Annotated in this window: 40 protein-coding genes and 1 other RNA gene (1 of these 41 only partly in view); 27 read left to right on the top strand and 14 right to left on the bottom strand. The window is 74.7% G+C overall.

Annotation, left to right across the window (positions count from 1 at the left end; translation table 11 throughout):
• Positions 1-108 precede the first annotated feature (108 nt).
• Together ACIQU6_RS12960 and ACIQU6_RS12955 are read left to right on the top strand one after the other, a co-directional pair.
• Positions 109-2025 (top strand): glycosyltransferase, encoded by a 1917-nt coding sequence (locus ACIQU6_RS12960; protein WP_403481671.1) that lies wholly within the window; start codon positions 109-111, stop codon positions 2023-2025.
• Between the two features lie 186 nt (positions 2026-2211).
• Complete coding sequence (locus ACIQU6_RS12955) at positions 2212-3306, top strand: serine aminopeptidase domain-containing protein (RefSeq protein WP_403481670.1); 1095 nt, start codon at positions 2212-2214, stop codon at positions 3304-3306.
• 94 nt (positions 3307-3400) lie between these two features.
• On the opposite strand, the gene galE is transcribed toward ACIQU6_RS12955, so the two are convergent.
• From galE to ACIQU6_RS12940, 3 genes are all read right to left on the bottom strand, one after another.
• Positions 3401-4372: a UDP-glucose 4-epimerase GalE gene (gene galE / locus ACIQU6_RS12950; protein ID WP_403481669.1), complete on the bottom strand. Its 972-nt coding sequence runs from the start codon at positions 4370-4372 to the stop codon at positions 3401-3403.
• Positions 4373-4416: 44 nt separating this feature from the next.
• On the bottom strand, positions 4417-6096 hold the full coding sequence (locus ACIQU6_RS12945; protein ID WP_403481668.1) for a glycosyltransferase family 2 protein: 1680 nt from the start codon (positions 6094-6096) through the stop codon (positions 4417-4419).
• Positions 6097-6389: 293 nt separating this feature from the next.
• Positions 6390-9899, bottom strand: a complete 3510-nt coding sequence (locus ACIQU6_RS12940) for a CDP-glycerol glycerophosphotransferase family protein (RefSeq protein ID WP_403481667.1) — start codon at positions 9897-9899, stop codon at positions 6390-6392.
• A 262-nt stretch (positions 9900-10161) separates the two neighbouring features.
• Between ACIQU6_RS12940 and ACIQU6_RS12935 the strand changes: the two genes are divergently transcribed.
• A complete protein-coding gene (locus ACIQU6_RS12935; protein ID WP_403481666.1) occupies positions 10162-10848 on the top strand; it encodes a class I SAM-dependent methyltransferase in 687 nt (228 codons plus the stop codon).
• Between the two features lie 67 nt (positions 10849-10915).
• Here the strand turns inward: ACIQU6_RS12935 and ACIQU6_RS12930 are convergent, their stop codons facing one another.
• The 5 genes from ACIQU6_RS12930 to ACIQU6_RS12910 all read right to left on the bottom strand — a co-directional run bounded on the left by ACIQU6_RS12930 (position 10916) and on the right by ACIQU6_RS12910 (position 20363).
• Entirely contained in the window at positions 10916-11902 is a 987-nt protein-coding gene (locus ACIQU6_RS12930; RefSeq protein WP_403481665.1) for a class I SAM-dependent methyltransferase, read from the bottom strand.
• Positions 11903-12169: 267 nt separating this feature from the next.
• The gene (locus ACIQU6_RS12925) at positions 12170-13090 is read right to left on the bottom strand and encodes a carbohydrate ABC transporter permease (protein ID WP_403481664.1); all 921 of its coding nucleotides are present in this window, start codon (positions 13088-13090) and stop codon (positions 12170-12172) included.
• Entirely contained in the window at positions 13087-14400 is a 1314-nt protein-coding gene (locus ACIQU6_RS12920; RefSeq protein ID WP_403481663.1) for a carbohydrate ABC transporter permease, read from the bottom strand. Before ACIQU6_RS12920 ends, ACIQU6_RS12925 begins: the two co-directional genes overlap by 4 nt.
• Before the next feature lie 13 nt (positions 14401-14413).
• Positions 14414-15709 (bottom strand): ABC transporter substrate-binding protein, encoded by a 1296-nt coding sequence (locus tag ACIQU6_RS12915; protein ID WP_403481698.1) that lies wholly within the window; start codon positions 15707-15709, stop codon positions 14414-14416.
• Positions 15710-16556: 847 nt separating this feature from the next.
• Positions 16557-20363: an FtsK/SpoIIIE domain-containing protein gene (locus tag ACIQU6_RS12910; RefSeq protein WP_403481697.1), complete on the bottom strand. Its 3807-nt coding sequence runs from the start codon at positions 20361-20363 to the stop codon at positions 16557-16559.
• Positions 20364-20901: 538 nt separating this feature from the next.
• Between ACIQU6_RS12910 and ACIQU6_RS12905 the strand changes: the two genes are divergently transcribed.
• From ACIQU6_RS12905 to ACIQU6_RS12890, 4 genes are all read left to right on the top strand, one after another.
• Positions 20902-22503, top strand: coding sequence for a serine/threonine-protein kinase (locus ACIQU6_RS12905; RefSeq protein ID WP_403481662.1), 1602 nt, complete (start codon positions 20902-20904; stop codon positions 22501-22503).
• Positions 22504-22682: 179 nt separating this feature from the next.
• Positions 22683-24026, top strand: coding sequence for a serine/threonine-protein kinase (locus tag ACIQU6_RS12900; RefSeq protein ID WP_403481661.1), 1344 nt, complete (start codon positions 22683-22685; stop codon positions 24024-24026).
• A gap of 137 nt (positions 24027-24163) precedes the next feature.
• The gene (gene prfB, locus ACIQU6_RS12895) at positions 24164-25279 is read left to right on the top strand and encodes a peptide chain release factor 2 (RefSeq protein WP_403481660.1); all 1116 of its coding nucleotides are present in this window, start codon (positions 24164-24166) and stop codon (positions 25277-25279) included.
• Between the two features lie 331 nt (positions 25280-25610).
• The gene (locus ACIQU6_RS12890; RefSeq protein ID WP_403481659.1) at positions 25611-26510 is read left to right on the top strand and encodes an LPXTG cell wall anchor domain-containing protein; all 900 of its coding nucleotides are present in this window, start codon (positions 25611-25613) and stop codon (positions 26508-26510) included.
• Between the two features lie 134 nt (positions 26511-26644).
• Here ACIQU6_RS12890 and ACIQU6_RS12885 read toward each other — a convergent pair whose 3' ends face one another.
• Entirely contained in the window at positions 26645-26836 is a 192-nt protein-coding gene (locus ACIQU6_RS12885; protein WP_403481658.1) for a hypothetical protein, read from the bottom strand.
• A gap of 296 nt (positions 26837-27132) precedes the next feature.
• Between ACIQU6_RS12885 and ftsE the strand changes: the two genes are divergently transcribed.
• From ftsE to ssrA, 5 genes are all read left to right on the top strand, one after another.
• Positions 27133-27822 carry a cell division ATP-binding protein FtsE gene (gene ftsE / locus ACIQU6_RS12880; RefSeq protein ID WP_100604605.1) on the top strand — a complete coding sequence of 230 codons (690 nt, stop codon included), beginning with the start codon at positions 27133-27135 and terminating at the stop codon, positions 27820-27822.
• A gap of 9 nt (positions 27823-27831) precedes the next feature.
• Positions 27832-28743, top strand: coding sequence for a permease-like cell division protein FtsX (gene ftsX, locus ACIQU6_RS12875; protein ID WP_274915449.1), 912 nt, complete (start codon positions 27832-27834; stop codon positions 28741-28743).
• 67 nt (positions 28744-28810) lie between these two features.
• Positions 28811-30010, top strand: a complete 1200-nt coding sequence (locus ACIQU6_RS12870; RefSeq protein WP_403481657.1) for a S41 family peptidase — start codon at positions 28811-28813, stop codon at positions 30008-30010.
• An 18-nt stretch (positions 30011-30028) separates the two neighbouring features.
• Complete coding sequence (gene smpB, locus ACIQU6_RS12865) at positions 30029-30529, top strand: SsrA-binding protein SmpB (protein WP_403481656.1); 501 nt, start codon at positions 30029-30031, stop codon at positions 30527-30529.
• Between the two features lie 125 nt (positions 30530-30654).
• Positions 30655-31023, top strand: a transfer-messenger RNA (tmRNA) gene (ssrA, locus tag ACIQU6_RS12860).
• A 94-nt stretch (positions 31024-31117) separates the two neighbouring features.
• On the opposite strand, the gene ACIQU6_RS12855 is transcribed toward ssrA, so the two are convergent.
• Positions 31118-32401, bottom strand: a complete 1284-nt coding sequence (locus ACIQU6_RS12855) for an MFS transporter (RefSeq protein ID WP_403481696.1) — start codon at positions 32399-32401, stop codon at positions 31118-31120.
• Positions 32402-32545: 144 nt separating this feature from the next.
• Here ACIQU6_RS12855 and ACIQU6_RS12850 point away from each other — a divergent pair, with 144 nt between their 5' ends.
• A complete protein-coding gene (locus ACIQU6_RS12850) occupies positions 32546-33538 on the top strand; it encodes a LysR family transcriptional regulator (protein ID WP_403481655.1) in 993 nt (330 codons plus the stop codon).
• Positions 33539-33723: 185 nt separating this feature from the next.
• Positions 33724-34260, top strand: coding sequence for a DUF4232 domain-containing protein (locus tag ACIQU6_RS12845; RefSeq protein ID WP_403481654.1), 537 nt, complete (start codon positions 33724-33726; stop codon positions 34258-34260).
• A gap of 29 nt (positions 34261-34289) precedes the next feature.
• On the opposite strand, the gene ACIQU6_RS12840 is transcribed toward ACIQU6_RS12845, so the two are convergent.
• Complete coding sequence (locus tag ACIQU6_RS12840; RefSeq protein ID WP_403481653.1) at positions 34290-36191, bottom strand: asparagine synthase-related protein; 1902 nt, start codon at positions 36189-36191, stop codon at positions 34290-34292.
• Between the two features lie 813 nt (positions 36192-37004).
• Between ACIQU6_RS12840 and ACIQU6_RS12835 the strand changes: the two genes are divergently transcribed.
• A complete protein-coding gene (locus ACIQU6_RS12835) occupies positions 37005-38201 on the top strand; it encodes a uroporphyrinogen-III synthase (protein ID WP_403481652.1) in 1197 nt (398 codons plus the stop codon).
• A 27-nt stretch (positions 38202-38228) separates the two neighbouring features.
• Here ACIQU6_RS12835 and ACIQU6_RS12830 read toward each other — a convergent pair whose 3' ends face one another.
• Positions 38229-39002, bottom strand: a complete 774-nt coding sequence (locus tag ACIQU6_RS12830) for a class I SAM-dependent methyltransferase (protein ID WP_403481651.1) — start codon at positions 39000-39002, stop codon at positions 38229-38231.
• Between the two features lie 260 nt (positions 39003-39262).
• Between ACIQU6_RS12830 and ACIQU6_RS12825 the strand changes: the two genes are divergently transcribed.
• The 4 genes from ACIQU6_RS12825 to ACIQU6_RS12810 all read left to right on the top strand — a co-directional run bounded on the left by ACIQU6_RS12825 (position 39263) and on the right by ACIQU6_RS12810 (position 44876).
• Positions 39263-39847, top strand: a complete 585-nt coding sequence (locus ACIQU6_RS12825; protein ID WP_403481650.1) for a CGNR zinc finger domain-containing protein — start codon at positions 39263-39265, stop codon at positions 39845-39847.
• A gap of 139 nt (positions 39848-39986) precedes the next feature.
• A complete protein-coding gene (locus tag ACIQU6_RS12820; RefSeq protein ID WP_403481649.1) occupies positions 39987-42413 on the top strand; it encodes a HelD family protein in 2427 nt (808 codons plus the stop codon).
• Between the two features lie 502 nt (positions 42414-42915).
• On the top strand, positions 42916-44349 hold the full coding sequence (locus tag ACIQU6_RS12815; protein ID WP_274915460.1) for an NAD-dependent malic enzyme: 1434 nt from the start codon (positions 42916-42918) through the stop codon (positions 44347-44349).
• A 245-nt stretch (positions 44350-44594) separates the two neighbouring features.
• The gene (locus ACIQU6_RS12810; protein ID WP_071961969.1) at positions 44595-44876 is read left to right on the top strand and encodes an HU family DNA-binding protein; all 282 of its coding nucleotides are present in this window, start codon (positions 44595-44597) and stop codon (positions 44874-44876) included.
• A 207-nt stretch (positions 44877-45083) separates the two neighbouring features.
• Here the strand turns inward: ACIQU6_RS12810 and murA are convergent, their stop codons facing one another.
• Positions 45084-46430 (bottom strand): UDP-N-acetylglucosamine 1-carboxyvinyltransferase, encoded by a 1347-nt coding sequence (gene murA / locus ACIQU6_RS12805; RefSeq protein ID WP_403481648.1) that lies wholly within the window; start codon positions 46428-46430, stop codon positions 45084-45086.
• 295 nt (positions 46431-46725) lie between these two features.
• Here murA and ACIQU6_RS12800 point away from each other — a divergent pair, with 295 nt between their 5' ends.
• Both ACIQU6_RS12800 and ACIQU6_RS12795 read left to right on the top strand, forming a co-directional pair.
• A complete protein-coding gene (locus ACIQU6_RS12800; RefSeq protein WP_403481647.1) occupies positions 46726-47403 on the top strand; it encodes a YqgE/AlgH family protein in 678 nt (225 codons plus the stop codon).
• Between the two features lie 201 nt (positions 47404-47604).
• Positions 47605-48288, top strand: coding sequence for a hypothetical protein (locus ACIQU6_RS12795; RefSeq protein ID WP_403481646.1), 684 nt, complete (start codon positions 47605-47607; stop codon positions 48286-48288).
• Positions 48289-48314: 26 nt separating this feature from the next.
• On the opposite strand, the gene ACIQU6_RS12790 is transcribed toward ACIQU6_RS12795, so the two are convergent.
• Positions 48315-49313 (bottom strand): LysR family transcriptional regulator, encoded by a 999-nt coding sequence (locus ACIQU6_RS12790; protein WP_403481645.1) that lies wholly within the window; start codon positions 49311-49313, stop codon positions 48315-48317.
• Positions 49314-49445: 132 nt separating this feature from the next.
• Here ACIQU6_RS12790 and ACIQU6_RS12785 point away from each other — a divergent pair, with 132 nt between their 5' ends.
• The 6 genes from ACIQU6_RS12785 to ACIQU6_RS12760 all read left to right on the top strand — a co-directional run.
• The gene (locus ACIQU6_RS12785; protein ID WP_403481644.1) at positions 49446-50630 is read left to right on the top strand and encodes an MFS transporter; all 1185 of its coding nucleotides are present in this window, start codon (positions 49446-49448) and stop codon (positions 50628-50630) included.
• A complete protein-coding gene (locus ACIQU6_RS12780; RefSeq protein ID WP_274915470.1) occupies positions 50617-50907 on the top strand; it encodes a DUF3039 domain-containing protein in 291 nt (96 codons plus the stop codon). Before ACIQU6_RS12785 ends, ACIQU6_RS12780 begins: the two co-directional genes overlap by 14 nt.
• A 235-nt stretch (positions 50908-51142) precedes the next feature.
• Positions 51143-52801: a beta-N-acetylhexosaminidase gene (locus ACIQU6_RS12775; RefSeq protein ID WP_403481643.1), complete on the top strand. Its 1659-nt coding sequence runs from the start codon at positions 51143-51145 to the stop codon at positions 52799-52801.
• A gap of 228 nt (positions 52802-53029) precedes the next feature.
• Positions 53030-53926 (top strand): FAD binding domain-containing protein, encoded by an 897-nt coding sequence (locus tag ACIQU6_RS12770; RefSeq protein ID WP_403481642.1) that lies wholly within the window; start codon positions 53030-53032, stop codon positions 53924-53926.
• On the top strand, positions 53923-55905 hold the full coding sequence (locus ACIQU6_RS12765) for a 2Fe-2S iron-sulfur cluster-binding protein (RefSeq protein WP_403481641.1): 1983 nt from the start codon (positions 53923-53925) through the stop codon (positions 55903-55905). The genes ACIQU6_RS12770 and ACIQU6_RS12765 overlap by 4 nt, the downstream gene beginning before the upstream one ends.
• Positions 55906-55966: 61 nt before the next feature.
• Positions 55967-57671, top strand: partial view of a xanthine dehydrogenase family protein molybdopterin-binding subunit gene (locus ACIQU6_RS12760; RefSeq protein WP_403481640.1) — the 5' portion only. 638 nt of this gene lie beyond the right edge of the window; the window shows 1705 of its 2343 coding nt (coding positions 1-1705); it begins with the start codon at positions 55967-55969; its stop codon lies off the right edge, out of view.

Here is a 57671-nt window from a genome sequence, read left to right as displayed (position 1 = left end):
AAAGACAGCGAACGAGTTATCTGGCTTGATGTCGCGTTAGTCCGTTTTACCCCGGAGGGGGTGGGGTAGGGCGAGGACCCGCAGAAAGGAACGGAGGCCACGTTTCCCGTGCCCCAGAACACCGCCGTCGACGACGGTGACCAGCGCCCCGCGGCGCCGACCGTCACCGTGATCGTGCCGGTCCACAACACCCGCCGCTACCTCGACCGCAGCCTCGGCTCGGTCTTCGCCCAGACCCTCGACCGGCACCGCATCGAGATCATCGCCGTCGACGACGGCTCCACCGACGGCAGCGGCGCCTGGCTGGACGAGGCCGCCGCCGCCCACCCCCACCTCACCGTCCTGCACCAGCCGCCCTCCGGCGGCGCCGGCCGACCCCGCAACATCGGCCTGGACCACGCCACCGGCGACTACGTCTTCTTCCTCGACTCCGACGACCACCTCGGCCCCGAGGCCCTGGAGCGCCTGGTCGCGATGGCCGAGGAGCACGGCTCCGACGTCGTCTACGGCCGCATCGTCGGCGCCGGCGGCCGCGGCGCCCCCGTCGACCTGCGCACCACCAGCCCCCGCGTCTCGATCTACGACTCGCCCGTCTACTGGACCCTGGCCGCCTACAAGCTCTTCCGCCGCTCCTTCGTCGAGCGCCACGGGCTGCGCTTCGTCGAGGGCCGCCTGCTCGGCGAGGACCTCCCCTTCGGGATCACCGCCCTGCTGCGCGCCGAGGTCGTCTCCGTCCTCGCCGACTACGACTGCTACTACCTGCACGGTCGGGACGACGACAGCAACGCCTCCCGCCAGGACATGGACTGGCCCGCCTACCTCGCCTACATCGGCACCGTCCTGGCCGACCTCGCCGCCGAGGTCCCGCCCGGCCCGGACCGCGACAGACTCCTGATCCGCCACTTCCACGGCGAGATACTCATGCCGTTCGCGGCCCCCTACCTCGCCCGGGACGAGACCGGCCGCCGCGCCATGCGCGAGGCCGCCCGCCCCCTCGTCGACGCCTACCTCACCGACCGGGTGCTCGCCGCCCTCCCGCCCGGCCTGCGGCTGCGCGCCCACTGCCTGCGCGCCGGCCTCGACGCCGAACTGGACGCCGTGGTCGCCGCCGACGCCGGCCCCGACCGGACCCCCGGCCCGCCCCGCCTCGACGACGGCCGCGCCTACGCCGCCTACCCGCACTTCCGCGACGCGGACCACCCGCTGCCGGACGCCCTCTTCGACCTCACCGACCGGATCGGGGTCCGCCAGTGCCTCGACGGCGTCCAGTGGATCGGCGGCGTCCTCCACCTCCGCGGCACCGCGACCCTGCGCACCGTCGGCGCCGACGCCGTCGAGCTCGTCCTGCACCGCAGCGGCGCCCACCACCGCATCCCCGCCGCCTACGACCCCGACGGCGCCACCTGGCACGCCGCCCTCGACCCGGCCACCGCGGCCGGCGGCGCCCCTCTGGCGGACGGCGTCTGGGCGCTGAAGCTGGGGATCGCCGCGCACGGCACCCCGGACGCCGCCGACGCCCCGGTCCCCGCCCTGCGCCGCGAGGTCTGGCTCGTCCCCGAGGGGGGCGGCCCGGTCACCGACACCGCCCCCCGCGTCATCAGCCACGGCCCCGAAGGCCCCACCGTCGCCGCCCTGTTCCTCTCCTCCCCGCACGGCCACCTCCACCTCGACCTGGACCACGACGGCGCCCGCCGCCCGCTCGGCGCCGACCTGCACGGCACGGCCGCCCGCACCCGCACCGGCCGCACCACCGTCGCCGCCGGCCTCACCCTCCCCGGCTGCCCCGTCGACGCCACCCTCCAGTTCGTGCTGCGGGACGCCACCCGTACCGTGGCCCTGCGCACCACCGTCGAGCGCGCCGCCGGCGACCGCTACCGCGCCCAGGCCCGCCTGCGCGGTGGCCCCCCGGGCGACTGGCGGGTCACCCTCCGCCTCACCGCCGGCGCCCTGCGCCGCGAGCTCCCGGTCCATGTCGCCGACGGCGGTGGCCCGTTGACCCTCACGGTCCCGGGCGCGCGCCGCTGACGACCGGACCCGGCCGGGCCGTTCCGCCGAACGAGGCGGAGCGGCCCGGCCGTTGCGTGTGCCGCGCGCTTTGGCGCGTTCCTGGCGCTCTTCCGGTAGCCGCACGACAGCGGCTTGTTCTATAACAGCTAGAACAAGTGCCGGGGGCGCGTCCCGGCTCACCGTCTCAACTCCCAGGGGGAATCCATGCGTTCACGCACGCTTCGGCGCGGCAGGGTGCTCGCCGCGCTCGCGGCGGCCGCCGCCGTCGCCGGCCCGGCGTTAGGTGCGCCCGCCGCGTCCGCCGCCCCGCGGGCCGCCGCCCTCGTGCCCGCCGCGGACCGCGCGATCCAGTTCACCGCGGACGGCACCACCGCCTACGGCACGGTGCACATCCCCGCCCACCGGCCCGGCCGCAAGCTGGCCGCGGCGCTGCTGATCCCCGGCAGCGGGCCGAGCGACCGCAACGGCGACGAGCCGCCCGCGCTCACCCCGCACACCCTGTCCCTGCTCGCGGGCGCCCTCGGTGGGGACGGCGTGATGAGCCTGCGGTTCGACAAGTACGGCACCGGGCGGACCGGCCTGGGCGGCCGGCACCGCGCCCCCGACATGGCCGCCTACACCCGCCAGGCCGTGGCCGCCTACCGCACCCTGCGCGCCCAACCGGAGGCCGATCCGCGCGCCCTGCTCGTGGTCGGACACAGCGAGGGCGGGCTCCAGGCGCTGCTCGTCGACCGGGCGGTGACGGCCAAGCCCGCCGGCCTCGCGCTCCTCGCCCCGCAGGACCTGCGCCTGCTGGACATGCTGGACTTCCAACTGGCGGACGGCCTGGACCGGCAAGTCGCCGCCGGCCAACTCACGCCGGCGCAGGCGGCGTTGAACAAGCGCGGCATCGCCAGGGCCATCGCCGACTTCCGTGCCGGGCGCCCGGTCGACACCTCCGGGCTGCCGCCCTCCCTCGTCACCCTCCTGGGCGGCGTCTTCGGGCCGGTCAACGCGGACTTCACCCGCAGCGACGACGCCCTCTACCCGCCGTCCGTCGCCCGCGGCGTCGCGCCCGGCACCCGCACCCTGGTCACCTGCGGCACGGCCGACGCCAACGTGCCGTGCCGCACCACCCCGCCGCTGCGCGCCGCCCTCGCCGCGGCCGGCACCACCGGACCCGGGCTGCGGGTCCTGCCCGGCCTCGACCACTTCCTGCACCCCGCCGGGACCCCGATCAACGAGCCGGTGCTCGCCCCCGCCGCGCGGCGGGCCCTGCACGACTTCGTCCGCCCCTGGCGGCAGCGCCCGACGGGCTGAACCACCGGCCGCCCCCTGTAACGACGGACCGCCCGCCCCCGGAAGACGGGAGCGGGCGGTCTACGGGCAGCGGGGGCGTCAACCCCGGCCGGTCTCAGGCGTGATGGTGCTGCCAGCCCGCCCACGCCGACGTGATCATGTCGCGGACGTCGTGCCGGGCCTGCCAGCCCAGCTCCTTGGTGATCCGGTCGGCGGCCGCCACCACGCGGGCCGGGTCGCCGGCGCGCCGCGGGGTGACCTCGGGCACCACGCCCCGGTGCCCGGTGACCTCGGCGATCAGGTCCACCATCTCGCGGACCGAAACCCCCTCGCCCCGGCCGATGTTGAGCGTCAGGTCCCGCACCGGGCCCGGCTCGGCCAGCGCCCGGGCGGCCGCGACATGGGCGTCGGCGAGGTCCGCGACGTGGATGTAGTCGCGGATGCAGGTGCCGTCGGGGGTGTCGTAGTCGTCACCGAAGATGCGCGGCGCGGCGCCCTGGGTGAGCCGCTCGAAGACCATCGGGACGATGTTGAAGACCCCGGTGTCGGCCAGCTCCGGGGTGGCCGCGCCGGCGACGTTGAAGTACCGCAGGCAGGCGGTGGAGATGCCGTGGGCCTTGCCGACCGCCCGCGCCATCCACTCGCCGACCAGCTTGGTCTCGCCGTACGGGTTGATCGGCGCGCAGGGCGTGTCCTCGGTGACCAGGTCCACGTCCGGCATGCCGTAGACGGCGGCGGAGGAGGAGAACACCAGGCGCGGCACGCCACCGGCGGCCATCGCCTCCAGGAGCGTCTGCAGGCCGTGGACGTTCTCGCGGTAGTAGTGCAGCGGCAGCTCGACGGACTCGCCGACCTGCTTCTTCGCGGCCAGGTGGACGACGTCGGTGATGCCGTGCTCGGCGATCGTGGCGTCCAGCACCGCGCGGTCGAGCGTCGAGCCGACGATCAGGGGCACGTCCTCCGGGACCCGGGCGCGGACGCCCGTCGTCAGATCGTCGAGGACGACAACCGACTCGCCGGCCTGCCGCAGGGCCCTTACGACATGGGAGCCGATGTAACCGGCACCACCCGTGATCAGGTAAGACATAGCGCCAATCCTAGGCTGGGAACAGAGGGACAGGGGTGCCCGGGTCAGCGGTGCAGCTTCCGGGCGGCGATGCGCCAGACGCTGCGCGGCCCGGACGCCACCCGCAACGACAGGGCTCCGCCCGTCGTCGCGTACGGCTGGGCGAGCAGCACCACATGGCGCCGACTGGGCAGCACCCGACGCGTCAGACCGCTGCCCACGGCCCGCAGGCCGACGCCGATCGCGGTGCCGTCCGTGCAGGTCAGCCGCGCCGACAGGTCCCACGGTTCGGGGTCGGCGGGCCGCGCCCCGGGCAGCTCGATCAGCGGGGCGAGGTCCAGCCCCACCGACGCCGTCCAGGCGGTGCCGTCGGCGGCGGGGGTGAGGGTGGCGGTGTAGACCGGGCCGGGCCGGCCGTCGCGCCGCCGGTGCAGCGCGACCGCGACGCTGACCGGGCCGGCCGCGGCCACCGTGCCGTACAGGTCGTGCACGCGCAGCCGCAGCAGACCGCCGCTGGCGCCCAGCACCGGGTCGGCGTCCACCGTCACCGGCAGCCGCGGCGACGCCTCGAAGCCCGGCACGTCCTCGTCCGCGGCGCCCACCCCGTCCCCGGCGACCAGGCCGTCCAGGCGCACCTCCGGCAGGTCCTCCGACCACACCGGGCCGCCGTCGGGACCCGTCGGGTACGGCGGCAGCAGCCGGCCGGGGCGCGCCGCGAGGTGGGTCAGCCGGTCCAGGTCGCGCGGGGCGGGGGAGGCCAGGACGACCCGGGCCAGCCAGCGGGCCGGGGCGTGCGCGGCGCGCAGCTCGGCCTCCTCGAACGACGCCAGGTGCTCACGGGTCAGCCGCCACCACTCGCCCTGGTAGTCCGCGCCGCGGGTGTGCAGCTCCCGGACGTACATCCGCAGGTCGTGGTCGAGGAACTTGGTGGCCGCGGCCCGCGCCAGACCGTCGCGCCCGGCATCGCGCAGGATCCGCAGGACCGTGCGGTGCGCCTCGATGCGCTGCCGCCAGTTCGCGACGTCCTTGCGGTCCAGGGAGATCGACTGCTTGGCGGCGGCGCGCCGGACGTGCCAGACGTAGACGGTGTCGGGGACGGTGGCGATCTTCGGGGCGGCGGCCAGCACCCGGGCGGTGAAGACGAAGTCCTCGTAGTGGTAGCGGCCTTCGGGGAAGACGATGCCGTGGTCGACGAGGAAGGCGCGGTCGTAGAGCTTGTTGACGCACAGGGTGTCGCGGACCAACTGCGGCGCCCCGTCCGGGCTGTCGTGTACGGCCGGCTCGCGGTAGAGGCCGGGCTGCCAGGGGACGTCCCGGCGGGCCGGCAGCTCCCGGCGCACACAGGCGCCCGCGGTGACCGGCGCCTCGTGCTGCTGCGCCGCGGCCAGCAGGGCCGGCACCGCGCCCGGCGGCAGCACGTCGTCGCTGTCCAGGAACATCACGAAGCGGCCGGCCGCGGCCCGCACCCCGTCGTTGCGCGGGGATCCGCACCCCCCGCTGTTCTCGCCCCGGTGCAGCACCCGCAGCCGAGGCTCGGAGCGGGCCAGGGCGTCCAGGGCCGCGCCGGTGCCGTCGGTGGAGGCGTCGTCCACCGCGATCACCTCGGCGACGGCTTCCCCCTGTGCGAGCGCGGAGCGCACCGCGTCGGCCACGTGCCCGGCGTCGTTGAACGCGATGACGACGACGCTGACCTGCGCGGTGGGCGTGAGGATAGGCCCAGGCCGTGGCTCAAGGGCTTCATTCACAGTCACTAAATCTACATTTCGTGTCGACAGCAGCTCTTGGCGCGAGCGGGTTTCGGACCCCTGTTCTTCAGGGTCAGAGGACGAAAACCACCGAGCGGTTGCACCGGCCACCCTCTTTTTCCGCCTCATTGCCGTCTCTTAACCCACCGAGCCCCGGGACAGAGCCGTACGTTAACCCGCGCGAACGCCCCGCAAGGACGCCGGTACATGCTGTAACGACGCGGACGCCGCAGGATGCCGATCCGGCCACCGCCCACCGGCCCGATCCGTCCGCCTGCCCGGCGCCCGGCCGCTCACTCCAGGATCAGGTCCGCGACCCGGCCCGCCGCCCCGCCGTCGTCCAGATGACAGAACAGCTCCCGGAACTCCGCATACGCCCCCGCACTCGCCCGCGCCACCGCCGGCAGATCCTCCAGGGCCTCGATCAACTCGCCCGTCGACGACAGCAGCGGACCCGGCACCCGCGCCTCGAAATCCAGGCTGAAACCGCGCAGCGCGTCCCGGTAGTGCGCCAGGTCCGGCGTCAGGAACAGCATCGGACGGCCCGTGCCCGCGAAGTCCGCCGCCAGCGACGAGTAGTCGGTCACCAGCACATCGGCCGCCAACAGCAGCTCGGTGGCGTCCGGATACGACGACACGTCCACCGCGAACGGCGCATGGTGACCCGGCAGGCGGTCCGGCACCTGCGGATGGCTGCGCACCAACAGCACATGGTCCCCGCCCAGCGCCGCCCGCGCCGCGTCCAAGTCCAGCGGCAGGTGCAGCCGGTGGTGCGAGGCGTCGTAGGCCACGTCGTCCCGCGGCGTCGGCGCGTACAGCACCGCCCGCTGATCCGGCCGGATCCCCAGGCGCGCCCGGACCGCGGCCGCCACCTCGTCCCGGCCCGCGGCGTGCAGCGCGTCGGTCCGCGGCAACCCGGTCTCCCACAGCTTCCCGCCGAAGCCCAGCCCCGACCGCAGCACCGGGGTGCTCGCCGCGTTCGGCGACAGCAGCACGCTCCACTGCCGGCCCAGCCGCGGCCGCGGCGCCAGATGCGCCAACCCCTCGCAGAGCGTCCCCAACAGATCCGCCCCGATCCGCTTCAGCGGCGTCCCATGCCAGGTCTGGATCACCCGCTGCCCGGCCCGCCGCACGAACCACCGCGGCAGATGCGTGTTGGTGACGATCCAATGGCTGTGCGCCAACGCCCCGTGCCACGCCGCACTGCCCACCACCACCGGACGGGCCGTCGGCGGCACCGCGGTCTGCCCGTCCCGCACCGCCCACAGATGCGTCACGTCCATCCCCCGCCGCACCAGCTCCTCGTGCACCGCCCGCGGCGAATCCCCGTACGCCCGGCCCCCGAAGCTGCTGTAGAGCACCGTCTCGCGCAGCGGACGGGACCGGTGCAGCGGATAGTGCTGCTCGCGCAGCACCCGACGCCGGTACGGGCCCCGATCGACCGGCGGCACCGCGGGACCGGCCGCCACGAACAGCTCGTCGCCGCGCACCCGGTCCAGCACGAACGGCTTGCCGTGCACCGTCCGCGACACCGGCAGCCCGTCGAAGACCGCCGGCACGCACCGCACCGGCGGATCCAACGGCGAGCCCACCGCCCCCTGTTCCCGCAGGTGCACCGTCCACCGGCCCTCCCGCAGCGGCACCTCCCCGGCCCACGACGGCAGCGCCGCGAGCGGCAACGCGCAGTGGAACCGCCCGTCGTCGTGCACGGCCTCGAAGACCGCCTCGGCGGCGTGCGCGGAGTGCCTGAGCACCACCTCCGGCGCCGCCGGCGCGGCATCCGGCAGTGCCCCCGCCAACAACAGCGTCCCGTCCGCCCGCCACACCACCCGGTCCACCGACGCCTGCGGCACCCGGTCCTGGAGCACCAACTCCCCGCCCGCCGCGGCCGCCGCCACCACCTCCCGGCCGTGCGGCAGCGGATGCGCCACCGGCTCCGTCCCCTGCGGACAGGCCACCACGTCCGTCGCGCCGTCGGCCGACACCAGCTCCGGCAGCCAGGTCTCGGTGTGCGCCGGCGGCACCGCGGCCGGTTCGCCGTCCCGCACCGGCCGGGCCGCGTCCAACGCGTCCAACCGCACCCGGACCAGACACCGCCCGCCCCCGTCCGCCGCCCCCTCCACCGGGAACGACACCACCGTCCCCGTCCCCCGGTGCGTCAACCGCAGCGCCACCGGCGCCGGACCGGGCGCGGCCACCGCCAACTCCAGCGCCCCGCCCGCCACCACCGGTGGCCCCACCAACCGCCGCACCCGACGGGTCACCGCGATCCGCAGCCGCCCGTCCACATACCGCGGCACCACCCACACCCCGCCCGCGCCCTCGTGCCCGGACGGCTCCGCCCCCGACCCGCTCTCCGGCGCGGCCAGTTCGCCCGTCGCCACCACCCCGGCCGTCGCCAACAGCAGCTCCACCCGCCACTCGCCCCGACGCAGCCGCGCCGGATCCACCCGCAGCTCGAACCCCGACCAGTCGTAGCAGTGCAGCTCCTGCCCGGACGCCGCGGTCGCCTCCGGCATCGCCACCGTCCGCACCGGCAGCACGATCCGCCGCCGCCCGCACGACAGCACCGCCGTCCGCAGCCCGCCGTGCCGGGTCGCGGCCGGCAGGTTCCGCACGTACGCCCAGCCGCGCAGCAGCAGCACCCCGCCCCGCCACACCGCCTCCCGGACCTCCGCCCGCACCGGGAAGTCCGCCCGCGACAGCCGCACCACCCCCGCCGGCAGCGCGATCGGCGCCTCCGGCGGCAACACCGCCCGCCGCCGCAGCGGCGGCCCCGCCACCACGAACCCGCCCGGATTGCGTGCCTCGTGCCCCAACAGCACCGCCACGTCCGCCAGTCGACCCGACCGGACCAGATACCAGCGCATCCGCAACTCCACCGGCAGCGCCCGCAGCAGCCGCGGATCGGTCCGCGCCAGGAAGTCCCGCGCACAGTCCAGGAACGCCGTCCGCACCTCCGGCGCCGCCCCCGGCACCGCCGCCACCAGGTCCGCCAGCCCCCCGGCCAACTGCGCCCGGTCGTACTCCGCCCGCAGCCCGCCGCACGCCGGCCGCGCCGGATCGGCCAGCAGCGCCCGCATCCGCGCCACCGCCGCGAACCGGTCCCGCACCGCCTGCGCCGTCGGCCGCGGCCGCCGCTCGGGCCCCTCCGGCAGCCGCCGGTAACAGACGTGCTCGTGCAGCACGTCCACCGCCTCCGCCAGCACGTGCGCCGGCAGCGCCACCGCCGCCTCGTCGCCCAACTCGCCCTCGGGGAAGGCGAGTCGATGCCGGTCCCAGAACGCCCGCCGGAACACCTTGTTCGCCACCAGCCCGTCCCGCAACAGCGCCGGCTCCCCGGTGACATGGGTGCGCAGCGCCGTCTCCCGGTCCGCCGGATGGTCCGCCGACTGGCTGCGGCCCGCCGGCCCCAGCCGGTAGACGTTGCCGGTCGCCAGCTCCGCCCCCGACGCGTCCAACAACCCCACCAGGTCCGCGTACGCCCGCGGCAGCAGCACGTCGTCCGGCGCCAGGAACGCCAGGTACCCGGTGTCCGGAAACGCGTGCCGGGCACCGAAGTTCCACGCCCCACCCGGGCCCCCGCCCTCGTGGTGCACCACCCGGAACCGCGGATCGCGCTCCACCACCCGCCGCACCGCCGCCGGCGGCCCCTCCGGCCCGTTGGCCGGTCCGTCGTCCACCAGCACCACGTCCAACTCCGCCAACGTCTGCGCCGCCACCGACGCCAGACACTCCTGGACATGGCGCGCGGCCCCCACACCGCGCGGGACCGGGACGACGACGGTGAGCCGAGGCTTCATGGGCGTAACGAGCCTTTCCGGACGGGCGGACCCCAGGAGCAACCCCGGGACGCACACGGGGCGATGCGGCCGACTCGTCCCTCAACTCGTCCATCGCCGACCCGGTCACCGACGCTGCGCTGAAAGGGTGAGGCGAAGGTGCGGCGGTCCGGCCCGGACGGCGCCATGGCGTACACCGTGGACAACGCGACCAGCACGACCGGTGCCCGCGCCCGGACACCGGCGACCGCCCGCCGCCGACCAGGAAGGTGACCGCCCCGCGATGCCCGGCCGAACCGACAGCTCCGCCGCCACCGACCGCCCCGACACCCCGGCCCCGGCCCCCGGCACCCCCACCACCCGCACCCGCCCCACCGGCACCGCGCCCGCTGCCTCCACCGTCCGGCTCCCCGCCCCCGGCGAACCCGGCGCACTGGCCCGACTGCGGCCCGCCCGGCCCCCGTTCACCCGGCAACTGCGCCGGATCGGCCCCGGCCGCGTCCTGGAGATCGGCTGCGGCGACGGCGACACCCTCGCCGGCTGCGCCCCCGGCAGCGTCGGCATCGACCACGACCCGCGCTCCGTCGCCCGCTGCCGCGCCCGCGGCCTGACCGCCTACACCGCCGACGCCTTCCTGGCCGGCCCGCACGCCCGCCCCGGCGCCTTCGACGCGCTGCTCACCGCCCACGTCCTGGAACACCTCGACGACGAACAGGTCGAGGAACTGCTGCGGGCCTACGTCCCCTACGTCCGGCCCGGCGGCGGCGTGCTGCTGATCACCGCACAGGAGGCCGGCCACCGCGCCGGCCCGGAACCCGTCCGCTTCACCGACTTCACCCTGCTGCGGGCCTTCGCCGAGGCCGCCGGGCTGGCCGTGCGGCGCACCTACTCCCACCCGCTGCCCCGGACCGCCGGGCGGGTCCTCGCGGCCAACTGCTTCGTCCTGGTCGCGCAGGTGCCCCGGGGATGACGCGGTGCCCCGGGGCGGGCCACCGGCGGGGCGGCGTGCCCCGACGGCCCGCCGCCCCGCGCGCGCCTCAGCCGCGCGCCGCCCGCGACCGCTGACGGGCCCGCGCCAACGCCCGGGTCACGAGCGGCGGCAGCACGTCCACCGCCACCCGACGCAGCACCCCGCCCGGCGCGGCGGAGGCCACCGGACGCCCCGCCGGACGCGCCGCGGCCGACCGGGCCGCCCCCGCCGGCTGCCGGTCCACCGGCGCCGCCGCCGGCTTCCGCTCCGCCTCCGACGTCCGGTGCCGCGACACCGGATGCGCCGGCTCCTTCGCCCCCTTGGCGCTCAGCCGCACCAGCGGCGCACCGTTGACCTGCTGCACCTCGTGCCAGATGTCACCGCGGCCCGCCAGCCACCCCAGCAGCGCGCTGCGGTACGGCTCCGGATCGCCCCACGTGCCGTAGAACTTGGTGCCGGTGAGGCAGATCGGCCGCAGCCCGTGGCCCGTCACCGCCTGCCAGGTCGCCGCGGCCACCCCCGGGCAGTGCTCGGCCCGGTAGTCGTCCATCACCACCACGCCCCGGTCGTGCAGCAGCTCCCGCACCGCCAGGATGTCGCCGTGCACGTGCTCGTACAGATGCGAGGCGTCGATGTGCGCGAACCGCACGCTGTCCGCCTCGACGTGCTCGCTCACCAGCGAGCTCAACCCCTGCACGATGACCGGCAACTCCTCGTGGAACGACAGGTAGTTGGCCTCGAACGCCCGCCGGGTCAGCGTCGCGTACGACTTCGCCATCTCCTTGGAGTTGGAGGCGTCCTCGGCCGGCGAGTCGAACAGGTCGCAGACCGTGAACCGCTCGTCCGGGCGCAGCCGCGCCCCCAGGAAGATCGCGCTCTTGCCCAGGTACGCGCCCAGTTCGAGCAGGTCGCCCGGCACCTCCCGGTCCTGCTGCTGGCGCAGGAACCAGTCGAACAGGAGCTGATCGGCGGTGAAGAACCACCCCTTGACCTCGGACAGCCGGGTGGGGCGCGGCAGTTGGTCAACACTCTGGTCTGCGGTAACGGCAGTCATCTGCGGTCCGTCTCCAGACGGTCGGGAATCGATGGCGAGGCACGGCACGCGGGCGCGGCGCGGCCTCGGGGCGCGGGCCGTCCCCCGGCGCCGCCGCGCCGTGGTGCGGCGGGCTCCAGGAGGAACCCCCGCCGCACCCTGCGTTTCACGAAGCGGCCGCCATCGTCCGCCAGGAACGTGAACGGAAGGTGAGCGGCGCCTCCCACAACGGTCATGGCTCGGCCCAGGAACCCGCACCACTCGCACCACCCGCCCCGTACGCCGCGGTCACTTCACCGCGCCCGCCATCACCCCCGACACGAACTGCCGCTGGAAGGCGAAGAAGACGACCAGCGGCACCACCATCGACAGGAACGCCCCCGGTGCCAGCACGTCGATGTTGTTGCCGAACTGCCGCACCTCCTGCTGCAACGCCACCGTGATCGGCGGATGCCCGCTGTCCGCGAAGATCAACGCGATCAGCATGTCGTTCCACACCCACAGGAACTGGAAGATCCCCAGCGACGCGATCGCCGGACCGCCGAGCGGCAGCACCACCCGCGTGAACAACCGCAGTTCACCCGCCCCGTCCAGCCGCGCCGCCTCCAACAGCTCCCGCGGGATCTCGGCGAAGAAGTTCCGCAGCAGGAACACCGCGAACGGCAGCCCGAACGCCGTGTGGAACAGCACCACCCCGGCCGTCGTCTCGAACAACCCCACCGCACCGAACAGCTTCGCCACCGGAATCAGCGCCACCTGTACCGGCACCACCAACAACCCCACCACCACCATGAACCAGCCGTCCCGCCCCGGGAACTCCAGCCACGCGAAGGCATAGCCCGCCAGCGAACCGATCACCACCACCAACACCGTCGCCGGCACCGTGATCGCCGCCGTGGTCACCAGCGACCCCATCACCTTCCCGTTCGACAGCAGCGCCGCGTAGTTGTCGAACGTCAACTGCGCGGGCCGGACGAACACCCGCCACCAGCCCGACTCCGCGATCTCCGCCGGACTGCGCAACGACGAGATCAGCAACCCCACCGACGGCATCAGCCAGAACAGCCCCACCAGCATCAGAAACACCCGCACCGCACCGCCCCCGGCGCGCGCCGCCCACCGCGCCCCCCGCGCCCGCCGCCCCCGCCGGCCACCCCCGCGACCGGCCGGCACCGCGGCCCCCTCCACGGCCGGGATCGACGACGTCATCGGCGACGCTCCTTCCGTATCCGGCGCAGATTCACGTACATCACCGGTGCCACCAGCACCAACAGGAACACCGCGATCGCGCTGCCCAACCCCTCGTCCACATCCGTCCCGAACGACGACTGGAACAACTGCAACGCCAGCACGTTGGCCGACCGCAGGCTGGAGCCCGGCGCGATCACATAGACCAGATCGAAGATCTTCAGCACATTGATCATCAGCGTCACCAGCACCACCACCAGCACCGGCGCCAACAAGGGCACCGTGATCCGGCGGAACACCTGCCACTCGCCGGCCCCGTCCACCCGCGCCGCCTCCAACAACTCCCGCTCCACCCCCGCCAGCCCCGCCGCGATCAACACCATCGCGAAACCGGCCCACATCCACACGTAACTCCCGATGATGGCCGGCGTGACCAGCGCCGGCCCCAGCCAGTCCACCCCGTTGTACGCCGCCGCGAAGTCCGCCGCCGGCAACCGCAGTTGGGCCCCCGCCGCCTCCGCCGGCAACACATACGTCCCATCCGCCCCCGTCACCGCCGACGCCACCACCCGGCCGCCCCGCACCGCCTGCACCGTCAGCCCCGCCAACGCCCGCTCACCCGGATCGATGACGTTCGGCCGCCCCCCACCCCCACGGGTGAAATCCAGCCACGCCGTACCGGTGACCTTCCCCGGCCGCGGCCGCGCGACCACCGCCTGCCGCGCACCCCGCACATCCGACGGCCGCACCGCCACCAACGGCAGGTTCACCGACGCCCCCACCCGCGCCACCGACCGCGTGCTGAACGACCCGCCGCCCGACGGCCGCAGATCCGCACCCGGCCGCGGCTTCGCCCCCGGAAACGGCGCCGGCTTGGCGAACGTGTCGTGCACCGCCACCCACACCGCATTGGCCACCCCCCGCTGCGGATCCTGGTCGTACACCAACCGGAAGATGATCCCCGCCGCCAGCATCGAGATCGCCATCGGCATGAACACCACCAGCTTGAACGCCGTGCCCCACCGCACCCGCTCGGTCAGCACCGCGAAGACCAACCCCAACGCCGTGGACACCGCCGGCGCCACCACCACCCAGACCACCGTGTTCCTGAGCGCCGTCCGGATGGCCTCGTCCGAGAACACCGCCCCGTAGTTCCCCAGCCCCACAAAGCCGTTGCCCGACGCGTCGAACAGGCTCCGATACACCGAGAACCCGATGGGATACACCACCAGTGCCCCCAGCACCACCAACGCCGGCAGCAGGAACACCGCCGCCACCCACACCCGCGGCCCGGCCGCCCGCCGCGGACCCACCCCTACCGCTGCCCTCATCCCACTCACCCGCTCAGTGCCCGAACGCCTTCGCCGCGTCCCGCTCCAAGTTCCGCTGCGTGCCCGCGACGTCCCTCGGGTCCTTCAGGAAGTCCTGGAGGTCCTTCCACTCGCCCTGCCCCGGCTTGCCGCCGAACGAGGCCGGAGCCTGGTCGGACATGTCGAACCGGAAGTCGTCGCCCGCCGCGATCAACGCCCCCGCGATCTTCCGCATCACGTCATCCGCGTACGCCGCCCGGTCCAACTCCCGGTTCGCCGAGAGGAATCCACCCGCCTGCGCCCAGATCCTGGCCGCGTCCGTCGACGCCAGGAACGTCAGCAGCGCCTGCGCCGCCCTGGTGCCCTTCAGCGCCACCGCCACGTCCCCGCCGGTCACCACCGGCGCCTTGGCGCCCACCGCCGGGAACGGGAACACCTTCGCGTCCGTCCCGACCTTCGCCTTCGTCTGCGCGATGTCCGCCGCCGCGTAGTCGGCCGACGACACCATCGCCGCCTTCGGGGTGTCCCCGCCGCTGAACGTCTGCGTCACCGACGTCGGGAAGTCCGTCTGCAATGCCCCCGTGTTGCCGCCCGCCAACAGCTCCTTCTGGCCGAAGAGTTGCCCCAACGTGGTGAGCGCCCGCGTCACGGACGGATCGGTCCACTTGATGGCGTGCTTCGTCAACAGGTCGTACTTCTCCGTGCCCGCCTGCGACAGATACACGTTCTCGAACCAGTCGGTCAGCGTCCACCCGTCCGCCCCGCCCACCGAGACCGGCTCCACCCCCGACTCGGACACCGTTCGCGCCACCTTCAAGAACTCCGGCCAGGTCTTCGGCTCCGACACCCCGGCGTTCTCGAAGACCTTCGCGTTGTACCAGACCAACGACTTGTTGCTGGCCTTGAAGTACACCCCGTACTCGGTGCCCTTGTGGGCCCCCAGATCCCGCCACCCCTTGCCGAAGTTCTTCGCCAACTCCGCCTTGGCGTCCGCCCCGAGAGGCTTGAGCCACCCCTTCTCGGCGAACTCGTTCAACACCCCGACCTGCGGCAACAGCGCCACGTCCGGCGGCCCACCACCCGCGATCTTGGACCCGATGAACCCGGCCATGTCGTCACCGCTCGGCACGAAGTCCACCTTCGCCCCGGTCCGCTTCTCGAACTCCGCCAACACCTTCGCGAAGTTGTCCCGCTCCACCCCCGTCCACACCGCTGCCACCTGCAACCGCTGCCCACCCAACTTCGGCAACGCAACGCCGGCCGCAGTCCCCCTGCCCCCACCACCACTACCCCCACTCCCACTCCCACACCCACCCAACCCCACCGCCATCGCCACGCCCACCACAACCGCCCCAACAACGGCCCTGCGCCGCCGGCCAAACACCCGATACACAGCCCCGGTTCGACGCTCCGCACCGACCCGCCCCGCCTGCCCTATGGGTGTCCGTCCCGCCGCCTGCCCTCTCCGCCCGACTCGTCTACGCATCCCCGTCGCCTCCCCGTAGCCAGGTAGCTGGTAGCCCTCGTCCCCGCCGGGACGGCCCGTCGCCTACCTCAGCGCGGGCGCCGCGGCGCCGTGCCGTGCGTGCAGTGGTGCCCACCGCTGGCGCGATGCGGTGCGTGCCGCGCTGCGACACCGATAGCGCTGCCGGACCGGTCGCGCCGTGGAACCGATCAGCCGTGGAACCGATCACTGGTCAACGGTCACCGATCGTCGATCACCGATCGTGGTGCTGTGAACATCGGTCGTGGTGCTGTGCCGTGCCTGATGCCGCGCTGCTCGTGCTCCCATGGCGCCCGCGATGCCCTGACGCCCGCGATGCGCCCCTCGACACGCCGCCGATCGTGACGCGGCGCCGCTCATGATGCGATGCCGATCGTGACGCGATGCCAATCGTGACGCGGTGGTGCCGTAGTCCTACGCCCCCGCCACCGGCTCCGCAATACCGTCGCCCGCGCCAACTCCCCTTTTGTGATAGCCCCGTTACGGGCCGCCCCGCCATCCCCATCAGCCACTACGCCCGGCAATAGACACCCGGGCACTCAAGTGCCACACGCACCACGCACCAAGCGGCCAGTGTGAAATGAGCCCAGCCCCGCCGGCAGGCCGTCGCCTCCCGCTGCCCGTTGCCCATCCGCCCGGTTGCCCGGTCCGGCCGGACCGGGCAACCGGGCGGTCACATCAGTGACGGCCCCGGCGTCGCCACCGAGGACTGCGCCGCCCGCTGGAGCGCGCTGGCCAGCAGGGCGAGGTCCGTCGGGCCGTTGCCCAACTCCCGCAGCGGGCGCCGGGCCGGCGGGTCGCCCATCCGGGGCCACTCCAGGGGCACGACGGTCGGCCGCAGCGTCGACGTGCGCGGTATCCGGCCGGTGACCCGACCTGCCTGGAACGGGACGACTGTGCCGTCCGCCGCACGGCACAGCCGCCCGCGGCCGGGCGGCACCGGCTCGGAGCCGGCGCCGGGTGCGTCCTCGGTCGGGTCGTCGACGGCGCCCAACTGGACCCGCAGGGTGGCTCGTTCGGCGGTCGCGGTGCCTTCCGTGCGGTCCGGGTGCCCCGTCGCAGCTATCAGGTGCACGCCCAGGGCCGCGCCGTCCCGGGCCACCGCCTCCAGGGCGCGCACCACGGAGCCGGCGGCCGGGCGGCCCGTACTGCCCAGTGCCGGCGAGACCAGCGCGTCGAAGTCGTCGACCAGGACGAAGAGTCGGGGCATCGGCGCCGCGGCCCGGGCGGCCGCCTCGGCCGCCGAAGGGACGTCCGATGCGGCCGAGGGCGCGGACGCGGGTACGGGTGCGGCCGTGCCGGGTCCGGCGGAGGGGGCCGGGCGGGCCTGCGGTGCCTGGTACGGCTGCTGGGCGGTCTGGTGGTCGGGGCGGTGGTTGGGGTGGTCGGTTTGGTGGTCGCGGGGGTGACTGGGGTCCTGTGCGGGGGCGTCCGGGCGGGTGCGGAGGCGGAGGGTGCCCGTGCGGGTGGGGTCCGCCGCGGGGTCCGCCTGGGCGCCGCTGCCTCCTTCCTTGTTCCGGCAACGATTACGGAGAGTGATTTGTTCCTGTGATTCGTTACTCGTTGTGAAAGTGGCGGGTGGGGTTGAGGTGACGGAGGGGGGTGCGGGCGGGGGCGGTGAAGTGCTCGCCGTGGCGGTGGGGAAGGGTGCGGGGGTGGACGCGGAACTGCCCTCGGCGGAGCGGCGGGGGGCGATGATGCGGGGGGCCGGGAGGTGCTTGGTGCGCCACTCGGAGAAGGGGGTGCCGGCCAGTATTTCGGCGCGCCGCTTCAGTTCGGAGGAGAGCGCCTGGGCGAACTCCCGCATCCGCACCGGGTCCGAGGCGGCCAAATGCGTGGTGACGTGCGGCAGTTCGGTGCAGGCGCGCAGGCCCTCGCCGCGCTCGGAGCCGGCGCCGTCCACCAGCACCACCGACAGCCGGTCCGGGCGGTCCGCGGCGGCCAGCGACGCGGCGAGCGACCGCAGCAACTCCGTCTTGCCGGTGGCCGGCGCGCCCTCGACGAGCAGATGGGTGCCGTCGGCGGCGAGGTCGGCGACCACGGGGCCGTGCGGCCCGGCGCCGAGCACCGCGGCGGCGCCGGGCCGGTCGGTGTCCTGCGCGGCCGCCCAACGGGCCATCAGGGACGCGGGGGTGGCCCGGGCGAGCCCCAACTCGTCCAGCAGCCGCGCCGATTCCGGCAGCGGTATGGCGGCGCGCGGCGCCGTCGGCCCGCCCGGTCGGCCGCTCGCCTCGGCCTCCCGTAGGGGTGCCAGCGCCCGGGCGAACCGCTCGGCCCAGGCGGCGGAGACCGCGTCCACGGTCGCGACCGTGCCGTTCGGCCCGGAGCCCGGCTGGATCACCCGTAGGGCGGTGGCGACGTCGCCGCTGAGCACCGCCACCGCCCCGCACTCGCCGAACGCCGGCGACGCGGCCCGCGCCGCCTCGTACGTAGCGGCCAGGGGGAAGGCGGGGGAGGCGGCCGGGGTCTCGGCCAGGCAGAGCACGTGGATGCCGGCCGCCGGGCCGCCCGCGGCCAGCCGCGCGGTGGTCTCGCGCAGCGCCGACGAACCGGGGTCGCCGTCCACGATCAGCAGGGTGTGCGGCCCCTGGTGGCGGGCGGCGACCGCGGCCACCTCGGCGCGCTCGGCGCTGGGCCAGCCGGGACCCAACGGGCCGTCGTCCAGCCGTCGTACCAGTTCGGCCGTGCGGGCCGCGGCCTGCTCCTTGTCGTAGGCGAGCAGCAGTCGGCAGTCCTGACCGCGGACCGGGCGGACGTGCGGCAGCCAGCCCAGCCAGGACCAGTCGGCCACCCGCTCCTCGACGGGGCGCGCCCGGTCGGTGCTGACCAGCACGATCTCCAGCGCGCCGGGGGAGTGCAGCGCGGCCAACTGCGCGGCCGCGGACCGGGCCAGTCCGACCAGCCGCCCGCGCGGACCCGCCAGCCCGAGGGCGCCGGCCCGGCGCAGCTCGACGGCGACCGGCGCGGCGGTGCGACCGCCGTCCCGCTCGGCCGTCCCCAGGCGGACGGTGAGCGCGTCCGGGTGGTCCGGGCCGCGCTCCCAGAGCCGGGGACCCGGGCCGAGCGCGGTGAGCAGGATCCCCGCGGCGTCCGGCCAGCGGTCGTGTGCGGCGGGGCCGGAGGGCGCGCTGGGGCGCTCGGCGGCCGGGCGGTCCCGGACGTCCGCGGGGGCCGTCCCGGTGGCGTCGTGGTACGCCGCCTGAGGCGCCGGCTCCTGCTGCTCCTCGGCCGGGGGGCGGCCGCCGGCCAGGCGGCGTGCCCAGGCGCCGAGGCCACCGCGCCGGCCGGGCTTACGGGTGCCCGCCGGGTCCGGCGATACCAGGGACTGCTGTCCGCCGTGGGTCTGTCCACCGGTGGGCGCGGTGTCGAAGCCCGCTCCGGAGTCGGTGCGGTAACTGGCCGCGGCCGCCTGCCCGGTGGCCGTCCCGGGGGCCGCGGTCGGGTGTCCCGTCCCGTAGGCCGCGCCGGGGGCGGCGTCGATGCCGTCCGGCCCGTAGGCGGTGGGGGCGGGCTCCTGGAGGGGCGTGGCCGGGGCGGCGGGCGGGAACAGGCCGTCCACGGCCTGCCCGGGGGCGTGGGTGACGGTCCCCTCCGGGGCGTCCGTCGGGCCGCGGTGTTCACCGGGCGCCGGGGCCGGAATGCCGCGCAGCGGGGTCTCCTGGCGATGGGAGCCGCCCGCGGGGCGGCCGTCCGGGCCGACCGTCCGGGGCGCGGTGGTGGTCGGTCCGCCGCCGTCGCCGGGGGCCCGGCCGGCGTCGGCGTACAGCAGGCCCGCCGTGGTCTCCCCGGTGGCCGCCGCCCCGGGGGCGATGCCTCCGGGGGCGACCCGGAGGTGGCCCTCGCCGTCGGGGGTGGCGGTCAGGGCCGGGTCCGGGGTGCGCGGTGGGGCCTGGAGGCGCAGCGCGGACTCGCCGACGCGCAGCAGGACGCCGGGCGGCAACGGGACGGCCAGGTCGCCGAGTTCGATGCCGTCGACGGCGGTGCCGTTGGTGGAGCGCAGGTCGGCGACGTACACCGCGCCGTCGGGCTCGACCGTCACGGCGCAGTGCAGGCGGGAGACGTCGGGGTCGTCCAGGGGGACGTCGGCGTCGGCGGAGCGGCCGACGCGGACCTGGCCGCCGTGCAGCAGGTGCACGCCGCCGGCGTCGGGGCCGGAGACCACGCGCAGCCGGGCGGAGCCGTGCGGCAGGCCGTGGGCCGGGGCGGGGCCGGGGCCCTGGAGGGAGAGCACCGCGCCGTCGATCAGGGGTGGCTCGCCGAGCGCCGCGCGCTGCGGGTCGAGCCGCTCGGTGCCGGCGTAGAGGACGACGGGGGCGCTGCCGCCGGTGGTGCCGACGTCCGCGCCGGAGCCCGCCACGGCCGCCGCGAGCGAGCCGGCCACCGTCGCCAGGGCGGTGCCGGCGGGGGCCGTCACGAGGACGTCGCAGGCCCGCGTGGTGTGGCCGCTGCGCGGCCCGAGGACGGTCAGCCGGATCTGCATCGCCGTCAACGGTCCCTTCTGCCGGGAATGACTCGGCAGGGGCTCCGCTCGTCCCCCACCGCACCCCGGGCACGTCGGCACGGACATGTCCCTTGCACGTCGCGACAGTGACCGCGCGCCCCTACCGCGTGCGTGCTGGGATGCATCCTCGCACCTGCCACTGACAACACGCCCGCCGACCGCCCTTTAATGATCTTGATTGGTCGGCGCCCGGCGGAAAACCGCCTGGTTACGGGCAGTGAACCGGCCGATTTCGATCATCAAGCGTCGTCGAAGCGATCAGCGACGGACGCCACTCGGACCGCTGACGCGAGGCGCCGGCGCCTTGACGCGACCGCCGGACGTCCCCGTGCTGGCCGGCCCGTACGCGTCCGGAATCCGGGCAACCAATGGCCCGCGACCGACGTCTTTCCGAAGAGCCCCGGCCCGTCTGCCGAACCGAAATGTTTGTGCGACGGCACTAGAGTGGGGCGGACGGGCCGCGAGCTGACCCAGCGGGCCAGAGCCAAGCATCCACCACGACCAGGGAGCGCATGACGTGCGGCCGGTAGGCAGCAAGTACCTGCTTGAGGAGCCGCTGGGACGCGGCGCCACGGGCACCGTCTGGCGTGCCCGCCAGAGGGAGACGGCCGGCTCCGAGGCCGCCGTCCCGGGGGAGCCCGGCGCAACGGTCGCGATCAAGGTCCTCAAGGAGGAGCTGGCGTCCGACGCGGACGTGGTGATGCGCTTCCTGCGGGAGCGCTCGGTCCTGCTGCGGCTCACCCACCCCAACATCGTCCGGACCCGTGACCTGGTCGTCGAGGGCGACCTGCTGGCGCTCGTCATGGACCTGGTCGACGGCCCCGACCTGCACCGCTACCTCCGCGACAACGGCCCGTTCAGCCCGGTGGCGGCCGCCCTGCTCACCGCGCAGGTCGCCGACGCGCTGGCCGCCAGCCACGCCGACGGCGTCGTCCACCGCGACCTCAAGCCGGCCAACGTCCTGCTCGCCGGCTCGGACGGCAGTGGCGAGATGCACCCGATGTTGACCGACTTCGGCATCGCCCGGTTGGCGGACTCCCCGGGGCTGACCCGCACGCACGAGTTCGTCGGCACCCCCGCCTACGTGGCGCCGGAGTCCGCCGAGGGCCGCCCGCAGACCTCCGCGGTGGACATCTACGGCGCCGGCATCCTGCTCTACGAGCTGCTGACCGGCCGCCCGCCGTTCGCCGGCGCGACCGCCCTGGAGGTGCTGCACAAGCACCTCGGCGAGGAGCCGCAGCGCCCCGCCTCGGTCCCCGAGCCGATGTGGACGATCGTCGAGCGCTGTCTGCGCAAGCGCCCCGAGGAGCGGCCCAGCGCCGAGAACCTCGCCCGCGGGCTGCGCACCGTCGCGGCCGGCATCGGTGCCAACGCCACCCCCGAGCAGGCCCAGGCGGCGCTGGGCGTCGCCGCGCTGCTCGTCCCGGACCCGGACCCGGCCACCGTCCCCGGCACCGGCGAGGGCCGGGGGACGGGCGACGCGGCGCCCACCCAGGTGCTGCCGACCAACGCGGCCTCCTACGACCCCGGTGCGGCGACCAGCGTGCTGCCGTCCACCGGGGGCCCCGCGCCCACCCGGGCCATGCCCCCGGTGCCCCCGATGCCGGCGGGCATGCCCATGGCCGGCCCCCAGGAGCCCCAGGGGCCGCACCCCTGGGAGTCCCAACTGCGCGCCGCCCGGGACCGCAACGACCAGACCCAGGTGCAGTACCTGGACCCGCAGGACGACCCGCTGCGTCGTCGCCCGCAGCGCCGCCCGGCGCCCGCCCCGGCCCCGTACGCCGGCCCGCAGGGCGGATACCCGCAGCAGCAGCGTCCGCCGGCCCCGCAGCGCCGCCAGGAGCCGCCGCCGCAGCGCTACGAGCCGGCCCCGCCGCCCGCCCGGGAGCCCCGGCCCCCGCGCGAGCCGCGCCGCCGCAGCGCCAACCCGATGCGGATCCCCGGCCTGGGTTGTCTGAAGGGCTGTCTGTTCACCGTGCTGCTGCTGTTCGTGGCGGGCTGGCTGGTCTGGGAGTTCACCCCGCTCCAGCAGTGGATCGGCACCGGCCGGAGCTTCTTCGCGCAGGTCGGGCACGTCTTCGGCCAGATCCAGCACTTCGTACAGAGGCTCGGCGGCTGACGGTCCGTACGGACGCGCCTCGACGGCTTGATGGATTTGTCGACATCCGGCCGGTGAATTCCCGTACAGAAGTGACGGTTGCCGCCATTGGGGGCACTGAACCCTCTGGCGCCCGCGTAGCTTTGACGCCAACCTCAGCCCCCGCAGGACGCTCGGGGGCCCGACACGTCGGAGCAGTCTTGGCACGGAAGATCGGCAGCCGGTACACCGCTCACCAGATCCTGGGGCGCGGCAGTGCCGGCACGGTATGGCTGGGCGAGGGGCCCGAAGGGGCCGTGGCCATCAAGCTGTTGCGCGAGGACCTCGCCTCCGACCAGGAGCTCGTCGGGCGCTTCGTGCAGGAGCGGGCGGCGCTGCTCAGCCTCGCGCACCCGCGCGTCGTCGGGGTCCGCGACCTCGTCGTCGACGGCGCCGACCTCGCGCTCGTCATGGACCTGATCCGCGGGACCGACCTGCGCACCCGTCTGGAGCGCGAGCGGCGACTGGCCCCGGAGGCCGCCGTCGCCATCGCCGCCGACATCGCCGACGGCCTGGTCGCCGCGCACGCCGCCCGGATCGTGCACCGCGACGTCAAGCCGGAGAACGTCCTGTTGGACATGCAGGGACCGCTCGGTCCCGGTGGCGCACACCCCGCGCTGCTCACCGACTTCGGCATCGCGCGCCTGGTCGACACGCCCCGCCGCACCCTCTCCCAGGCCCAGACCGGGTCGACGTCCGGCGCGCTGCGCTCGACCAAGGTCATCGGCACCCCCGACTACCTCGCCCCGGAGATCATCGAGGGGCTGCCGCCGCGCGCCTCGGTGGACGTCTACGCGCTGGCGACCGTCCTGTACGAGATGCTCGCCGGCTTCACGCCCTTCGGGGGCGGCCACCCGGGCGCGGTGCTGCGCCGGCATGTCACCGAGAGCGTCGCCCCGCTGCCCGGCATCCCGGACGAGCTGTGGCAGCTGCTCATCCAGTGCCTGGCCAAGGCGCCCGCCTCCCGCTTGCGCGCCCCGGAACTGGCCGCCCGGTTGCGAGAGATCCTGCCGAGCCTGGCCGGCATCCCGCCGCTGGACATCGACGAGCCCGGTGACGAGCAGTCGGCGGACGACCCGGAGGGCGCGCCCGCCGGCGCCCACCAGGAGGCGCGCTATCCGGCGACGGCCCCCGAGGGCCCGCCGCGCGGCGCGGTCCCCCTCGTCCAGGGCGCCACACCGGACTCCAACCGGGAGACGCACACCAGCATGCGGGTCCCCGAGCCGGACGAGCTGGCCGGCGGCGCGCACGGCACCGCCCGTACGCCGCGGGCCGCGGGGGAGCGCCGGGCGGGTTCGGCCCGGCACCGCTCCACCCCGGAGGCGGTGCGCCTGCGCCGGATCAAGCTGGGCGTGGCGGCCGCCCTGGTCCTGGTGGCGGCCGCGGTCGCCGGCCTGCTGGCCACGGGGGGTGACGACGCACCGCGCGACCTCGGCCCGGGCGTGCACCTGCCGCACCAGGACCCGCCGCAGCAGCTGCCGCAAAACCCGCGACAGGCCCCGTGACCTGCGGCGGACGCTGTGACGGGGGCTTCGGGCGGGCCGCGCGGAACGGCTGCGCGGCCCGCTCCACCCCGCCCCGGGGCGCCGGGGTCGACAACGCTCCGGGACAGATTGTCGGTAGCAGCCGTTAGGCTGGGTGCGTGGCAGTCGTCGATGTATCCGAAGAGCTGAAGTCCCTCTCCTCGACCATGGAGTCGATCGAGGCCGTCCTGGACCTCGACAAGATGAGGGCCGATGTCGCCGTGCTTGAGGAGCAGGCCGCGGCGCCGTCCCTGTGGGACGACCCGGCGAACGCGCAGAAGATCACCAGCCAGCTCTCCTACCTCCAGGGCCAGCTGCGCCGTGCCGAGGAGCTGCGCGGCCGCGTCGACGACCTTGAGGTGCTCTTCGAGCTCGCCGAGGCCGAGGGCGACGAGGAGACCCGCGCCGAGGCCGAGCGCGAGCTCGTCGACGTCCGCAAGGCGGTCGACGAGCTGGAGGTCCGCACCCTGCTGTCCGGCGAGTACGACGCCCGCGAGGCCCTGGTGAGCATCCGCGCCGAGGCCGGCGGGGTGGACGCCGCCGACTTCGCCGAGAAGCTCCAGCGGATGTACCTGCGCTGGGCCGAGCGCCACGGCTACAAGACCGAGCTGTACGAGACCTCCTACGCCGAAGAGGCCGGCATCAAGTCGACCACCTTCGCCGTCCAGGTGCCGTACGCCTACGGCACGCTCTCCGTGGAGCAGGGCACCCACCGCCTGGTGCGCATCTCGCCGTTCGACAACCAGGGCCGCCGCCAGACGTCGTTCGCGGGCGTCGAGGTGCTGCCGGTCGTCGAGCAGACCGACCACATCGAGATCGACGAGAGCGATCTGCGGGTGGACGTCTACCGCTCCTCCGGCCCCGGCGGACAGGGCGTCAACACCACCGACTCCGCGGTCCGGTTGACCCACCTCCCCACCGGCATCGTGGTCTCCTGCCAGAACGAGCGCTCGCAGATCCAGAACAAGGCCACCGCCATGAACGTCCTCCAGGCGAAGCTGCTGGAGCGGCGCCGCCAGGAGGAGCAGGCCAAGATGAACGCCCTCAAGGGCGACGGCGGCAACTCCTGGGGCAACCAGATGCGTTCGTACGTCCTGCACCCGTACCAGATGGTCAAGGACCTGCGTACGGAGTTCGAGGTCGGCAACCCGCAGTCCGTGCTGGACGGCGACATCGACGGCTTCCTGGAGGCCGGCATCCGCTGGCGCAAGCAGAGCGAGCAGCAGGCCAAGTAAGCCGAAAGCGGACAAAGTTCCGCGTGCCGCACGAGACAACTGCCTCCCCTGGGGAGGCAGTTGTCGTTTGTGGTGGCGGTTAGGTCACAGTCGTACGTCCATGTATCGCCCAACTCATGGCAATTCAGGCATCAAGCCTTTATTCGGCCTTGACGATGTTCCGAGAACTGGGAAGGCTGAGCGCGGCATGCGTGTGTCATGGGGCGCGTGTAGGAACGGGGAGACGAAGGGCCCGCCCGCGCTCGCGGGGCGTCGGTCCGCACGCCCCCATCGTCGTTGCCCCGTGCGGCGGTGCTCCAATGACGAGTTCAGCTACTGGGGGTAGCAGTACATGACGAAGAAGACGCGGCTGCGCGTGGCGCGCATTGCGGCCGGTGCGGTGATCGCGGCCGGTGCGTCGCTGACCGCGGCCGGCGCGGCATCCGCCGCCGAGACCGGACAGGGCCAGGCAGCGGGCACCGTCTGCAAGCCGTGGGACGTGCTCAAGCTGTTCTGCGACGACACCAGCGGCGGCACCTCCACCGGCGGCGAGTCCACGGGTGGCGACACGACCGGTGGCCAGACCACCGGCAGCCAGACCGGCGGCGAGTCCACCGGCGGTGAGACGACCGGTGGCCACACCTCCGGTGGCGACACCACCGGTGGCCACACCACCGGCGGTGACACCACCGGTGGCCACACGACCGGTGGCGACACCACGGGCGGTGACACGACCGGCGGTGACACCACGGGCGGCGACACCACCGGTGGCGACACCACCGGCGGTCAGACGACCGGCGGCGACACCACGGGTGGTGACACCACCGGCGGTCAGACGACCGGCGGTCAGACCACGGGTGGCGACACCACCGGCGGCCACACCTCCGGCGGTCAGACCTCGGGCGGCCAGACCTCCGGTGGTCAGACCGGCGGCGGCAGCACCGGCGGCCACTCCGGCGGCGGCAGCACCGGTGGCCACTCCGGTGGCAGCACCACCGGCGGTGACAGCACCGGTACCGGTACCGACAACGAGGGCTCCAAGCCGATCGACCAGCCCGGCCAGGGCAAGGAGCAGGTCGTCGACACCCCGGGCCAGGCCAAGCAGCAGGCCAAGGGCGGTCAGCTGGCCGAGACCGGTTCGTCCGGCACGACCTTCCTGCTGATCGGTGCGGCGACGATGATCGCCGGTGGCGTGGGCTTCCGGGTCCTGCCGCGCCTGATGAACAAGGGCAACGGCGCGGCGGCCGCCTGACGCCGACGCGCTACGCGACGAGGGGCCCGGGACGCATGGCGTCCCGGGCCCCTCGGGCGTCAAGGTGGTGGTGTGGGGCGACTCTCGCGCACCCTGCGTGGCGGCGTCGTGACAAAGGTGCGGCGCGGCCGGTCTCAGACGGCCTGGCGGAGCAGCAGCGCGAGCGCGATCAGCGCGACCAGCAAGGCCGCCAGCACCACGGGGTTGAGTTGGCCGAAAAAGCCCGCCTGCTGCTGGAGTCGTTCCCTGCTGGCCCGGCACACAGGGCAGCGGCCCTCGCTCACAGGGGCCGCGCAGTTGGCGCACACCAATCGGTCGTACGTCATGCGACCTCCTTACTTCACCGGACCAACGCACCAGGAGGCGCGTTGGTTCCCTCTACCACTGTGCCAGGTCCGCCGCGGTACGGCGCGCGCCCATGGAGCGTTCCGGTCCCGCCCGCGCGAAATGCGCCCGCCCGTCGCCCGGATTGTGCGTCTTTTGTCCCGTAGGCGCCGTGAAGAAACGCACCAACCCCCGTCGGCGGCTTCGCGGCCACGTGAGGTTCGCGTAGGGTCACGCTCACCGACGGGAGCCACGACCGGCAACCCGTTCCCCTACCCAGGTCGACCGTGGTGCATCAGTGATCCGATTCGACAACGTCTCCAAGACCTACCCGAAGCAGAACCGCCCCGCCCTCAGGGACGTCTCCCTGGAGATCGAGCGCGGCGAGTTCGTCTTCCTGGTGGGCTCCTCGGGCTCCGGTAAGTCCACCTTCCTGCGGCTGCTCCTGCGTGAGGAGCGCGCCAGTCACGGCGCCGTCCACGTACTGGGGAAGGACCTGGCCAAGCTCTCCAACTGGAAGGTGCCGCAGATGCGTCGCCAGGTGGGCACGGTCTTCCAGGACTTCCGGTTGCTCCCCAACAAGACGGTGGGGCAGAACGTCGCCTTCGCCCTGGAGGTCATCGGCAAACCGCGCGGACAGATCCGCAAGACGGTGCCCGAGGTCCTCGAACTCGTCGGCCTCGGCGGCAAGGAGGACCGCATGCCCGGCGAGCTGTCCGGTGGTGAGCAGCAACGCGTCGCCATCGCGCGGGCGTTCGTCAACCGCCCGCTGCTGCTCATCGCCGACGAGCCCACCGGCAACCTCGACCCGCAGACCTCCGTCGGCATCATGAAGCTGCTGGACCGGATCAACCGCACCGGCACGACGGTGGTCATGGCCACCCACGACCAGCAGATCGTCGACCAGATGCGCAAGCGGGTCATGGAACTTGAGAAGGGCCGGCTCGTACGCGACCAGTCGCGCGGCGTGTACGGCTACCAGCACTGAAAGGACGCCATGCGCGCCCAGTTCGTCCTGTCGGAGATCGGCGTCGGTCTCCGCCGCAATCTCACGATGACCTTCGCCGTCATCGTCTCCGTAGCCCTCTCGCTCGGCCTGTTCGGTGCCTCGCTGCTGATGCGCGACCAGGTCAGCACGATGAAGGGTTACTGGTACGACAAGGTCAACGTCTCCATCTTCTTCTGCAACAAGAACGACGCCGAGACGGCCGCCAACTGCGCCAAGGGCGCGGCGACCCAGCAGCAGAAGGACGACATCCTCGCCGAGCTGAACCGGCTCCCGCTGGTGCAGAACGTGCAGCACGAGACCAGTGACCAGGCGTACAAGCACTACAAGGAGCAGTTCGGCGACACCCCCGTCGCCGGTCTGGTGACGCCGGACCAGCTGCCGGAGTCCTTCCGGGTCAAGCTCAAGGACCCGACCAAGTTCGACGTCATCAAGTCGGCGTTCTCCGAGCGGCCCGGCGTCGAGCAGGTGCAGGACCAACGGGACACCGTCGAGCCGCTGTTCCGCCTCCTGGACGGCATGCGGTACGCGGCGCTCGGCGTGATGGGCCTGATGCTGGTGGTGGCGCTGATGCTGATCGTCAACACCGTGCGGGTCTCCGCGTTCAGCCGCCGCCGGGAGACCGGCATCATGCGGCTGGTCGGCGCGTCCAGCTTCTACATCCAAATGCCGTTCATCATGGAGGCGGCGATCGCCGGCCTCATCGGCGCCGTGTTCGCCTGTGTGCTGCTGGTCGGCGGCAAGTACTTCATGATCAACCAGTGGTTGGCCAAGCAGATCCAGGTGGTCAACTTCATCGGCTGGGACTCCGTCCTGGCGGTGCTGCCGCTGGTCCTGCTCATCGGGCTGCTGATGCCCGCGCTCGCCGCGTTCTTCGCGTTGCGCAAGTACCTCAAGGTGTGAGCTTCGCCAAGGGCGCCGTACGGTCAACTCCCCGTACGGCGCCCTTTCGTCGCCTAGACTCACCGCCATGTCGGGCCCGTGTCGGTACGGTCGGCCCCGCCGCATCCGCCGCGGGGCGGCCCTGACGTTGTTCCTCGCCGGGGTGCTCGCCGCGGGGGCGGCCACCGGCACCTGGGACGACGTCGGCGACACCGCGGAGCCGGCCGCCCAGGGCCGCCCCGCCGACGACGGGCCCGCCGGGTCGGCGACCGCCGAGCGGGCCGCCCGGGCCGCCGAACGGGCCGTCGCGGACGGCAAGTCCGGTACCCAGGCCGCCGATGATGTGGTCAGCCGCAGCGGCGACCGCTGGTCGGCGGTCTACACCCCCGGCGAATTCGCCGATTTCCAGGCCCAGTTGGACGGCTCGTACGTCGGCGTCGGGCTGTGGGTGCGGCAGCGGGACGATGGCCGGATCACGGTGTCCCGGGTCCAGCCCGGCGGCCCCGCCGACCGCGCCGGGATCGCCGTCGGCGACCGGCTCGACGCCGTCGACGGTCGGCCCGTCCAGGGGCGGCCGGTCACCGAGACCGTCGGCCGGCTGCGCGGCGACGGCCCGGACGGCTCCGGGGCGGCCCCCGGCACGCCCGTCCGCCTGGACCTCGACCGGGGCGCCCGCCACCGGAGCGTGACGTTGCACCGCACCCGGCTGCACACCGAGAACGTCACCGTGGACCGGCCGGCCGGCGGCGACGGCCCGACCCGCATCAAGATCACCGCGTTCGCCAAGGGCACCGGCGCCGCGGTCCGCCGCGCGCTGCGCACCGCCGACCCACGGGACGGGCTGCTGTTAGACCTGCGCGGCAACACCGGCGGCCTGGTCAGCGAGGCCGTCGCCACCGCGTCGGACTTCCTCGACGGCGGCCTGGTCGCCACCTACGACGTGCACGGCAGCCCGCGCGCGCTGTACGCGCAGGGCGTCGGCGACAGTCGGACCCCGCTGGTGGTGCTGGTGGACGGCGGCACGATGAGCGCCGCCGAGCTGCTGTCCGGCGCCCTCCAGGACCGCGGCCGGGCCGTCGTGGTGGGCTCGCCGACGTTCGGCAAGGGCTCGGTCCAGATGCCCACCCGGCTCCCGGACGGCTCGGTCGCGGAGCTGACCGTCGGCCACTACCGCACCCCGTCCGGCCGGGCCGTGGACGGCGCCGGCATCACCCCGGACCTGATCGCCCCGGATCACGCCGAAGAACGGGCCCGCACAGTATTGAGTGGCCTCGGCACCGGTGCGTAGTGCGAAAATGGCCGCACTATGGCTACCAAGGGCAAGGGCAAAGAGAAGAACGACGGGCGCAAGCTCGTCGCGCAGCACAAGAAGGCGCGGCACGACTACCACATTCTGGACACCTTCGAGTGCGGTCTGGTGCTGACCGGTACCGAGGTGAAGTCGCTGCGCCAGGGGCGGGCGTCCCTGGTGGACGGATTTGTCCAGATCGACGACGGGGAAGCCTGGCTGCACAACGTCCATATCCCGGAATACGCACAGGGGACCTGGACGAACCACAGTGCGCGGCGGAAGCGGAAGCTGCTGCTGCACCGGGGCGAGATCGACAAGTTGGAGGTCAAGTCCCAGGAGACGGGTCACACGATCGTGCCGTTGGCCCTGTACTTCAAGGGCGGCCGGGCCAAGGTCGAGATCGCGCTGGCCAGGGGCAAGAAGGAGTACGACAAGCGGCAGACGCTGCGCGAGAAGCAGGACCGTCGCGAGACGGAGCGGGCGATCTCGGCGGTCCGGCGCCGGCAGCGGGCGTAGGTCCCGGCGGCCGGGCCCGGGCGGCGAGCGGCCGCCGGGAAATGTGCTGGCACGCGCGTGCGTCGGTCACGTACGATGGGGACACACCCCGCGAGGGTGTGGCACCACCTTTGAAAAGAAAACATGGGGATGATCGGTTTCGACAGCGGATGTCGAAGCAGGGGAAGCGAGTCGAGGAAGCGGCAATGATCTCGTAAACCACATGCCGAAACCAATAATCGCCAACACCAAGCGCGATTCCTTCGCCCTCGCTGCCTAAGTAGCGACTTGCGAAGTGTCAGCCCGGGGCTGTTCCCGACCCGGATCCTGGCATCAGCTAGGGGACTAAACCTCGATCCCGGTCACGGGGTGAAGAGGGAAATCAAACAGTGGCTGGGCCCGTCGGAGACTTGTCCGTGTGATCTCCGGGGCCGAGAAAAGCGCAGCGGACTGCACTCGGAGAAGCCCTGATTCCGCACCGTTGGACGCGGGTTCGATTCCCGCCATCTCCACGAAGACGACAGGCGACGTGTGCCCGCGAAAAGCGCGGGCGGCGTCGCCTGTCGTCGTTTCTGTGCGGCTTTCGCCGGATGGGGCGGGGTGCCGCTGTCAGGCGCGGTCCTCGTCGTCAGGTGCGGCGGGCCGGCCGCGTGGCGCGCGGGTGCTCGTCGCCGCGGTGAGGGCGAGGGCCAGGGTGGCCGCCGCGGCCGGGACGGCGTAGCCGGTGGCGGGGGACGGCAGGTGGTCCGCGGCCCAGCCGCCGGTGGCCGAGCCGGCCGCGATGCCGGCCAGCAGCGCGGTCACCGCCAGCGTCATCCCCTCGTTCAACCGGCCGGCCGGGGTGCGGGATTGGACCAGGCCCATGCCGGTGACCATGGTGGGGGCGGTCGCCGTGCCGGCGGTGAGCAGGGCCGCGGCGAGCAGCAGCGGGGCGCCCGTCGTGGCGGCCAGCAGCGGCAGCGTCAGCAGGGCGGCCATCGCGGCGGCACAGCGCAGGAAGCGCCGGGCGGGCCGGGTCGCCGGGGGCAGCAGGCCGAACAGCAGCCCGGCCGCGCCCGATCCGGCCGCCTGGAGGGCGAGCAGGCCGCCCGCCGCGGCCCGGACGCTGTGCGCGTCCGCGTAGGCGAGCGTGACGACCTCCAGGGAGCCGAAGACCGCGCCGGTGGCCACGAAGGTGAGCAGCAGCGGGGGCAGGCCGGGGGCGCGCAGCGGGGAGCCGGGGCGGCCGGGCGGCCGCGGGACGGCGGGGGGTTCGGTGCGGCGTTGGGCGGCGAAGAGCAGGACGCCGGTCAGGAGCAGGGTGGCGGCGACGGCGGTGCCGGCTTCCGGGGCGACGGCGGTGCACAGCAGCGTCGCGAGGAGCGGGCCGAGCAGGAAGCACAGTTCGTCGGCGGCCTGCTCGAAGGAGTTGGCGGCGTGCCGGGCGGCGGGGTCGGCGCGCAGGAGGTGGGCCCAGCGGGCGCGGGACATCCCGCCGGTGTTGGGGGTGGTCGCGGTGGCGGCGTAGGAGGCGAAGAGGGTCCAGTCCGGGGCGCCGGCGCGGACGCACAGGAGCAGTGAGAGCGAGCCGAGGACCGCAACGGCCGTGGCCGGTACGGCGATCCGGGCCTGGCCGTGGCGGTCGACGAGGCGGGCGGTCCACGGGCCGACCAGTGCGGTCGCGGCGAGTCCGGTGGCGGTGACCGCCCCGGCCAGGGCGTAGGAGCCGCGGCCGCCGGCGATCATCAGGACCGCGCTGACGCTGAGCATGCCCATCGGCAGTCGGGCCAGCAGGTTGGCCGCGGTGAAGGCGCGGGCGCCGGGGACGGCGAAGAGCCGGGCGTAGGGGGAGCGGCGGCGGGGGCGACGTACGGGCGGGGGCGAGACCGGGCGGGCGGCGAGGAAGAGGATCACGTCGTTCACGGTCGTGGTGGGGGAGGCGGGGTGTCCAACACCTGCGCGGGCCGATTGACGCACCTGTGGTGTGAGTGCCGGGGCGGGGGCTGTGAGGTGCGTAAACGCGGTGTGGTGGCGGGCGCCCGGTGTGAGGATGGGCCGGTGCCGTACGACATCGAACCGCGGCTGCTGCGGGCGTTCACCGCCGTTGCCGAGGAGCTGCACTTCACCCGGGCCGCCGCCCGGCTGTACGTCGCCCAGCAGGCGCTCAGCCGCGATGTCCGGCGGCTGGAGCGGGAGTTGGGGGCCGAGCTGTTCGTCCGGAGCACCCGGCGGGTGGCGCTGACCGCCGAGGGCGAGCGGCTGCTGCCGTACGCGCGGCGGGTGTTGGCGGCCCAGGAGGAGCTGGCCGCGGCCTTCCGGTCGGAGCCGGGGCGGCCGCTGGTGGTGGACGTGGGGGCGCCGGTCGGCACCGCGCACCGGGTGCTGGCGGCGGCCCGGCGGCGGTTGCCGGAGAGCTGCGAGCTGATCGCCCGGTACCACGGCGGACTGACCGGTGCGGCCGCGGAGTTGGCCGCCGGGCGGCTGGATGTCTCGTTCGGGCGGTTCGCGGGGCTGTCGGCCGCGGCCCGGGCCGGGCTCGACCACCGGCCGGTGCGGCTGGAGCCGATGGCGGTGCTGCTGCGCGCGGACCATCCGCTGGCCGTCGCCGGCTGTGTGCCGCTGCGCGGGCTGGCCGGCGAGACCCTCTACGCGGCGGCCGGGAACCCGCGGACCGCGGAGTGGACGGGGCTGGCGGCGCGGCTCTTCGCGGGGCGGGGGATCGCGATGGCGGCGCCGTTCCCGGAGATCGCGGGGGCGGAGGAGTTCGTGCGGGTGGTGCGCAAGCGGGGCTGGTCGGTGCTGGCGAGTACGGAGTTCATCGAGGTGCCGGGGATGGTGTTGCGGCCGTTGGTGGATCCGGTGCCGTTGTCGCCGGTGGGGATGGCGTGGCGGCGGGGGTTGCGGCATCCCGGGTTGGCCGCACTGCGGGACGCCGCCCGGGAGTTGGGCGCGCGGGAGGGCTGGCGGGTGCTGCCCGGTGGCGCGTGGTGGCTGCCGGCGGTGGACGCGGAGGCGATGGGGGTGGCGTCGGCGGGGGCTGAGGGGCCGTAAGATCCGGCGTGCGCCGGGGGTGCGACGGGCCGCGCACGGCCGTCCCGCGGGCGAAAACTCTTACGTGACGCATATCTCTCCCCGGATGCAGGCAACCTACGGCGCCGAAAACCCTTCCTTACGGAAGGACATCGCGCGTGAACGATGTGTGCGAACAGGACGAACGGATGGAACAGGGGGGAGTCGTGCAGCGACGTTCCGTGCTCGCGACGACGACGGCCGCGCTCGCCTTGACCGTGACCGCCGGGCTGGGTCTGACGGGCTGCGGCTCGGGGCGGATGGCGGCACTGCACGCCAACTGCCGGACCAAGGGCCTGGGCTGGAAGGTCACCGTCCTCAAGGCGGCGCCTCACAGCACTCACCGGGAGGCCCGCCTCTCGGTCGTCAACAAGGGATCGCAGCCGTGCGTCTTCGACGGCTTCCCCACGTTCGCGGTCCACGTCGGCAAGGGGCCGGAGTCGGACGGCAAGGGGCAGGGCCGGACCATGCCGATAGACGTGGCGCGCGGCGGCACGGTCACCACCAACCTGCGCTACAAGGACCACGGGCCCGGCATGTCGCCGGCCGACTGCCTGGTCAGCAATGACGAGGTGGTGGTGGGCGCGCCGCGGGACCACCACCAGAAGGTGATAAAGGTCCGGGACGAGAAGGGCAAGAAGACCCGGATGAACATCTGCGAGCAGACCGTCTGGATGGCCCCGCCCACCGAGCGGACCGGCTGAGCCGCCCGTCGGGCGGCCACCGGCGCGCCCTAGCCGTTCTCCGCGGCCGGGGCCGACAGCCGGGCGGCGGGTGACGGGAGCGCGTCGTACGCCTGCGGGGGCGGCAGCGCGCGCAGCCAGAACTCGGCGGCCAACGTCGGGTCCAGCGGCCGCAGCGCGCCGGTGTCCGGCTGGAGGGACGTCAGCACCGGACGCAGCGCCTCCGGGCGGATCAGGCCCAGTGCCGCCAGCTTGGAGTCCTCGCACAGCGCGGCCAGCGCCCGGCGGTTGCGGCGCAGTCCCGCGTGGAGCTCGGCGCTGTGCGCGCGCCGGCGGCCGCGGCCCAGGACCGGCCCGGGCACCGTGCCGCGCATCGCCGCGGCCAGCACCGGCTTGCCGCCGCCCGGCACCCGGTCGGCGAGCCCGACGGCCAGCGCCGCCTCGATCACCGCGTCGTCCAGGAACGGCGCCTCGTACGTCACCCCGCAGCCCGAGGTCAACGCGTCGATGCCGCGCACCCGTTCGCCGGCCCGGACGGCCGCGGCGGCCACCTCGTGCTGGGCGCGCAGTGGGTCGAACGGCTCGGGCGCCGCGGCGGCGGCCTCGCGCAGCAGCCGGCGGACCGTGGCGACCGCGTCCGGGTGCGCCCAGGGCGGCATCGCCGGCATCTCCTCCCAGTCCGCGCCCCCGGGGCGGCGGCGGGCGCCCGGGGCGATCCGGTCGGCGCCGGCGGCCAGCCAACGGGGGTAGGAGCGGCCGCCGAGGAGGGTGCGCACGGTGGCGGGCAGCGACTGGGGGGCGATCCGCCGGGCGCGGCGGGCCAGCTGGACGGCGGTGCGCAGGTCGCCGCGGGCGAGGGAGTTGAGCGCCAGCGGCCGGGGCGCGAACAGCTCGTCGCCGCCGACGCCGGTCAGGTGCATCCGGGAGCCGAACGCGGCGACCAGGTGCGCCTGGTGGACCAGCCGGGCCGCGTCCCGGACGGCGGCGAGCGGCCCGGCGGGGTCGGTGTCCCCGGGGTGCTCGGGCGGGGTGTACCAGGTGGGGGCGTCGGTGTACGGGAGGGAGAGGTGGCGGCCGGCGCGGCGGACCAGGCTGAGGCGGTAGGCGCTGTGGGCGCTCCACAGGGGGTCGTCGTCGGCCGGGTCGCGGCCCTCCCAGCCGGTGGTGATCAGCTCGGTGCCCTCGCGCGCGGCCAGGAAGCAGATGCTGGTGGAGTCCAGGCCGCCGGTGAGGTCGGCGCTGAGCGTCGCCCGTTTCGTGCGGGCGTGCACGGCCGCGCTGAGGGCCTCCCGCACGGCCTCGGTGGCGTCCGGGAGCGGGAGTTCGGGCTCGGGCGGGCGCCACCAGCGGAGCTCGCGGTAGCGGCCGGCGGGGTCGTGGGCGGCGCAGCGGTCGGGTGGCACGGCGTGCACGGCCCGCCAGGGGGTGCGCTGCGCCAGCGGTAACGGGGCGCCGGGGGCGAGCAGATGGGCGGCGAGCGCCTCCTCGTCGACCGTGCCGGTGCGCGGGGCGCCGGGCAGTCCGGCGGCGGCCGCGGCGCGGGCCAGCGCGGCCAGGTCCTGCGGGCGGTTGCCGACGATCGTGATGCCGCCGAGGACGGTGCGGTGCAGTCGGCGGACCGCGGAGAGGCTGCCCCGGCTGCGGATCTCGGCGCCCGTGCAGGCCAACAGGAAGAAGCTGCCGGGGAGTTCGTGGCGCAGTTCGGCGAGGCCGTCCAGGTCGCGCAGCCGGTGCAGCAGGTGGGTCAGGTCGTCCGGGGTGGCCGAGGTGGTGCCGAGCAGCATCGCGCAGCGCGGGCCGACCCGGGCCGTCACCAGCTCCTCGCGCCGCCAGTGGCCGACGATCCAGGGGCGGCCGGAGGGGTGGGCGACGGTGTGGGTGGCCGGCGTCCGGGGCAGTCCGGCGGCGAGCCGGGCGGCGACGGGGTGGTCGGGGAACACCAGGAAGTCCACGGGGACCGCTCCTTGGCCTCGGGTCGTCACGACGGGGCGGGCGACGGGCGGGCCCGGGGCCGTCCGGCCGCGGCTGGGCCGGACGGGCCTCGGGGCCGGGGCTGGGAGTGCCCCGGCGGGGGATCGCGCGGCGGTCGGGGCGCCCCGACCGGTGGGTGGCTGGGGGAGGTTCAGGAGCCGTGCCGTCCGCAGTCCCCCGGCTTGGGGCCGAGGGGATCCCCGCCCCGCTGGGGTGATCGGTGCATCGCATCCCTTTCCTTCCGGTTGTCCGGGAGCCCGGCATCCCTGCGGGGGCGGGTGTGGCGCCCTGGCAGGGGCGAACGGTCGCCCGCCGCTACGGGAGGCGCCTCCCGTAGCGACGACGGAGCGTGGTGGGCTGGTTACGTCCTGCGTCGGATTAAAAGGCTGGCAGTGTCCGGGGCACGTGCCATTACCCCGTACGGGTGAAGGGGAGGGGCGCGTGGTGCATGGTGGCGCGCCACCCCCGGCCCGTACGCCGCGGGCGTGCCGCGGCGGCCCCCCGCATGCCTCTGCACCGCGCCGGATCGAGGTTTCGTGCAGGTCAGATGCGTCTACGGGGCGGCGGACCGGTGCCCGCACGAGGGGTGGGCCCGGTGGTGACCGGGGCCCGGACCGGCCGCGGCCGAGCCGGCCCGGTGGCGGGACGGTCGCCCCCTCGCCCGGTGCCCGTTGACGGCGCGTCGCCACCCCGGGCGGCGCGCCCCGCGGGCGGCCGGAAATACTGGCGCACCAGGCGCGGGGTCCGCAGGTGCGGCGGGCCACGCCAGGCGGAGCGCGACGGATCGGACCGGGATGCGGGAGCACGAGCAGGAGACGGGCGGGCCGGGGCCGGCGGTACCGGAGGGGGCGGCGCGCCCGTTGGACGGGTTCACCGTCGCGGTGACCGCGGCCCGCAAGGCGGCGGAGCTGGGCGCGCTGCTGGAGCGTCGTGGCGCCGAGGTGGTGTACGCCCCGGCGCTGCGCACCGTGCCGCTGGCGGACGACGCCGAACTCCGCACCGTCACCAGCGCGTTGGCCGCCGAGCCGCCGGACGCGGTGGTGGCCAGCACCGCCGTCGGCTTCCGCGGCTGGTTGGCGGCGGCGGACAACTGGGGGCTGGGCGAGGCGCTGCGCGGCCGGCTGGCCGGCACGGAGCTGCTGGCCCGCGGCCCGAAGGTGCGCGGCGCGATCCGGGCCGCCGGGCTGACCGAGCGCTGGTCGCCGGCCTCGGAGTCGCTGGCCGAGGTGCTCGACCACCTGCTGGCCGAGGGCGTCGCCGGCCGGCGGATCGCCGTCCAACTGCACGGGGAGCCGCAGCCGGAGTTCGTCGGGGCGCTGCGGGCCGCCGGCGCGGACGTCGTCCCGGTGCCCGTGTACCGGTGGCTGCCGCCGGCCGATCTCGGGCCGCTGGACGGGCTGTTGGACGCGGTCCTGGCGCGCGGTGTGGACGCGGTGACCTTCACCAGCGCCCCGGCCGTCACCTCCCTGCTGCGCCGGGCCGCCGAACGCGGCATCCGGCCGGGGCTGTTGGCCGCGCTGCGACGGGACGTGCCGGCCGCCTGCGTGGGGCCGGTGACCGCGGCCCCGTTGGCGGCGCTGGACGTGCCCACCCTGGAGCCGGAGCGCTTCCGGCTCGGCCCGTTGGTGCAGCTGCTGTGTCGGGAACTCCCGGGCCGGGTGCGGCCGTTGGTGGTCGCCGGGCGGCGGCTGGAGGTCCGCGCCCGGACCGCCGCGGTGGACGGGGCGCCGCGCCCGGTGCCGCCCGCCGGGATGGCGCTGCTGCGCACCCTGGCCCGCCGCCCCGGCGAGGCGGTTCCCCGTGCCGACCTGCTGCGGGCGCTGCCGGGTGCCGCCGGGGACGAGCGCGCGACGGAGGCCGACCTGGAGGCCGCGGTCGCGCACCTACGGGCGGCGCTGGGGGAGCCCGGGCTGATCCGCCCGGCGCCCGGGGGCGGCTACCGGCTCGCGCCCGACGCTCCTACGGGCGACGCCCCGACCGGCGCCGGCTGACGGGGGCGGAGGGCAACGGCCGCTCCCTCAGGCCGGGTTGGTGACCCGGATCTTGGACTGGCCGTGCGGCCGGGTCTCCCAGTCCTCCATGAACCGCGCCTGGAGCCCGTGCTTGCGGGCCAGCCGCAGCAGCGTCTCCGTCCGGTAGTAGAAGTCCTCCCGCAGCACCTGGTGTTCGGCGCCCTCGGTGCGGTCGAAGGTGAAGTCGAAGAACCCGCCGGGGGCCAGGATGCGGCCGACGTGCGCCAGGCACTCGTCGATGACGTGGATCGGCGAGTGCGAGAAGACGCTGTGCGCATGGACGACGTCGAAGTGCCCGGACGGCAGGAACTCCAGCTTCAGGTCCTGAGTGATCGTCAGGTGCGGGAGCTTGTCCTGGAGTTCGTAGGACGCCAGGGTCCGCTTGGCGGCTATCAGGATGTCCGGCGAGATGTCGATGCCGTAGTAGTGGCCGGTGTCCAGGTGGGCGATGAAGCGCCAGCCGGCGCGCAGGTTGCCGCAGCCGATGTCGAGCATCCGGTGCTCGGGGCGCAGCCCGTGCTCCACGAGGTAGTCGAACTGCATCTCCCCCAGGGCCAGCCAGCGTTCGTGGCTGCGGCTGCCGACCGCGGCCTCCGGGTTGCGCCCGGCGTCGGAGGCCATCACCGCGCGGTAGTACGCGACGTGGTCGGGGTGCTTCAGGCGCAGCCAGGTGTCGCGGGCGGTGCGCTTGAGGTAGGGGGTGATCCGGGCCGGGTTGCGGACCGCGTAACCGAGCTTGTGGGTCAGGCTGGCGCGGTTCTTGAGCAGCGGAGAGGACATGCCGCCGGACTATACATCACATGTATACGCTCGATGTCTACACCTGACGTCTACAGCGCGCGTCTAGTGGGGGCGTCTAGTGGGGGCGCGTCGGCGGGCGAGGGGAGGCCGACGACCTGCGGGTCGGTCGGTGCGCGGTGCGGCCCGCCCGTGGGGTTCCGGCGGACGGCGCGGCCGGGCACCCTAAGAACGCTCCCCTCCGCCCCCTCCGCCCCCTTTCCCGCATCCCCCGTGTCCGTTTCCCGAGGAGTGACAGGCACATGGCAGCCCCCTACGGTTTCCGGTTCGACAGCGGGCGGGTCTGCCTGGACCTGATGGCCACCGCCGGCGGCAACCCGGCCGCCGGCGAACGGCTCACCGGCCCCGCCCCGCTGGCCGCCTGGCTGGCCGGCGCCCAAGTGGTGCCGCCCGGTGCCCCGTTGGACGGCGTCGACGCCCGCTGGGTGGCCCGCTTCCAGGCGCTGCGCGCGCCGCTCGGCCGGGCGGTCCGCGCCGAACTCCTCGGCCGCGCCGCCGCGTCCGACCTGGCGCTGCTGAACGCCGCGGCCGGCGCCGCCCCGCCGCCCGTCGTGCACGTCGTCCGCGGCCCGGACGGCGCGCTGACCGGGGTCCTGGCCCAACCGCCGGACTGCGCCGGGCTGCTGGCGACCGTGGCCCGGGACGCCGTCGCGCTGCTCGCCGACCCGGTGGCGCGCGGCCAGCTCCGGCAGTGCGCGGGCGACGGCTGCTCGCTGGTCTACCTGGACGCCTCGCGGGGCCGGCGCCGCCGCTGGTGCTCCAGCGAGGTCTGCGGCAACCGCGCCCGGGTGGCCCGGCACCGGCGCCGGACTGGGCGCGCCGGATGACCGGACCCGCCCGTCCCGGCCGCGTCCGGCGTCAACATCCGACCGGCTCCGTCCGTGTTTGTCCGTCCCTCCAGGTGCGCGGCGTGGCTGGTTCGCGTACGGTTGACGGCTGCCCTACGCACAGCAGAAGGGGGCTTGGGTGGCCGCGCACAATGCCACGCACGCACCGGACCACACACCGGATTCCGTTCGGGACCGCGAGATCGAGGCCGAGCAGACGCATCTCGACCGCGTCTACCGACGCCTTGAGGAGAAGATCCACGAGGCCGAGTTCCTGATGGACGACGCCGCCAAGCGCGGCCAGGTCGGCACCCCGGGGGCGCTCGCCGAGCGCGACGCCCAGGTGTTCCAGGCCGGCGTCCACCTCCACCGACTCAACTCCGAGTACGAGGACTTCCTCTTCGGACGGATCGACCTGCTCCTGGGCAAGGACGGCAAGAAGGGCCCGGACGGCGCCTACACCTCCGTCGAGCCCGCCGACGGCGCCGTCCAGGACGGCCGCGCCGCCATCGCCGAGACGCTGCACATCGGCCGCCTCGGCGTCCTGGACGCGGACTACTCGCCGCTGGTCATCGACTGGCGGGCGCCGGCCGCCGCGCCCTTCTACCGCGCCACCCCGGTCGCCCCCGGCCGGGTCGTCCGCCGCCGGGTGATCCGCTCCAAGGGCCGCCAGGTGCTGGGCGTCGAGGACGACCTGATGCGCCCGGAGGTCACCGCCACGCTGGACGGCGAGGAGCTGCCGGCGGTCGGCGACGGCGCGCTGATGGCCGCGCTGGGCCGGGCCCGCAGCCACACCATGCGGGACATCGTCTCCTCCATCCAGGCCGAGCAGGACCTGGTGATCCGGGCGCCCGCCGCCTCCGTCACCGAGGTCGAGGGCGGCCCCGGCACCGGCAAGACCGCGGTCGCCCTGCACCGCGCCGCCTACCTCCTCTACCAGGACCGCCGCCGCTACGCCGGCGGCATCCTGATCGTCTCCCCGACCCCGCTGCTGGTCGCCTACACCGAGGGCGTGCTGCCCTCGCTCGGCGAGGAGGGCCAGGTCGCCATCCGGGCGCTCGGCTCGCTCGTCGAGGGCGCCGAGGCGACCGCCTACGACCCGCCGGCGGTCTCCCGCATCAAGGGCTCGGCGCGGATGGTCAAGCTGCTGCGCAAGGCGGCCCGCGGGGCGTTGGAGGGGGCGGCCCCCGCCCCACCGCGCGCCCGTACCGCGGAGGACGCCCAACTGTCCCTGGAGGACCTCGCCGAGGCGGACGCCCCGGCCGCCGCGGCGACCCCGCCGACCCGTCTGAAGGTGGTCGCGTTCGGCACCCGCCTCGAACTGGACGGGGCCGAGCTGACCGCCATCCGGCAGTCCGCGCTGGGCGGCACCGCCCCGGTCAACCTCCTGCGCCCGCGCGCCCGTCGGCTCATCCTGGACGCCCTGTGGGCGAAGTCCGGCGCCGCCCGCCGCTACCCGGACCCGGAGCTGGCCGCCGAGGTCCGCCAGGGCTTCGACGAGGACCTCACCACCGAGCCGGAGTTCCAGGAGTTCCTGGACGCCTGGTGGCCGGAGCTCACCCCGCGCGGCGTCCTGGCCGCGATGGCCGACGAGCGCCGCCTGGGCCGCTGGGCCCGCCGCCTCCTGACCGCCCGCGAGGCCCGCCAACTGGCCCGTTCGCTGCGGCGGGTGGGCGACGACGGGCACGGCCCGCTGTCGGTGCACGACATCGCGCTGCTGGACGAGCTCCAGCAGATCCTGGGTGCCCCGGCCCGTCCGGCCCGCCCCCGCGAGGCCGACCCGTTGGACCAACTGACCGGCCTGGAGGAGCTGACCACCTACGCGGACCGCTTCTCGACCGGCCGGAGCCGCCGCGAGCGGCTGGAGGAGGAGCGCACCGACTACGCCCACGTCATCGTCGACGAGGCCCAGGACCTGACGCCGATGCAGTGGCGGCTGGTCGGCCGGCGCGGCCGGCACGCCACCTGGACCGTGGTCGGCGACCCGGCGCAGTCCTCCTGGTCGGACCCGGACGAGGCCGCCGAGGCCCGCGACGAGGCGCTCGGCACCCGCCCGCGCCGCCGCTTCACGCTCACCGTGAACTACCGCAACCCGGCCGAGATCGCCGAGCTGGCGTCCAAGGTGCTGGCGCTGGCCATGCCCGGCACCCCGGCGCCACGGGCGGTCCGCTCGACCGGCCTGGAGCCGCGCTTCCGCGTCGCCGACGGCACGGCCGGCGGCGCCGACGGGGCACTGGCCCGGGCCACCGTCGCCGAGGCCGAGCGACTGCTCGCCGAGGTCGAGGGCACGGTCGGCGTCGTGGTCGCGATGCACCGCCGCGCGCAGGCCCGCGCCTGGCTGGCCGGGCTCGGCGACCGCGTGGTCGCCCTGGGCTCCCTGGAGGCCAAGGGGCTGGAGTACGACGCCACCCTGGTGGTCTCGCCCGCCGAGATCGCCGACGAGTCCCCGGCCGGGCTGCGGGTGCTCTACGTGGCCCTGACCCGCGCCACCCAGCAGCTCACCGTGCTCTCCGGCACCCCGGACGACCCGGACGAGGACGGCGTCCCCGACCTGCTGCGCGACTAGCGCCCGTCCACCGGGCCGGGGCCGGGGCGCGCCGCCGTACGAGGGGTTGCGAAATCAGGCGTGCGAGACGGGATTCGCTTGCCGGGATGGTTTGTTAGCCTTGGTGGCGGCACCGGCTCGATCCAAGCCCCCGGGCCCAACCATCGTCGCTACGAGCGACCACTTGCCGCGAGGCGAGCATGGCGGGTCGGTGTCATGAACCACACGGCGCGGGCGCCTCTCCTACGGGAGAGGCGCCCGCAGTCGTTTTCCATCGGGGCACCCTCGGCATCCGCGCTGGTGGCGCCGCCGGCCCGGGGTGCCGTGGCCGGTTCCCGCCGTGCGGAGGGGGTTCCGCTCGACGGGTCAACTCTCGTATGGTGGAAGAGTCTTTCCGAAATTCGCGGCTGGTTACCGTATACCGGCTGGTAGGTGGGACGATCGAACGACGCGCTCCGGCTCGGGCACCCCTGAGTCCCGGGGCCGTTTAGAGCCAAACCAGGGAAAGCAGAGGAAGTCGGCCATGGCAACGGCGCCTAGCGTCTCGTATTCGATGACGGTGCGACTGGAAGTTCCCGCTAGCGGCACCGCCGTCAGCCAGCTCACCACGGCCGTGGAGTCCTCCGGCGGGTCGGTCACCGGCCTCGACGTGACCGCCTCCGGCCACGAGAAGCTCCGGATCGACGTCACGATCGCCGCGACATCCACCGCACACGCCCAGGAGATCGTCTCCCAACTGCGTGGCATCGAGGGCGTCTCGCTCGGCAAGGTCTCCGACCGGACCTTCCTGATGCACCTCGGCGGCAAGATCGAGATGTCCTCCAAGCACCCGATCCGGAACCGCGACGACCTGTCCATGGTCTACACCCCCGGCGTCGCCCGGGTCTGCCAGGCGATCGCCGACAACCCCGAGGACGCCCGCCGGCTCACCATCAAGCGCAACAGCGTCGCGGTGGTCACCGACGGCTCCGCGGTCCTCGGCCTGGGCAACATCGGCCCCAAGGCCGCGTTGCCCGTCATGGAGGGCAAGGCGGCCCTCTTCAAGCGCTTCGCCGGCATCGACGCCTGGCCGATCTGCCTGGACACCCAGGACTCCGACGCGATCGTCGAGATCGTCAAGGCCATCGCCCCCGGCTTCGCGGGCATCAACCTGGAGGACATCTCCGCGCCCCGCTGCTTCGAGATCGAGGCCCGGCTGCGCGAGGCCCTGGACATCCCGGTCTTCCACGACGACCAGCACGGCACCGCCATCGTGGTGCTCGCCGCGCTCACCAACGCGCTGCGCGTGGTCGGCAAGAAGATCGAGGACGTCCGGGTCGTGATGTCCGGCGCCGGCGCCGCCGGCACCGCCATCCTCAAGCTGCTGCTGGCCGCCGGCGTCAAGCACGCCGTGGTCGCCGACATCCACGGTGTCGTGCACGCCGGCCGCCCCGACCTCGTCGACGCCGACCCCGACTCGGCGCTGCGCTGGATCGCCGACAACACCAACCCCGAGGGCGTCACCGGCACCCTCAAGGAGGCCGTGGTCGGCGCCGACGTCTTCGTCGGTGTCTCCGCGCCCGACGTCCTCGACGGCGACGACGTGGCCAAGATGGCCGACGGCGCGATCGTCTTCGCGCTGGCCAACCCGGACCCGGAGGTCGACCCGGCCCTCGCCCGGCAGACCGCCGCCGTCGTCGCCACCGGCCGCTCGGACTTCCCCAACCAGATCAACAACGTGCTGGTCTTCCCGGGCGTCTTCCGCGGCCTGCTCGACGCCGCGTCGCGTACGGTGAACACCGAGATGATGCTGGCCGCCGCCCGGGCCCTCGCCGACGTCGTGCTGGACGACGAGCTCAACGCGAACTACATCATCCCCAGCGTCTTCAACGAGAAGGTCGCGGGCGCGGTGGCCGGCGCGGTGCGGGACGCGGCGAAGGCCGCGGGCGAGGCTGTGACAGCCGCCACGGGTGCCTGAGCCGGCGCGTCGCATGACCTGCCCCCAGCGGGCCCCCCATAGGGTGGCGGGTGACCCTCCAGGGGTGCCGGATTGGCTTTACCGCCGCAGGTGGGGGCAGGATGCTCTCCCAGGACAATGTCCAGGGGGACCTCAGGCGCGAGGGAGCTGAAGGACGGACCCCGTTCCGTGGGCCGTTCGAGGGCCCTGGCAGCATCGGCTTCGATCTCACGCCGCATTGGCAAGAAGAACACGGGAGTACATACATGAACCGCAGTGAGCTGGTGGCCGCACTGGCCGATCGCGCCGAGGTGACCCGCAAGGACGCCGACGCCGTTCTGGCCGCGCTCGCCGAGACCGTCGGCGAGATCGTCGCCAAGGGCGACGAGAAGGTCACCATCCCCGGCTTCCTGACCTTCGAGCGCACCCACCGTGCCGCTCGTACCGCCCGCAACCCGCAGACCGGTGAGCCGATCCAGATCGCGGCCGGCTACAGCGTGAAGGTCTCCGCGGGCTCCAAGCTCAAGGAAGCCGCCAAGGGCAAGTAAGGCCCTTCCCACGGCATGAAGGCGGCCACCCTCCTCGGAGGGTGGCCGCCTTCGTTCGTGTCCGTGCAGGGGGCTCAGGGGGCTTGTGGCCGGCCTCGGGCTGGTGACGGGCCACGGGGCCGGCCGGGGGCTCCTGGCGGCGAGGCAAAAAGCGCCGCCCGGTCGCCGGGGTGCGACGGGGCGGCGCTTTTTGGTGCCTGCGGGGTCTCAGTCCTGGAGGGAGCCGTTCGGGAGCTCCACCTTGGCGCCGAGTTCGACGAGCTTCGCCATGAAGTTCTCGTAGCCGCGGTTGATCAGGTCGATGCCGTGGACCCGGGAGGTGCCCTGGGCGGCCAGGGCCGCGATCAGGTACGAGAAGCCGCCGCGCAGGTCGGGGATGACCAGGTCGGAGCCCTGGAGCTTGGTGGGGCCGGAGACGACCGCGGAGTGCAGGAAGTTGCGCTGGCCGAAGCGGCAGGCGGAGCCGCCCAGGCACTCGCGGTAGAGCTGGATGTGGGCGCCCATCTGGTTGAGCGCGGAGGTGAAGCCGAGCCGGGACTCGTAGACCGTCTCGTGGACGATCGACAGGCCCGACGCCTGGGTCAGGGCGACCACCAGGGGCTGCTGCCAGTCGGTCTGGAAACCGGGATGGACGTCGGTCTCCAGGGCGATGGCGTTCAGCGAGCCGCCCGGGTGCCAGAAGCGGATGCCCTCGTCGTCGATCTCGAAGGCGCCGCCGACCTTACGGAAGGTGTTCAGGAACGTCATCATCGAGCGCTGGTGGGCGCCGCGGACGTAGATGTTGCCCTCGGTGGCCAGCGCCGCGGACGCCCAGGAGGCGGCCTCCAGGCGGTCCGGGAGGGCGCGGTGGGTGTAGCCGTCCAGCTTCTCGACACCGGTGATCCGGATGGTCCGGTCGGTGTCCATGGAGATGATCGCGCCCATCTTCTGCAGGACGCAGATCAGGTCCTCGATCTCCGGCTCCACGGCGGCGTTCGACAGCTCGGTGACGCCCTCGGCCAGGACGGCGGTCAGCAGCACCTGCTCGGTCGAGCCGACCGACGGGTACGGCAGCCGGATCTTGGTCCCGCGCAGCCCGCGCGGCGCCTCCAGGTACTGCCCGTCGGCGCGCTTCTCGATCTTGGCGCCGAACTGGCGCAGCACGTCGAAGTGGAAGTCCACCGGCCGGCCGCCGATGTCGCAGCCGCCCAGGCCCGGGATGAAGGCGTGGCCCAGCCGGTGCAGCAGCGGGCCGCAGAACAGGATCGGGATCCGCGAGGAGCCGGCGTGCGCGTCGATGTCCGCGACGTTGGCGCTCTCCACGTGCGAGGGGTCGAGGACCAGTTCGCCGGGCTCGTCCCCCGGGCGCACCGTGACGCCGTGCAGCTGCAGCAGCCCGCGGACCACGCGGACGTCCCGGATGTCGGGCACGTTGCGCAGCCGGCTCGGACCGCTGCCCAGCAGGGCGGCGACCATGGCCTTGGGGACGAGGTTCTTCGCACCGCGAACCCGGATCTCGCCCTCCAGCGGGGTGCCGCCGTGGACAAGCAGTACGTCGTCAGTAGAGACGGTCATGGATCTCGCGTTCCTGGAGTCGGACTGGGCCACGAGAAATGGTAAGGGCGCCCGAGGGGGTGCCCGTGGCGGTGTCCCGGTCTCCACCGTGTAATGGCTTTGTCACAACACACTCCGCTACGGTCCGCCTTTGATTCGTAATGGCCTTTTGTGGCGAACGCGTTGAATGTCGCGAATGGTGCATCTGGGGGCGGAAGTCGTGCGCCGGGGCCTGCCGCCGTACGCCTGCCCTGCTCTCCCGGTGGGTCCGGGCGTTGACTCCCCCTTCTGGGCGGAAGTGCGGGATCATGTGGCCATGACCGAGGTGTCCTCGCTCACAGGGCGGCTGCTCGTCGCCACACCCGCGCTCGCCGACCCGAATTTCGACCGCGCGGTGGTGCTCCTCCTCGACCACGACGAGGAGGGCTCCCTCGGCGTGATCCTCAACCGTCCCACCCCGGTCGGCGTCGCCGACATCCTCGCCCCCTGGGCCGAGCTGGCCGGGGAGCCCGGCGTGGTCTTCCAGGGCGGCCCGGTCTCGTTGGACTCGGCGCTCGGGGTGGCCGTGGTGCCCGGCGGGCCGCCCGGTGAGGGCGCCGCGTCCGCCGGGAGCGGCACCCGCGCCGGCGCGTCCGCGGGCGTCGCGGGCGACGGGTTCCCGCAGGCCGCGGGCGCCGCGGACGGCGCCGGGCCCGGGGACGAGCCGCTGGGCTGGCGGCGGGTGCACGGCGCGATCGGGCTGGTGGACCTGGAGGCCCCGCCGGAGCTGCTGGCCACGGTCCTCGGCAGCCTGCGGATCTTCGCCGGGTACGCCGGCTGGGGCCCCGGCCAGTTGGAGGACGAGTTGGTGGAGGGGGCCTGGTACGTCGTCGAGTCCGAGCCGGGCGACGTCTCCTCGCCCGATCCCGAGCAGTTGTGGCGGGCCGTGCTGCGTCGGCAGCGCAACGAGCTGGCGATGGTGGCGACGTACCCGGACGATCCGTCGTTGAACTGAGTCGCCGAACCGAGCTGGGCCGCCGGGGCGTTGCCGGGCGGGCCCGTGCTTTGTGACGGCTTCGTCATGGGGGACTGTCAGACCCCGTCGCTATCGTTCGCAGGGGTAGGAACGCTGCGCGGACGCGTCGCGGAACCACGGTTCCGGGCGGGTCGGGGACACCCGGATCGCGATCGCGCCGGACGGACGGGGGAGAGCACCATGCACAGGCCGAGCGTGCCGGGGGACCTGGCGGATCCCGGGCAGGTGTGGGCGCGGGCCGCGACGCTGGCGGTGGTCGCCGCGGCCACGGACGACGGGGACGAGTACACCGTCGGACCGCGGGGGCTGCACTGCTGGAACGGCGGCGGCGCGTACTGGTGGCGCCTGCGGGTGTACGAGGACGGCCGCGCGCTGCTCTGCGGCCATGACGCGGACGGCAGTTACACCCGCACCGGCGACCGGCGGGTCGACTTCCTGGCCGGCGGTCCCGCGTGGCTGCCCTGGGAGCAGCTCCGGGCCGAGGCCGACGGGGACCTCCTCGGCTTCGTCTACTGGTACGAGGACGGCGGCTGGGCGCGCGCCCCGTATCCCGCCGCGCTGCCGGACGACGGGCTGTCGATGGCGATGAGCTGGGCGGCGCCCGGCGGGGCGGCGGTCGAGGAGATAACGGAGCGGCTGGTGGCCCTGATGGAGACCGAGGTGCACCCGGTGGCGGAGGTCCGCGCGTTCGTCGCGGCCGCCGCGGCCCGCACGGTCGGCGCGGCGGACGTGGCCGCGCTGTTGGACGCGGTCTGCGGACGGGACTGCTGGTACGAGGTGCGCCCGGAGGCCGCGTTGGCGTTCGCCGCCGAGCTGGGGCTGACGGCCGGGGCGCGGGCCGGGGTGCCGGCGGTGGTGGCGTAGCGGCGGCCGGGCGGTGGCGGCGCCGGTCAGGGGCGGGGCCCGCGGCACAGGGTGAGGAAGCGCGCGGCCAGCGGGTGGGCGTCGCGGGCCGGCAGGGCGAGGTGCACGGGCACCGGGGGCGCGTTCTTCAGCCGGACGTAGCGGATCCCGGGGTGTGGATGGCGCTCGGCGACCGGTTCCGGGGCCACCCCGACCCCGTGCCCGGCCGCCACCGCCTCCAGCCACTCGTCGAAGTTGCCCGCGGTGCAGGCGAGTTGGGGGCGCCGGTCGGCGGGCCACAGTTCGGGGCGGGTGGCGCCGGTGACGGTGTTGACCACCAGGGGGAGCTCCGCCAGCTCGGCCCAGTCCAGGACGCGGCGGCGGGCCAGGCTGCCCGGGGCGGCGGCGCGCGGTACGGCGGCCACCCGCGGCTCCCGGAGCAGCAGGACGGTGCGCAGCCCGGCGTCGGGCGGCACCTCGCCGCGCAGCACCGCCACGTCCGACTCCCCGCTCTCCAGCCCGGCCAGCGGGGTGTCCCGGCGGACGAGCCGGACGCCGGCCCCGGTCGCCGCCTCGAAGTCCGCGATCAGCGTGCGGCAGGCGGCCGGCAGCAGGGAGGTGAAGCCCAGCCGCAGCAGTGCCGGCCCGGTGGGGGAGCGCAGCGCGGTGGCGAGCCGGGGGAGGAGGGGTGCGAGGTCGGCGTAGAGGCGGCGGCCGGCGTCGGTCAGGGCGACGTGGCGGGTCGTCCGGTCCAGCAGCCGGACGCCGAGGGTGGTCTCCAGGGCGCGGACGGCGCGGGTCAGCGCGGGCTGGCCGGTCCGCAGCCGGTCCGCGGCGTGGGTGAAGCTGCGCTCGTCGGCGACGGCCAGGAAGCCGCGCAGATGCCGGAGTTCGACGCCGTCGAGGATCGGGTCGGCGAGCGGATCGGCGTCCGGGGCGGTGGCGCCGTGCGCGTCGTGGGCGGCGGGTGCGCCGTGCCGGGCGTCGTCGGGGGTGGGCCGCGCCGCGGTCCCGTCGTCGTCGCGGATGCCGCGGACACCATTCATGCGGCCCCAGCATAAGTGCTCCGCACGGGCATTTCCGCGGGCATCCGGAGACTGCCTACGTTTCCCGGCGGTGGTCCGCCCGGGGACCGGGGAGGGTCCCCGGCCCCGGTCCGGCCAGGGGAGTTGAGCGCGGTGCGCAAGGTCTGGCTGCTGACGCTGGGGGCGTTCACCCTCGGCCTGGACGCGTATGTGATGGCGGGGCTGCTACCGGTCCTCGCCCAGGACGTCGGGACCCGGCTGTCCCTGGCCGGACAGTTGGTGACGGTCTTCACGCTCGCCTACGCGGTCTGCGCGCCGCTGGTCGCCGGGCTGCTCTCCGGGGTGCGGCCCCGGCTGCTGATCCTGGCCGCGCTGGCGGTCTTCACCGTCGGCAACGGGCTGACCGCCCTGGCCCCTTCGCTGGGAACGCTGCTCGCCGCCCGGGTCGTCGCGGGCGGCGGCGCCGGGGTCTACTCCGCGCTGTCCACCGCGGCCGCCGCCGCGCTGGTCCCCGAGGAGAAGCGGGGCCGGGCGCTGGCCCTGGTGATGGGCGGGATGAGCGCCGGCACCGTACTGGGCGTGCCGATCGGGGTGCTGCTGGCCGAGCACACCGGCTGGCGGGCCACGCTCTGGCTGGTCACCGGGCTGGGCGCGGTCGCGCTCGGCGGGCTCACGGCGCTGTTGCCGTCGGTGCCGGCGGGGCCCGCGGTGCCCCTGCGGGCCCGGCTGACGGCCCTCACCGACCGCGCGGTGGCGCCGGTCGTCACGGTGTCCTTCCTCGCCGCGGTGGCCAGCCTCGGCCTCTACACCTACCTCGCGCCGGTGCTGGCCGCGGCCGGCGGCGTCCACGAGGTCACCCCCTACCTGTGGGCCTGGGGCGCTGGCGGGGTGCTGGGCAGCCTGCTGGCCGGGCCGCTGGTGGACCGGACCGGCCGGGTGCGGCCGCTGGTCGGCGGGGTGCTGCTGGTGATCGTCGCCGCCCAGGCGCTGCTGCCGACGCTGGCGGGCGCGGCGCTGCCTGGCGCGGTGGTCGCCCTGGTGGCCTGGGGCGCGGCCGGCTGGGCGCTCCAGGTGCCGCAGCAACACCGGCTGCTGAAGGCCGCAGGTGAGGAGCGCGGCACGGTGGCCCTCGCGCTGAACAACTCGGCGCTCTACCTGGGCAGCGCGGTCGGCTCGGCGCTCGGTGGGCTGGCCCTGGCGGCGGGGCTGGCGCCGGACGCGCTGCCCTGGGCGGCGGCCGGGGTCGCGGCCCTGGGGCTGGTGGTGCATCTGGCAGCGGGCCGACGCTCCCGGGGCGCGGCGGGCGTGAGTACCCTTGGCAGTTATGAGCACTCTTGAGCCCGAGCGCGGGGCAGGTACGGGGACCCTCGTAGAGCCGACACCGCAGGTGTCGCACGGCGACGGCGACCACGAGCGCTTCGCCCACTACGTCCAGAAGGACAAGATCATGGCGAGCGCGCTCGACGGCACGCCCGTCGTGGCGCTCTGCGGCAAGGTCTGGGTCCCGGGTCGCGACCCGAAGAAGTACCCGGTCTGCCCGCTGTGCAAGGAGATCTTCGAGTCCATGGGCGCCGGTGGCGACAAGGACAAGGGCAAGGACGGCGGCAAGAAGTAGCCGCCCCGGGCGGGCGGCCGCCCAAAGGCCCGGCGCCGGGCGGCGTCGAGGCCCCGGAGCGCGGCCGCCGCGCCCACGGTCCGCGCGGGCCCGGGTCCCTTGAGGGCCCGGGCCCGTTGCCGTGCCCGGACCGCCCGTCGCGGCGGCTCCGGCGGGCGCCGGCCCGGGGGACGCGCGCGGACGGCTGGTGCCTGCGTGGTTTCCTTCCGCGGCGACGTGTTGAAGACTTCACGTCGTGACAGCTCTGGAGACCGATTCCCCCACAGCTCTGATCCCGGCGCCGCTCAGCCGCGACCTGGGCGACGGCGGGGCCCGCCCCCGGACCGTGCGGCTCGGCGCACAGACCGCGCTGGCCGCCGCCCCCGGAACCGAGGACACCGCCCGCTGGCTGCGCGCCACCCTCGGCGCCGCCTTCGCCCTCCCGCTGCCGCCCGGCTCCGCCGAGGCACCCGACACCCTGACGCTGGCGCTGGACGCGACGCTGCCGGCGGAGGGCTACCGGCTCGACGCCGACGCCCGCTGGGGCGTCCGCCTCACCGGCGGCAGTCCGGCCGGTGTCTTCTGGGGCGCGCAGACGCTCCGTCAGCTCCTCGGCCCCGCCGCCTTCCGGCGCGCCGCACTCGACCCGGGGCACGCCCCCGGCCTGCCGGAGCAGACCGTCGAGGACGCCCCCCGCTTCGGCTGGCGCGGCCTGATGCTGGACGTCGCCCGGCACTTCCTCCCCAAGGAAGGGGTGCTGCGCTGCCTCGACCTGATGGCCGCCCACAAACTCAACGTCCTGCACTTCCACCTCACCGACGACCAGGGCTGGCGGATCGAGGTCCGCCGCTACCCGCGGCTGACCGAGACCGGCGCCTGGCGCGAGCGCAGCAAACTCGGCCATCGCGACTCGCCGCTCTGGGACCCGCGCCCGCACGGCGGTTACTACACCCAGGACGATCTGCGCGAGATCGTCGCCTACGCCGCCGAGCGACAGATCACCGTCGTCCCCGAGATCGATATCCCCGGGCACTCGCAGGCCGCCATCGCGGCGTACCCGGAGCTGGGCAACACCGACGTCATCGACACCACCTCCCTGAAGGTCTGGGACACCTGGGGCGTAAGTCCCAACGTACTGGCGCCCACTGACACCACCCTGCGGTTCTACGAGCACGTGCTGGAGGAGGTGCTCGACCTCTTCCCGTCCCGCTTCGTGCACGTGGGCGGCGACGAGTGCCCCAAGGAGCAGTGGCGGGCCTCGGCCACCGCCCAGGAGCGGATCGCGGAGCTGTCCCTGGACGGCGAGGACGGGCTGCAGAGCTGGTTCATCCGGCACTTCGACCGCTGGCTGGCCGACCGCGGCCGCCGGCTCATCGGCTGGGACGAGATCCTCGAAGGGGGCCTGGCGGAGGGCGCGGCGGTCTCCTCCTGGCGCGGGTACGAGGGCGGCATCGCCGCCGCCAAGGCCGGCCACGACGTCGTCATGTGCCCCTCGCAGCAGGTGTACTTGGACTACCGGCAGCACGCCTCGCCCGATGAGCCGGTGCCGATCGGCTATGTGCGGACCCTGGAGGACGTCTACCGGTTCGAGCCGGTCCCGCCGCAGTTGACCCGCGAACAGGCCGAGCGGGTCCTGGGCACCCAGGCCAACGCCTGGTCCGAGGCGATGGACGGTCAACCGCGCCTGGACTACCAGCTCTTCCCGCGGCTGGTGGCGTTCGCCGAGGTGGCCTGGTCCCGGTTGCCGGCCCCGAAGGCCCGCGACTACCAGGACTTCACCCGCCGGATGACGGAGCACTACGTCCGCCTCGACGCCCTCGGCGTCGGCTACCGCCCGCCCGGTGGTCCCCTCCCGTGGCAGCGGCGTCCCGGCATCCTCGGACGCCCCTTCGACGGGTCGCCCCCAAACGTGTGAGCCCTCGCCCAAGGAGGGCGCCCGTCCGGCCGGACCCTGGAACGGTGGTGCCCGCTCACCGGAACCGGGGGACGAATCCGGACCAGCGCCCTCTTCGGGACGGAACACCCTTCGCGCACCCTCGCGTACCGGGTCCGCGAAGATGTGCCAGAGTTGCCACGTCCGGGTCGTGAGCACGTACCGTACGGCGGAGCGGAATGCCGGGACACCGGGGAAGGGGCAGCTGGGTTGACCACGCACGCACCGCACGCGTCGCAATCGGTGACGTTGCCGGTCTCGCTTGACGAGGCGGTGGCGGCGCTGACGGCCATGCCCGCCGCCGTGCCCGTCGCGGGCGGGACGGACCTCATGGCGGCGGTCAACGCCGGACTCCTCAGACCCGCCGGCCTGGTGGGCCTCGGCCGGATCAGCGAGATCCGCGGCTGGCAGTACCTGGACGGCCACGCGTTGCTGGGGGCGGGCCTCACCCTCGCCCGTATGGGACGCCCCGACTTCGCCGCGCTCATCCCGGGACTGGCCGCCGCGGCCCGCGCGGCCGGCCCGCCGCAGATCCGCAACGCCGGGACCCTCGGCGGCAACATCGTCAGTTGCGCCCCCACGGGCGACACCCTCCCGGTGCTCGCCGCCCTGGAGGCCACGGTCGTCATCGCCGGCCCCGGGGGCGCCCGCCGCGAGATCCCGGTCAGTCATCTGCTCACCGGCCGGGACATGTTGAGCCCCGGCGAGCTCGTCGGCTTCGTCCGGGTGCCGCTGCTGCACGCCCCGCAGACCTTCCTCAAGGCCACCGGGCGCACCGGCCCCGGCCGCGCCACCGCCTCCGTCGCGCTGGTCCTGGACCCGGCCCGGCGCTCGGTGCGTTGCGCGGTCGGCGCGGTCGCCGCCATGCCGCTGCGGCCCCTGGAGGCCGAGCAGTGGGTGGCCTCGCTCATCGACTGGGACGGCGAACGCGGCCTGGTCCCCGAGGCGCTGGCCGCCTTCGGCGACTACGTGGCCGCCGCCTGCATCCCCGACCCGGTGCCGCCGCAGGACGGCTCCGAACCGGCGGCTCTGCCGCCGGCCGCTCTGCACCTGCGCCGTACGGTGGCAGCCCTGGCCCGCCGCGCACTTGGGAGGGCGCTCTCGTGAGCGAAGCAGACAACCGCCGTCGGCAGCAGCCGCATCCGGAGCAGGGCTGGCAGCCGCTGCCGCCGGGCGGCGAGTACGAGTCGGAGGCGACCGCCTTCGTCCAGCTTCCGGAAGGCTTCACCACCGAGGCGTACGGGGCCGGTTACCGCGCTCCGGGCAGCGACCCGTTGGCGGCCCCCGGCCACGGTTACACCCCGCCCGCCTCGTTCCCCGCGCACGCCCCCGCGCACCCGGGCGCGGGCACCGACCCGGCGGCGACCGGGCAGTGGACGATGCCGTTCGCCGACCAGTCCGCCGGGTACGCCGACCCCGCGGCCGGATACGCCGACCCGACGGGCCGGCAGGAGCCCGCACCGCACCAGGGCCCGCCCGCCGGCTACCAGGCCAACGCGCCCGAGGGCGCCCAGCCGTGGGGCGGCGAGCAGGTGCACTGGCCGGTCGCCGGCAGCCCGGAGGCGGCCGGCGGCGCGTGGCGCGTGCCGGCGGCCGACGACGTCCTTGAGGAGTCCGGCGAGTACCGCGTCGGCGACGACCGGTTGACCGGCCACGGCGCCGCGCCGCACGCCGACGGCGGCTACCCCGCGCCGTACGAGGGCACCGGGGCGCCGGGCCAGGGCGCCACCGGCCACTGGAACTTCAGCGCCGGACTGGACGCCACGAGCGGGGCCGGCACCCGCACCGACGAGGGCGCTCCGGCCGGCGCGGGCGAGCCGTACCCGGCGCCCGCCGACGACCCGTACGCGCGGGGCGCCATCGCGTCCAATACGAGCGGAGCGACCGGCCACTGGTCGCTGCCCGCCGACGCGCTGGCCCAGTGGCCGCCGGCCGGGCAGCCGGCTCACCAGGAGGGCGCGCCCGCCGGCCAGGAGGGCGCTGCGGAGGTGCCCGCCCCCGGGAGCGCCGAAAGCTGGTCGATCCCGGTGGTGGAGGGCGAACAGGCCGACACCACAGGGGAGTTCGTCGTCGACGCGGGCCGGGCGGCCGCCGCCGGCGCGGTCGCCGCCCCGGAGGGCGAGCCCCACGCGCCGGTCGTCGCGCACGACCCGGCGGGGCCGGTGGCGCCCGCCGAGCACGGCGCGGAGACGGCCCCCGAGGCGCCCGCGCGGGCGCTGCCCGCCGACCCGGCGCCGGCGGGCCCGCAGAGTGCCCCGCAGGCCCCCGCGGCCGCCGTCCCGGACGTCGTCGAGGCCGGCCACCCGGAGGACCCGGCCGTGGACCCCGTTGCGGAGTCCGGCCCACCCCCCGCCGAGCCGGCCGCCGTTGAGCCGGCCGCCCCGGCCACCACCGTGGACGCGCCGCCCGGCGGACCGGTCGCCCACGACGCCGAGGCCGCGACGGCGCACCCCGCGCCGCCCGAGCCGGCGCCGGCCGCCCCCGACGGCCACGACGAACACCCCTCCGCCTCCTACGTGTTGTGCGTCAACGGCGTCGACCGTCCGGTGACCGACGCCTGGATCGGCGAGTCGCTGCTGTACGTGCTGCGTGAACGGCTCGGCCTGGCCGGGGCCAAGGACGGCTGCTCCCAAGGGGAGTGCGGGGCCTGTTCGGTCCAGGTGGACGGGCGGCTGGTCGCCTCCTGTCTGGTGCCCGCCGCCACCGCGGCCGGCAGCGAGGTCCGCACCGTCGAGGGGCTGGCGGAGAACGGCGTGCCCTCCGACGTCCAGCAGGCGCTCGCCGCCTCCGGGGCCGTGCAGTGCGGCTTCTGCGTACCGGGCATGGCGATGACCGTCCACGACCTGTTGGAGGGCAACCACGCCCCCACGGAGTTGGAGACCCGCAAGGCGCTCTGCGGCAACCTCTGCCGCTGTTCCGGCTACCGGGGGGTCCTGGACGCCGTCGCCGAGGTCGTCGCGTCCCGCGCCGAGGCCGCCGGGGAGGCGCCGGCCGAGACCGCCCGCATCCCCCACCAGGCGGGTCCCGCCGACCCGTTGGACGGGGCACCGCACCACCAGGAGCAGCAGCCGGGAGGCGCCGGATGAGTGAGACCACCAGGGGGTGCGCGCCTCGCGCCGTCGGGGGCGAGCGGAGTGGGGATTCGGCATGACCGGTACGACTGACGGGGCTGGGGTCGGGGCCGCGACCGCGACGCCCGCGGCGGGCGCCCAGATCCCCGTCGAACCGCCGGCGCAGGGGCTGGGCGTCTCCCTGGCGCCCGCCGACGCGGCGGCCAAGGCCGAGGGCACCTTCCCGTACGCCTCCGACCTGTGGGCCGAGGGCCTGTTGTGGGCGGCGGTGCTGCGCTCCCCGCACCCCCGGGCGCGGATCCGCTCCGTGGACACCCGGCACGCCACGGAGATGCCGGGCGTGCACGCGGTCGTCACCCACGAGGACGTGCCCGGCGACAAGGGGCACGGCCGGGGCACCGCCGACCGCCCGGTGTTCGCCAAGGACGAGGTCCGCCACCACGGTGAGCCGATCGCTGCGGTGGCCGCCGACCACCCCGACACGGCCCGGCTGGCGGCCGCCGCGATCGTCGTCGAGTACGAGGTCCAGGAGGCCGTCACCGACCCCCAACTCGCCTTCGAGGCCGAGCCGTTGCACCCGGATGGCAACCTCATCCGGCACATCCCGCTCCGCTTCGGCGACCCGGAGGCGGTCGGCGAGGTGATGGTCGAGGGCTTCTACCGGATCGGCCGCCAGGACCCCGCGCCCATCGGGGCCGAGGCCGGGCTCGCGGTGCCGCGGCCCGACGGCGGGGTGGAGATCTACTCCGCCTCCACCGACCCGCACACCGACCGCGATCTGGCCGCCGCCTCCTTCGGGTTGGCGCGCGAGCAGGTCCGGGTCGTGGTGACCGGCGTGCCCGGGGCCACCGCCGACCGCGAGGACCCCAGCGTCCAGCTGTCCCTGGGGCTGCTGGCGCTCCGTACGGGGTGCCCGGTGAAGCTGGCCGCCACCCGGGAGGAGTCCTTCCTCACCCACGCCCACCGCCACCCGACGCTGCTGCGCTACCGCCACCACGCCGATGCCGACGGCATGTTGGTGAAGGTGGAGGCGCAGATCCTGATGGACGCCGGGGCGTACGCGGACACCTCCTCCGAGGCGCTGGCCGCCGCGGTCTCGTTCGCCTGCGGCCCGTACGTCGTCCCGCACGCCGTCGTCGAGGGCTGGGCGGTGCGCACCAACAACCCGCCCTCCGGCCACCTGCGCGGCGAGGGCGCGCTCCAGGTCTGCGCCGCCTACGAGGGCCAGATGGACAAGCTGGCCGCCCAACTGGGCCTGGAGCCCGACGAGATCCGCCGGCGCAACGTGATGGCCACCGGCGACCTGCTGCCCACCGGGCAGACCGTCACCTGCCCCGCCCCGGTGGCGGAGCTGCTGACCGCCGTCGCCGAGGCGCCGCTGCCGGAGCTGCCCAAGGACACCCCCGAGGCGGAGTGGCTGCTGCCGGGCGGGCCCGGGGGCGCGGGCGAGCCGGGCGCGGTCCGGCGCGGCGTCGGCTACGCCCTGGGCATGGTGCACATGCTCGGCGCGGAGGGCGCCGACGAGGTGTCCACCGCCACCGTGAAGGTCAGCGGCTCGGTCGCCACCGTCATCTGCGCCGCCGTGGAGACCGGTTCGGGCTTCGCCACCCTGGCGCGCCAGATCGTCCAGGAGACCCTGGGCGTGGAGGAGGTGCACGTCGCCGGCGTGGACACCGACCAGCCGCCGGCCGGTCGGGCCTGTCACAGTCGGCACACCTGGGTCTCCGGCGGGGCGATCGAGCGGGCCGCGAAGATGGTCCGTACCCAGCTCCTCCAGCCGC

The organism is Streptomyces sp. NPDC090442 (assembly GCF_044769405.1).
In the GTDB taxonomy this organism is placed as follows: Bacteria; Actinomycetota; Actinomycetes; order Streptomycetales; family Streptomycetaceae; genus Streptomyces.
The sequence above is the reverse complement of the archived record's forward strand: the minus strand, read 5'-3'. Positions and strand labels throughout refer to the sequence as shown.

Bases quoted from the DNA above. Each gene is read 5' to 3' on its own strand.
- ACIQU6_RS12955 (WP_403481670.1), top strand. From the start codon at position 2,212: ATGCGTTCACGCACGCTTCGGCGCGGCAGGGTGCTCGCCGCGCTCGCG.
- galE (WP_403481669.1), bottom strand. From the start codon at position 4,372: ATGTCTTACCTGATCACGGGTGGTGCCGGTTACATCGGCTCCCATGTC.
- ACIQU6_RS12940 (WP_403481667.1), bottom strand. From the start codon at position 9,899: ATGAAGCCTCGGCTCACCGTCGTCGTCCCGGTCCCGCGCGGTGTGGGG.
- ACIQU6_RS12935 (WP_403481666.1), top strand. From the start codon at position 10,162: ATGCCCGGCCGAACCGACAGCTCCGCCGCCACCGACCGCCCCGACACC.
- ACIQU6_RS12930 (WP_403481665.1), bottom strand. From the start codon at position 11,902: ATGACTGCCGTTACCGCAGACCAGAGTGTTGACCAACTGCCGCGCCCC.
- ACIQU6_RS12925 (WP_403481664.1), bottom strand. From the start codon at position 13,090: ATGACGTCGTCGATCCCGGCCGTGGAGGGGGCCGCGGTGCCGGCCGGT.
- ACIQU6_RS12920 (WP_403481663.1), bottom strand. From the start codon at position 14,400: ATGAGGGCAGCGGTAGGGGTGGGTCCGCGGCGGGCGGCCGGGCCGCGG.
- ACIQU6_RS12915 (WP_403481698.1), bottom strand. From the start codon at position 15,709: ATGGCGGTGGGGTTGGGTGGGTGTGGGAGTGGGAGTGGGGGTAGTGGT.
- ACIQU6_RS12910 (WP_403481697.1), bottom strand. From the start codon at position 20,363: ATGCAGATCCGGCTGACCGTCCTCGGGCCGCGCAGCGGCCACACCACG.
- ACIQU6_RS12890 (WP_403481659.1), top strand. From the start codon at position 25,611: ATGACGAAGAAGACGCGGCTGCGCGTGGCGCGCATTGCGGCCGGTGCG.
- ACIQU6_RS12885 (WP_403481658.1), bottom strand. From the start codon at position 26,836: ATGACGTACGACCGATTGGTGTGCGCCAACTGCGCGGCCCCTGTGAGC.
- ftsX (WP_274915449.1), top strand. From the start codon at position 27,832: ATGCGCGCCCAGTTCGTCCTGTCGGAGATCGGCGTCGGTCTCCGCCGC.
- ACIQU6_RS12870 (WP_403481657.1), top strand. From the start codon at position 28,811: ATGTCGGGCCCGTGTCGGTACGGTCGGCCCCGCCGCATCCGCCGCGGG.
- smpB (WP_403481656.1), top strand. From the start codon at position 30,029: ATGGCTACCAAGGGCAAGGGCAAAGAGAAGAACGACGGGCGCAAGCTC.
- ACIQU6_RS12835 (WP_403481652.1), top strand. From the start codon at position 37,005: ATGCGGGAGCACGAGCAGGAGACGGGCGGGCCGGGGCCGGCGGTACCG.
- ACIQU6_RS12830 (WP_403481651.1), bottom strand. From the start codon at position 39,002: ATGTCCTCTCCGCTGCTCAAGAACCGCGCCAGCCTGACCCACAAGCTC.
- ACIQU6_RS12825 (WP_403481650.1), top strand. From the start codon at position 39,263: ATGGCAGCCCCCTACGGTTTCCGGTTCGACAGCGGGCGGGTCTGCCTG.
- ACIQU6_RS12815 (WP_274915460.1), top strand. From the start codon at position 42,916: ATGGCAACGGCGCCTAGCGTCTCGTATTCGATGACGGTGCGACTGGAA.
- ACIQU6_RS12810 (WP_071961969.1), top strand. From the start codon at position 44,595: ATGAACCGCAGTGAGCTGGTGGCCGCACTGGCCGATCGCGCCGAGGTG.
- murA (WP_403481648.1), bottom strand. From the start codon at position 46,430: ATGACCGTCTCTACTGACGACGTACTGCTTGTCCACGGCGGCACCCCG.
- ACIQU6_RS12800 (WP_403481647.1), top strand. From the start codon at position 46,726: ATGACCGAGGTGTCCTCGCTCACAGGGCGGCTGCTCGTCGCCACACCC.
- ACIQU6_RS12795 (WP_403481646.1), top strand. From the start codon at position 47,605: ATGCACAGGCCGAGCGTGCCGGGGGACCTGGCGGATCCCGGGCAGGTG.
- ACIQU6_RS12790 (WP_403481645.1), bottom strand. From the start codon at position 49,313: ATGAATGGTGTCCGCGGCATCCGCGACGACGACGGGACCGCGGCGCGG.
- ACIQU6_RS12780 (WP_274915470.1), top strand. From the start codon at position 50,617: ATGAGCACTCTTGAGCCCGAGCGCGGGGCAGGTACGGGGACCCTCGTA.